General features: G+C 35.6%; 56 protein-coding genes, 4 pseudogenes and 2 riboswitches (1 of these 62 cut by a window edge). Of the genes and pseudogenes, 17 read left to right on the plus strand and 43 right to left on the minus strand.

What is annotated here, in order from left to right; translation table 11 throughout:
- From ccpC to QRE67_RS18450, 6 genes are all read right to left on the minus strand, one after another.
- Positions 1–559: the 5' portion of a transcriptional regulator CcpC gene (gene ccpC / locus QRE67_RS18425; protein ID WP_483298687.1), read on the minus strand. 299 nt of this gene lie to the left of the window's left edge; only the first 559 of its 858 coding nucleotides appear in the window; the start codon lies at positions 557–559; its stop codon lies off the left edge, out of view.
- A gap of 329 nt (positions 560–888) precedes the next feature.
- Positions 889–1,332, minus strand: a complete 444-nt coding sequence (gene cbpB, locus QRE67_RS18430) for a cyclic-di-AMP-binding protein CbpB (protein WP_286121672.1) — start codon at positions 1,330–1,332, stop codon at positions 889–891.
- A 319-nt stretch (positions 1,333–1,651) separates the two neighbouring features.
- The gene (abbA, locus tag QRE67_RS18435) at positions 1,652–1,843 is read right to left on the minus strand and encodes an antirepressor AbbA (RefSeq protein WP_286121673.1); all 192 of its coding nucleotides are present in this window, start codon (positions 1,841–1,843) and stop codon (positions 1,652–1,654) included.
- An 85-nt stretch (positions 1,844–1,928) separates the two neighbouring features.
- Entirely contained in the window at positions 1,929–2,447 is a 519-nt protein-coding gene (locus QRE67_RS18440; RefSeq protein ID WP_286121674.1) for a ribonuclease H-like YkuK family protein, read from the minus strand.
- Between the two features lie 75 nt (positions 2,448–2,522).
- Complete coding sequence (locus QRE67_RS18445) at positions 2,523–2,672, minus strand: hypothetical protein (protein ID WP_286121675.1); 150 nt, start codon at positions 2,670–2,672, stop codon at positions 2,523–2,525.
- A 193-nt stretch (positions 2,673–2,865) separates the two neighbouring features.
- Positions 2,866–3,102 carry a YkuJ family protein gene (locus QRE67_RS18450; protein ID WP_286121676.1) on the minus strand — a complete coding sequence of 79 codons (237 nt, stop codon included), beginning with the start codon at positions 3,100–3,102 and terminating at the stop codon, positions 2,866–2,868.
- A gap of 322 nt (positions 3,103–3,424) precedes the next feature.
- Here QRE67_RS18450 and QRE67_RS18455 point away from each other — a divergent pair, with 322 nt between their 5' ends.
- Entirely contained in the window at positions 3,425–3,661 is a 237-nt protein-coding gene (locus QRE67_RS18455) for a glutaredoxin family protein (protein WP_286125319.1), read from the plus strand.
- Between the two features lie 24 nt (positions 3,662–3,685).
- Here the strand turns inward: QRE67_RS18455 and QRE67_RS18460 are convergent, their stop codons facing one another.
- From QRE67_RS18460 to fadH, 3 genes are all read right to left on the minus strand, one after another.
- A complete protein-coding gene (locus QRE67_RS18460; RefSeq protein WP_286121677.1) occupies positions 3,686–4,180 on the minus strand; it encodes a DUF3993 domain-containing protein in 495 nt (164 codons plus the stop codon).
- 180 nt (positions 4,181–4,360) lie between these two features.
- The gene (locus QRE67_RS18465; RefSeq protein WP_286121678.1) at positions 4,361–5,578 is read right to left on the minus strand and encodes an EAL domain-containing protein; all 1,218 of its coding nucleotides are present in this window, start codon (positions 5,576–5,578) and stop codon (positions 4,361–4,363) included.
- 225 nt (positions 5,579–5,803) lie between these two features.
- Entirely contained in the window at positions 5,804–6,568 is a 765-nt protein-coding gene (fadH, locus tag QRE67_RS18470; RefSeq protein ID WP_286121679.1) for a 2,4-dienoyl-CoA reductase, read from the minus strand.
- Positions 6,569–7,104: 536 nt separating this feature from the next.
- Here fadH and QRE67_RS18475 point away from each other — a divergent pair.
- Positions 7,105–7,971: a metallophosphoesterase gene (locus QRE67_RS18475; RefSeq protein WP_286125320.1), complete on the plus strand. Its 867-nt coding sequence runs from the start codon at positions 7,105–7,107 to the stop codon at positions 7,969–7,971.
- Positions 7,972–8,070: 99 nt separating this feature from the next.
- A complete protein-coding gene (locus QRE67_RS18480) occupies positions 8,071–8,310 on the plus strand; it encodes a hypothetical protein (protein ID WP_286121680.1) in 240 nt (79 codons plus the stop codon).
- 174 nt (positions 8,311–8,484) lie between these two features.
- On the opposite strand, the gene QRE67_RS18485 is transcribed toward QRE67_RS18480, so the two are convergent.
- Positions 8,485–10,593: an RNA degradosome polyphosphate kinase gene (locus QRE67_RS18485; RefSeq protein ID WP_286121681.1), complete on the minus strand. Its 2,109-nt coding sequence runs from the start codon at positions 10,591–10,593 to the stop codon at positions 8,485–8,487.
- A gap of 109 nt (positions 10,594–10,702) precedes the next feature.
- Positions 10,703–12,241, minus strand: coding sequence for a Ppx/GppA family phosphatase (locus QRE67_RS18490; protein ID WP_286121682.1), 1,539 nt, complete (start codon positions 12,239–12,241; stop codon positions 10,703–10,705).
- A 177-nt stretch (positions 12,242–12,418) separates the two neighbouring features.
- Between QRE67_RS18490 and QRE67_RS18495 the strand changes: the two genes are divergently transcribed.
- Complete coding sequence (locus QRE67_RS18495; RefSeq protein WP_286121683.1) at positions 12,419–12,877, plus strand: YkyB family protein; 459 nt, start codon at positions 12,419–12,421, stop codon at positions 12,875–12,877.
- 30 nt (positions 12,878–12,907) lie between these two features.
- Here QRE67_RS18495 and QRE67_RS18500 read toward each other — a convergent pair whose 3' ends face one another.
- The 3 genes from QRE67_RS18500 to QRE67_RS18510 all read right to left on the minus strand — a co-directional run bounded on the left by QRE67_RS18500 (position 12,908) and on the right by QRE67_RS18510 (position 14,832).
- A complete protein-coding gene (locus QRE67_RS18500; RefSeq protein ID WP_286125321.1) occupies positions 12,908–13,528 on the minus strand; it encodes a YkyA family protein in 621 nt (206 codons plus the stop codon).
- 55 nt (positions 13,529–13,583) lie between these two features.
- Complete coding sequence (locus QRE67_RS18505; protein WP_286121684.1) at positions 13,584–14,402, minus strand: peptidoglycan-N-acetylglucosamine deacetylase; 819 nt, start codon at positions 14,400–14,402, stop codon at positions 13,584–13,586.
- A 265-nt stretch (positions 14,403–14,667) separates the two neighbouring features.
- Positions 14,668–14,832 carry a hypothetical protein gene (locus QRE67_RS18510; RefSeq protein ID WP_286121685.1) on the minus strand — a complete coding sequence of 55 codons (165 nt, stop codon included), beginning with the start codon at positions 14,830–14,832 and terminating at the stop codon, positions 14,668–14,670.
- Between the two features lie 485 nt (positions 14,833–15,317).
- Here QRE67_RS18510 and QRE67_RS18515 point away from each other — a divergent pair, with 485 nt between their 5' ends.
- Positions 15,318–15,551: a phage holin gene (locus QRE67_RS18515; RefSeq protein ID WP_286121686.1), complete on the plus strand. Its 234-nt coding sequence runs from the start codon at positions 15,318–15,320 to the stop codon at positions 15,549–15,551.
- Positions 15,552–15,578: 27 nt separating this feature from the next.
- On the opposite strand, the gene QRE67_RS18520 is transcribed toward QRE67_RS18515, so the two are convergent.
- Entirely contained in the window at positions 15,579–16,091 is a 513-nt protein-coding gene (locus QRE67_RS18520; RefSeq protein ID WP_286121687.1) for a hypothetical protein, read from the minus strand.
- A gap of 900 nt (positions 16,092–16,991) precedes the next feature.
- Here QRE67_RS18520 and QRE67_RS18525 point away from each other — a divergent pair.
- The gene (locus QRE67_RS18525) at positions 16,992–18,527 is read left to right on the plus strand and encodes an MDR family MFS transporter (RefSeq protein ID WP_286121688.1); all 1,536 of its coding nucleotides are present in this window, start codon (positions 16,992–16,994) and stop codon (positions 18,525–18,527) included.
- A gap of 89 nt (positions 18,528–18,616) precedes the next feature.
- Positions 18,617–19,174 carry a PadR family transcriptional regulator gene (locus QRE67_RS18530; RefSeq protein WP_286121689.1) on the plus strand — a complete coding sequence of 186 codons (558 nt, stop codon included), beginning with the start codon at positions 18,617–18,619 and terminating at the stop codon, positions 19,172–19,174.
- A gap of 503 nt (positions 19,175–19,677) precedes the next feature.
- Here QRE67_RS18530 and QRE67_RS18535 read toward each other — a convergent pair.
- Positions 19,678–20,655 (minus strand): annotated as a pseudogene (locus tag QRE67_RS18535) (RNA-guided endonuclease InsQ/TnpB family protein); the annotation flags it as partial.
- A gap of 296 nt (positions 20,656–20,951) precedes the next feature.
- Positions 20,952–21,140: riboswitch (cobalamin riboswitch) on the plus strand.
- Between the two features lie 126 nt (positions 21,141–21,266).
- Between QRE67_RS18535 and metE the strand changes: the two are divergent.
- A complete protein-coding gene (gene metE, locus QRE67_RS18540) occupies positions 21,267–23,555 on the plus strand; it encodes a 5-methyltetrahydropteroyltriglutamate--homocysteine S-methyltransferase (protein ID WP_286121690.1) in 2,289 nt (762 codons plus the stop codon).
- Between the two features lie 284 nt (positions 23,556–23,839).
- On the opposite strand, the gene comJ is transcribed toward metE, so the two are convergent.
- Together comJ and nucA are read right to left on the minus strand one after the other, a co-directional pair.
- Entirely contained in the window at positions 23,840–24,229 is a 390-nt protein-coding gene (comJ, locus tag QRE67_RS18545) for a competence protein ComJ (protein ID WP_286121691.1), read from the minus strand.
- A gap of 57 nt (positions 24,230–24,286) precedes the next feature.
- Positions 24,287–24,721 carry a DNA-entry nuclease gene (gene nucA / locus QRE67_RS18550; RefSeq protein WP_286121692.1) on the minus strand — a complete coding sequence of 145 codons (435 nt, stop codon included), beginning with the start codon at positions 24,719–24,721 and terminating at the stop codon, positions 24,287–24,289.
- 240 nt (positions 24,722–24,961) lie between these two features.
- Here nucA and QRE67_RS18555 point away from each other — a divergent pair, with 240 nt between their 5' ends.
- The gene (locus QRE67_RS18555) at positions 24,962–25,714 is read left to right on the plus strand and encodes a DUF3967 domain-containing protein (RefSeq protein ID WP_286121693.1); all 753 of its coding nucleotides are present in this window, start codon (positions 24,962–24,964) and stop codon (positions 25,712–25,714) included.
- 26 nt (positions 25,715–25,740) lie between these two features.
- On the opposite strand, the gene QRE67_RS18560 is transcribed toward QRE67_RS18555, so the two are convergent.
- On the minus strand, positions 25,741–27,015 hold the full coding sequence (locus QRE67_RS18560; protein WP_286121694.1) for a sensor histidine kinase: 1,275 nt from the start codon (positions 27,013–27,015) through the stop codon (positions 25,741–25,743).
- A gap of 311 nt (positions 27,016–27,326) precedes the next feature.
- Here QRE67_RS18560 and QRE67_RS18565 point away from each other — a divergent pair, with 311 nt between their 5' ends.
- Positions 27,327–27,527, plus strand: a complete 201-nt coding sequence (locus QRE67_RS18565; RefSeq protein WP_286121695.1) for a protein YkzT — start codon at positions 27,327–27,329, stop codon at positions 27,525–27,527.
- A 261-nt stretch (positions 27,528–27,788) separates the two neighbouring features.
- Complete coding sequence (locus QRE67_RS18570) at positions 27,789–28,946, plus strand: aminotransferase A (protein ID WP_286121696.1); 1,158 nt, start codon at positions 27,789–27,791, stop codon at positions 28,944–28,946.
- Between the two features lie 12 nt (positions 28,947–28,958).
- Here the strand turns inward: QRE67_RS18570 and QRE67_RS18575 are convergent, their stop codons facing one another.
- The 4 genes from QRE67_RS18575 to QRE67_RS18590 form a co-directional block, all read right to left on the minus strand.
- A complete protein-coding gene (locus QRE67_RS18575; RefSeq protein ID WP_286121697.1) occupies positions 28,959–29,990 on the minus strand; it encodes a LacI family DNA-binding transcriptional regulator in 1,032 nt (343 codons plus the stop codon).
- A gap of 322 nt (positions 29,991–30,312) precedes the next feature.
- Positions 30,313–31,155: a maltosaccharide ABC transporter permease MalD gene (malD, locus tag QRE67_RS18580; protein WP_286121698.1), complete on the minus strand. Its 843-nt coding sequence runs from the start codon at positions 31,153–31,155 to the stop codon at positions 30,313–30,315.
- Positions 31,156–32,457 (minus strand): carbohydrate ABC transporter permease, encoded by a 1,302-nt coding sequence (locus tag QRE67_RS18585; protein WP_286121699.1) that lies wholly within the window; start codon positions 32,455–32,457, stop codon positions 31,156–31,158.
- Between the two features lie 77 nt (positions 32,458–32,534).
- Positions 32,535–33,794 (minus strand): extracellular solute-binding protein, encoded by a 1,260-nt coding sequence (locus QRE67_RS18590; protein ID WP_286121700.1) that lies wholly within the window; start codon positions 33,792–33,794, stop codon positions 32,535–32,537.
- A 316-nt stretch (positions 33,795–34,110) separates the two neighbouring features.
- Between QRE67_RS18590 and QRE67_RS18595 the strand changes: the two genes are divergently transcribed.
- Positions 34,111–35,871 carry an alpha-glycosidase gene (locus QRE67_RS18595; RefSeq protein WP_286121701.1) on the plus strand — a complete coding sequence of 587 codons (1,761 nt, stop codon included), beginning with the start codon at positions 34,111–34,113 and terminating at the stop codon, positions 35,869–35,871.
- Positions 35,872–35,983: 112 nt separating this feature from the next.
- On the opposite strand, the pseudogene QRE67_RS18600 reads toward QRE67_RS18595, so the two are convergent.
- From QRE67_RS18600 to QRE67_RS18630, 7 genes and pseudogenes are all read right to left on the minus strand, one after another.
- A pseudogene (locus QRE67_RS18600) lies at positions 35,984–36,345 on the minus strand (IS3-like element ISBt2 family transposase); the annotation flags it as partial.
- A gap of 65 nt (positions 36,346–36,410) precedes the next feature.
- Positions 36,411–36,677 carry a DUF4176 domain-containing protein gene (locus tag QRE67_RS18605; protein WP_286121702.1) on the minus strand — a complete coding sequence of 89 codons (267 nt, stop codon included), beginning with the start codon at positions 36,675–36,677 and terminating at the stop codon, positions 36,411–36,413.
- A gap of 58 nt (positions 36,678–36,735) precedes the next feature.
- Positions 36,736–37,368, minus strand: coding sequence for a hypothetical protein (locus QRE67_RS18610; protein ID WP_286121703.1), 633 nt, complete (start codon positions 37,366–37,368; stop codon positions 36,736–36,738).
- A gap of 18 nt (positions 37,369–37,386) precedes the next feature.
- On the minus strand, positions 37,387–38,382 hold the full coding sequence (locus tag QRE67_RS18615; RefSeq protein WP_286121704.1) for a WXG100 family type VII secretion target: 996 nt from the start codon (positions 38,380–38,382) through the stop codon (positions 37,387–37,389).
- On the minus strand, positions 38,379–39,182 hold the full coding sequence (locus QRE67_RS18620) for a hypothetical protein (protein WP_286121705.1): 804 nt from the start codon (positions 39,180–39,182) through the stop codon (positions 38,379–38,381). The genes QRE67_RS18615 and QRE67_RS18620 overlap by 4 nt, the downstream gene beginning before the upstream one ends.
- 169 nt (positions 39,183–39,351) lie before the next feature.
- Positions 39,352–39,749: pseudogene (locus QRE67_RS18625) on the minus strand (hypothetical protein); the annotation flags it as partial.
- Between the two features lie 108 nt (positions 39,750–39,857).
- A complete protein-coding gene (locus QRE67_RS18630; protein WP_286125322.1) occupies positions 39,858–41,534 on the minus strand; it encodes a glycoside hydrolase family 13 protein in 1,677 nt (558 codons plus the stop codon).
- A 310-nt stretch (positions 41,535–41,844) separates the two neighbouring features.
- Between QRE67_RS18630 and QRE67_RS18635 the strand changes: the two genes are divergently transcribed.
- Positions 41,845–42,945 carry an ABC transporter ATP-binding protein gene (locus QRE67_RS18635; protein ID WP_286121706.1) on the plus strand — a complete coding sequence of 367 codons (1,101 nt, stop codon included), beginning with the start codon at positions 41,845–41,847 and terminating at the stop codon, positions 42,943–42,945.
- Positions 42,946–43,082: 137 nt separating this feature from the next.
- On the opposite strand, the gene QRE67_RS18640 is transcribed toward QRE67_RS18635, so the two are convergent.
- The 3 genes from QRE67_RS18640 to QRE67_RS18650 all read right to left on the minus strand — a co-directional run bounded on the left by QRE67_RS18640 (position 43,083) and on the right by QRE67_RS18650 (position 44,589).
- Positions 43,083–43,592: an SDR family NAD(P)-dependent oxidoreductase gene (locus tag QRE67_RS18640; RefSeq protein ID WP_286121707.1), complete on the minus strand. Its 510-nt coding sequence runs from the start codon at positions 43,590–43,592 to the stop codon at positions 43,083–43,085.
- 65 nt (positions 43,593–43,657) lie between these two features.
- The gene (locus QRE67_RS18645) at positions 43,658–43,759 is read right to left on the minus strand and encodes a flagellar motor protein (RefSeq protein ID WP_286121708.1); all 102 of its coding nucleotides are present in this window, start codon (positions 43,757–43,759) and stop codon (positions 43,658–43,660) included.
- A 374-nt stretch (positions 43,760–44,133) separates the two neighbouring features.
- A complete protein-coding gene (locus tag QRE67_RS18650) occupies positions 44,134–44,589 on the minus strand; it encodes an RDD family protein (RefSeq protein ID WP_286121709.1) in 456 nt (151 codons plus the stop codon).
- Positions 44,590–44,732: 143 nt separating this feature from the next.
- Here QRE67_RS18650 and QRE67_RS18655 point away from each other — a divergent pair, with 143 nt between their 5' ends.
- Positions 44,733–45,170, plus strand: a complete 438-nt coding sequence (locus QRE67_RS18655; protein WP_286121710.1) for a DUF3997 domain-containing protein — start codon at positions 44,733–44,735, stop codon at positions 45,168–45,170.
- 62 nt (positions 45,171–45,232) lie between these two features.
- Here the strand turns inward: QRE67_RS18655 and QRE67_RS18660 are convergent, their stop codons facing one another.
- A complete protein-coding gene (locus QRE67_RS18660) occupies positions 45,233–45,418 on the minus strand; it encodes a hypothetical protein (RefSeq protein WP_286121711.1) in 186 nt (61 codons plus the stop codon).
- A gap of 85 nt (positions 45,419–45,503) precedes the next feature.
- Positions 45,504–46,274, minus strand: a complete 771-nt coding sequence (locus QRE67_RS18665) for a hypothetical protein (RefSeq protein WP_286121712.1) — start codon at positions 46,272–46,274, stop codon at positions 45,504–45,506.
- A gap of 594 nt (positions 46,275–46,868) precedes the next feature.
- Here QRE67_RS18665 and QRE67_RS18670 point away from each other — a divergent pair.
- Positions 46,869–47,198: pseudogene (locus tag QRE67_RS18670) on the plus strand (hypothetical protein); the annotation flags it as partial.
- Between the two features lie 232 nt (positions 47,199–47,430).
- On the opposite strand, the gene QRE67_RS18675 reads toward QRE67_RS18670, so the two are convergent.
- From QRE67_RS18675 to QRE67_RS18685, 3 genes are all read right to left on the minus strand, one after another.
- Positions 47,431–48,606: an acetyl-CoA C-acetyltransferase gene (locus tag QRE67_RS18675; RefSeq protein WP_286121713.1), complete on the minus strand. Its 1,176-nt coding sequence runs from the start codon at positions 48,604–48,606 to the stop codon at positions 47,431–47,433.
- A 284-nt stretch (positions 48,607–48,890) separates the two neighbouring features.
- Positions 48,891–49,340: an NUDIX hydrolase gene (locus QRE67_RS18680; RefSeq protein ID WP_286121714.1), complete on the minus strand. Its 450-nt coding sequence runs from the start codon at positions 49,338–49,340 to the stop codon at positions 48,891–48,893.
- A 120-nt stretch (positions 49,341–49,460) separates the two neighbouring features.
- Positions 49,461–49,754, minus strand: coding sequence for a DUF3928 family protein (locus QRE67_RS18685; protein WP_286121715.1), 294 nt, complete (start codon positions 49,752–49,754; stop codon positions 49,461–49,463).
- A 288-nt stretch (positions 49,755–50,042) separates the two neighbouring features.
- Between QRE67_RS18685 and QRE67_RS18690 the strand changes: the two genes are divergently transcribed.
- Entirely contained in the window at positions 50,043–50,660 is a 618-nt protein-coding gene (locus QRE67_RS18690; RefSeq protein ID WP_286121716.1) for an ImmA/IrrE family metallo-endopeptidase, read from the plus strand.
- Positions 50,661–50,919: 259 nt separating this feature from the next.
- Here QRE67_RS18690 and QRE67_RS18695 read toward each other — a convergent pair whose 3' ends face one another.
- Complete coding sequence (locus QRE67_RS18695) at positions 50,920–51,252, minus strand: PadR family transcriptional regulator (RefSeq protein ID WP_286121717.1); 333 nt, start codon at positions 51,250–51,252, stop codon at positions 50,920–50,922.
- Between the two features lie 196 nt (positions 51,253–51,448).
- Between QRE67_RS18695 and QRE67_RS18700 the strand changes: the two genes are divergently transcribed.
- On the plus strand, positions 51,449–52,225 hold the full coding sequence (locus tag QRE67_RS18700; RefSeq protein WP_286121718.1) for a 3-hydroxybutyrate dehydrogenase: 777 nt from the start codon (positions 51,449–51,451) through the stop codon (positions 52,223–52,225).
- A 109-nt stretch (positions 52,226–52,334) separates the two neighbouring features.
- Here the strand turns inward: QRE67_RS18700 and QRE67_RS18705 are convergent, their stop codons facing one another.
- From QRE67_RS18705 to ltrA, 4 genes are all read right to left on the minus strand, one after another.
- Positions 52,335–52,496, minus strand: a complete 162-nt coding sequence (locus tag QRE67_RS18705; RefSeq protein WP_286121719.1) for a YvrJ family protein — start codon at positions 52,494–52,496, stop codon at positions 52,335–52,337.
- Between the two features lie 76 nt (positions 52,497–52,572).
- Positions 52,573–53,628, minus strand: a complete 1,056-nt coding sequence (gene mtnA / locus QRE67_RS18710; RefSeq protein ID WP_286121720.1) for an S-methyl-5-thioribose-1-phosphate isomerase — start codon at positions 53,626–53,628, stop codon at positions 52,573–52,575.
- Positions 53,625–54,809 (minus strand): S-methyl-5-thioribose kinase, encoded by a 1,185-nt coding sequence (gene mtnK / locus QRE67_RS18715; protein WP_286121721.1) that lies wholly within the window; start codon positions 54,807–54,809, stop codon positions 53,625–53,627. Before mtnK ends, mtnA begins: the two co-directional genes overlap by 4 nt.
- A gap of 91 nt (positions 54,810–54,900) precedes the next feature.
- Positions 54,901–55,042: riboswitch (SAM riboswitch) on the minus strand.
- Positions 55,043–55,384: 342 nt separating this feature from the next.
- Positions 55,385–57,214: a group II intron reverse transcriptase/maturase gene (ltrA, locus tag QRE67_RS18720; protein ID WP_286121722.1), complete on the minus strand. Its 1,830-nt coding sequence runs from the start codon at positions 57,212–57,214 to the stop codon at positions 55,385–55,387.
- Between the last annotated feature and the right edge of the window lie 457 nt (positions 57,215–57,671).

Here is a 57,671-nt window from a genome sequence, read left to right on the forward strand (position 1 = left end):
ATTGAATGAATGGTTTATTTGTATCTTTTAACATAGAAATATCTTTAATCTCTGTATCCACTAAATATAGCTCATCTTCAAATAATTGCTGTTTATATCCTTTGTACTCTTGTGTCCCTCGCAAAATGGCTACATGGACATCCCCTTCATAAAAATGCTTTTGCACTTCACTACTCCAACCTGTAAATAGAGATATTTTTACGAATGGGTACTTTTGTACAAACCTCTTTAAAACAGGTGGTAACCAGTATTGACCAATAACAGAAGCGACAGCTAACTTTAAAGTACCGTATGTTTCCGTGTGAAATACCGCCAATTCACTCTTGATTGCTTCTTCCCTTTGCAGCATATCTTTCGCATAATTGGCTACTTTCTCTCCCTCAGGTGTAATTGTTAACCCTTTTTGCGAGCGAATAAAGAATTTCATTCCCCATTGTTTTTCCATTGATTGTAAGCGTTGACTTAACGCTGGCTGTGAAACAAACAGACGCTCCGCAGCTTTTCTCATATTGGATTCCTGTGCTAAAACAACCATCATTTGAAAATCATCAATTTGCAACTTTCTCCCTCTTTCCTCATCTCACATGTAACCATCTAACCTCAATATATATGTACTGTTCAAAAAAATGCGACATCTATGTTACCACTTTTAAGAACTCTTGATAAAGTGAAACTTTAATCAGTGGGGTGTTTTCCCCTTAACTGATCATTAGCCCGCAAATAGCGGGATAAATGGAATTTTTATTTACTTACAAATCCACTATAATTTTATCCATTACTGCTTTTTGCACCCTGTAAAGTGTCAAAGTCATTATGTGTTTTATTAAAACAAAGTTACATGATAAAAAAGCGACTTCACTTTTTCCCCTCGAAGTCGCTCACACTTCTTTAGCGATTATATTGTCGTACTTTTTTATTTAACAGTTTTAAAATCGCACGCCTTGTTAAAATGCCTTCAAAATACCCCTCATCGTTTTCCGCACAAATAAACGGATGATCAATTGTCATTTCTAGTGCTTTCGCAAATGAATCATCCAGTTGAAGACGCGGAATTTCATCCTTCATAACATGCTCGACTTTCATATCCTCCAGCTTTTCAAATTCAATGCGTTCTAATCCTAAAATCCCATCCAAAATCATCGCAGTGCTAACTAATCCATGTAACTTGTACATTGAATCCAAAACAGGAATCGCAGAATATCCAGACTTTACAAGAACAAGCAAAGCATGCTCTAAGCTATTTCCAATTTGAACATGTGCTACTTTTTCAGACGAAATTATTAAATCTTTTACAAGCACTTGTTGAAATTCTTCTTTTGGAATACTAATCATATTAAATCCCCCATTTTTATCCCTTTTTTCCTGCTTACATGGTTTCTGATATACATTTCATATTTTATCACTGCTTTTAATCCAAACCCGCTTTCAATCTGTTCCAATACGTCTAAAGGAGTAACAATCCATAAGAATCTTATTGTTTCGGCCAATCCTCTCCAGTATTGAAAGTTACACTTTATTTCCTACTTCTATTCACATCTTATGATAGCGTTTTCACTTTATTATTTTGTCTTCATTTTTTATATGAAAAAAATAACGATACTCAGTTATTTTACCATAGAAACAAAAAAAAAGACTACCTTTCTGGTAGCGCTTAGTACCCTTCATTTTTCAAACGATTAAATAATCTTGTCATTTGTTTATATTGGGAAATATCTACTCTTTTTAAACCCGTTTCAATATCCGTAATCTCAGCAGCAAGAATTTCACTAGCGTAATTTTGACCAAATAAAACGTCTAACAGTATATTTTGTTCTTCTTTTGTTAAACCAACTTCCCTTTTCATATGCCCCTCTCCTTATTCCCTTTTCCTTATTATTTATTATATAAAATATTTTCTTTATTTAATAGATGGAAAATTCAGTATTATTTTATTTCGTATAGCGATTTGCATAACTAAAAGCAGCATACGCATCTGGTTTAATTTTTGGCGTTAATCCCATCGCTCTCACCTTCATTGTCATATCCAAAATAAATTCTTTTGTTAATCCATCATTTCCGATATCTAAGTGAATTTCCATTACAAATCCAGCACCTTCATGACCATATGGATGTAGTAAATCCCATATCTGCCTTATATGATCTGGTGTAAACAAGCAAGCAATCTCTTGGCTAAACTGCGTTTCTAAATATATTTTTTCACGTAAAGTAGGTGGCTTTTTATGTATTGCTTTTTGTCGTAAACATCCCCACGCCCCTTTCCCAACACGATGAAGATGGATTGCTGTAATAAAGCGAGTATATTTTTGGTGCGCTTGTGAGTCTGTCCCGATAGATAGTCGATATAAATTGCGCGGATCTCTTTCAATAAAATTACAAATATGCGTAAAAACTCTTTCAAAATCCATATTCTGCTCGGATAGATTATAAAATCGGTGCTCTCCGTTCATACAGTCACGTCCCTTCAATTAGACAGACTTTTTGTATTCTCAATGTATGGGACAAAAGAGCAAATTATGACTTCATTATCCTTTATTCGTTTCTATATTTCGAATGTAATACTTGCATGATGGACATGTATAAATAACATTTTGGTTAGATTGAGCAGTTAATACATGTACAATTTCAGATGACGTATGACATTTCGGACAAACAACAATCGGTAATTTCTCCACTTTTCCACTTTCCTTTCTCCTTTTTATCTCGCTATTCGCGGGCAATAATACCCTCACTGATCAAAGTTTCACTTTCTACCAGTGTAGGAATAACAAAAAAATCTTATACATCTAATTCTCTAGCCTTTAAGTTGTAATTTTACTGCCTATAAAAAAAGAAGGTACCGCCCTAGCGGTACCTTCTTCGTATGTATCAAGAAATAATATCGTAAATCTCGATCGCAACCATGTCAATGTTATCAAATTGATACACTTGTGGTTTTTCACCTTGTTGATACACTTCCAACTCATACATATCACTTTTATCAAAATATTTTACGCTACATTTGCGTTCACCGTTCACTTCAAAATAGCGTTGTGCTACTTCACCGCTTTCAGCTTGTTCTTGTAGACTAACAAGACGAGTTAAAATTCCTTGGAGTAGAGACATGAAATCTCCCCTTTCTCTAATCTGCCTACCAATAGGTTTTACAGCTATACTCATTCTATCCGTCATAACAGAAAAAATGTTCCACACTCTAGGATAAAGGTTCTTGGCCAGAAACTCAACTAAAATTTGTCGAAAAAAGGTGTAAAACCCCGAAAGAAAATCTTTATCTTCCTTTATTCCGCATTAATAAGTAGTAAACCCCCACCTGAAGATTTAAACAAGTGTAAAAGATAGGTGGAGGATAAATCCGATGAATTGAACTTTATTGCAGTTTTTATAGCTGCAGAATATAATAAAAAGCAGAAATAGAGGAGGCTTTATGATGAAAAAAATAGAGGTTTATACACAGCCGGATTGTCCACCATGTGTAATTGTAAAAGAATTTTTAAAACATAATAACGTAACATTCGAAGAATTTGACGTAAAAAAAGACGCTGCCGCTCGCAACCGCCTTTTACATGATTATGACTCCTATTCAACACCCACTGTTGTCATTGATGGAGAAGTTGTTGCTGGTTTTCAAATTGAAAAGTTACAACAGCTATTAAACCTAGAATAGGAATAGGTGATTTTACACCTATTCCTATTCTTGCAATTCTTGTAATTTTTTCATTTCTGTCAAAAGTTGCTTATTTTCATGATAACCTGATAATTTCCACTTACCTGCCTCTTTTCGTAATATAATAATTTGATATTGCTCATTCTTCGCCCGTTCATATACGTATAAATTACCGTGTTCTTCGTCATATGCTAATTTTGTTTGAGAAGTAAAAGAAAAAGGAGCTTCTTTTGCAGGCAGTAAATATTCACCACTTTGTTTTACATCAAGGCTGTTTTCATCTGTAAAGACCTGAAGGAAATTATCTGTAAAATATGGTGATAGTGCATCAATCATTTTACTCATCGATAAATGTGTTCCACGAATTGAGAATTGTACTTCGTATCCTTTTTGAATTGTTGTAAATACTTCTTTTCGATCCACTTTTGTTTCTTCCTTACCAAGAACCGTTGTAACACTATATCCAACTAGAAAGGCAACACATAAAAATAGTACAAACCAAATTCCATATTTTTTCATTCTTTCACCTTCCTTTAAAAAGCTTGTCTTTGTAGTATTCATTGTAACAATGATTATGCAAAGACAGGGGATGTTTCGTTCGTAAAATCTTTACAATGATAGACAGCATTTTTGCCAGCTTTCTCACTATTACCAATTTATGATAAAAAAAACAAAAAAATGCACGAATTGCTTCGTGCATTAAAATAAAACATCTTCTTCGTATAAAAATTCATAAGACAAATCAATAAATAAGAAATGTTCATCATCAATCGGAAAGGAAAATGTTCGTACCATTTCTCCAGTTTCTATATCTGCATACAAATCAGAAAGCCTTGCTTTATTTTCAAAACGCATTTTCATTATATTTTCTAAAAAATAGGGACGCCAACTCCAATTTTTCATATAATACTCCGGCATTAAAACCCATTCACCATTTTGTTTCATGATATTTCCTGATTGCTGAAATCCATCTTCGTTACAAATAAAAATTCGAAAGCTATAATGTGATACTTGTTGACTAAAATTTAATAGCCAATTATTAAAATCATCAATTTTTTTGTGTTTAGATAGCACATTTCCCGCATGATCCCGCAATGTTTCTGTTAATTGATAAATTTTTTGAAGTTTTTTCTTTTCATGTTGAATAAATTGATGACATTCATTTCGAAGACGCTCTTTTAAAATGTCAGCTTCTATAAAATCAGGTAAAAACTCTTTTAAATAATTTCCTTGGTAATATCTTCCGCCATTTTTCCACGCATATTGCAACTGGTAAAAAGCATCAATTTCTTCATATAATAATGTTGCACCAATTCGTCTCGCTAAGAGCGATAATGAATATAAAATATCTTGGTACGATTGTAAAAGTGCGGTTTGCCTTAAATTCGTTAAATCAACCTTTAAGATGTCAGGTGCTAGTACGCTAATACGCTCAAGATTACTTGTACCTGTGCCGACTTTATTAATTGCAATTTGAATTCCATATGTACGGTAATATAAAAGTAAGTGATTAAATTGTTCTATATCTTCCTTACAATCATGCTCCGTTATTTCTAATACAATATGATGTAGGTTTAACCCTTTCTTTTCATACGTTAACAATAAATGAAGTAAACTTTCGTCTTCATCATTCATTAATATATTCGCATTGCGATGTATAAACAATAAAAACTTTTGATCTGTTTCTAAATATCGTTCCAACGCTTTTTCTACAATGACATTATCCGCCTCTAGTTGGAATTCACCTGGAATTGAATCGTCATGAAAAAAAGAAGACAGACTTTGTAAACCATCTTCTGTTTGGATACGCCCTACTACCTCATATCCAATTATTGTATGTTCATCAGCACTAAAAATAGCTTGATAGTAAGGAAGGACTTTATCCAAGTTACTCATTACATCCAATGCATCTACCACAATATTTCCCTCCTTTTACTTTTCAAAAATTATAACATGGTATGTATAGAAAAATAATAAAAAATCCCTTCAGTTCTCCTGAAGGGATTAGAGGGGTAAAATGCTAAGGGGAATTAGCAATTCTACTATGAAGAAAAAAGAGGTCTTAAATATACCTTACAAACCACCTCTTGTAAACACTTTTCTTTCACATGTCACAAATCCGTCACATTTTACGTAATCCCTTTAGAATGGATACTGATGTAAATGCTGTCCACCATCCATTGTCATACACGTACCATTTATATATGCCGCTTCATCGGAACATAAATAATAAGCTAAGCCAGCAATTTCTTCCGGTGTACCAAGACGACCAAGAGGAACACTTTGTAAAGTACGTTTTGCAGCCTCTTCTGAAGTCCACAATTTATCAGCACCGCCAGTTCGTTCAATTGGGCCAGGTGCAATCGCATTAACACGAATGCCATATTTACGTCCCCACTCAACGGCCAGCGTTTTTGTCATTGCTAGTACACCGGCTTTAGCAGCTGCAGAATGAATCACTCCAGGTCCTGCATCCCATGCATATGTCGCGACCATATTAATGATATTCCCTTTTATTCCCTTTTCGATCCAATACTTCCCTACTGCTTGGCTACAATAAAACGTTCCGTTCAATACAATATTAATAACGGAATTCCAGCCATTTATTGATAAGTCTTCGGCAGGACAAACAAAGTTACCTGCTGCATTATTTACTAAAATATCAATACGTCCAAACTTCTCATCAATCTGTTCAATCATCCGTTTGATATCTTCTATATTTCGAACATCCATTTGTACAGTTAACACTTGTCCTGGAAACTGCTCAATTTCTTTCCTTGCTTCATCTAGACTCTCTAGCGTACGTCCTGTAATAACAACAAACGCGCCTTCCTTTGCAAAACGAGCCGCCATTCCTTTTCCCATTCCACTTGAACCACCTGTAATTACCGCTACTTTTCCTTTCAAATTTTCCCCTCCCCAAAAATGAATACATATTCATTTTATCACTTTATTTAATAGAAATCTTTATATTTTTAAATTTTTCTGATATCTTTTAATAAAATGATACTATCAATATAAATTCTTCATCCTATTTATAGCACTTATACACTTGAAACTTTGCAATGGCATCTTAAAAATACAACAAAAACTAGCATTCGTAGCCATTCTCTTCATTCCCTATCATCACGAAAAGCTTACAGCCTTACATGCTATATATATCCATTTTGATTTTTCGACATATAAGCCGCGGCTATGGATAACAAAAGGTGACGTGCACTCGTTTTCTCTCTTTGTTTTTACTTGGCATGGAGCAGGAAAAGGATCTGACCGCTTCTATGCATGAACGGATGCTCTCTCCCACCTAAAAAGAAGGGTTTTATGTCGGTTTTTTAATTTGTATTTATATAGAAAAGTGAATACAAGGAGAGGAGAGCTGTAGTGACGCTATAAGAGTTTACTTCTCATTATATTTTTGCTCTTATAGTTTCTCTCATATGAATATGAATCGATTAACAAGAAGAAAATTTATAAAATCGGCTATACGTACATCCTTTTACACATGTGTAACAACTGGTTTAGGCTATTACTATGCGAAATATATAGAACCACGCCTTCTTTCTTTTACCCATCATTCCCTTCGTTCTCCACTCATTCCTAAAAACTTTCACGGCGTGAAAATCGTTCAATTTAGTGATTTACATTTAGGGTACTATTTTTCACTCCAACAGCTTTCTAAAATCGTTTCCAAAATAAATGAGACACAGCCGGATATTGTATTTTTCACTGGTGACTTAATCGATGATTATCAAACATATAGTGAAACGCCTTTTGTTTCTTCTATTTTACGAAACATTCGTGCTCCTCTTGGAAAATTTGCAATCTATGGAAACCATGATCACGGTGGATACGGAACAGAATACTATAGTCAAATTATGAGAGAAGCAGGTTTTGAAGTACTACAAAATGCCGAAAAACGTATTTACCTATTAGACGATAGTGAAATTTCTATTTTCGGAATTGACGATATGCTTCTTGGTAATCCAGAAATTGATGCGACATTACAACACGCACAAAAAGAAATGTATACAATCGTACTCGTACACGAGCCTGACATAGCGCCAAAAATTGCAAACTTCCCGGTAAATCTCCAACTTTCTGGACATAGTCATGGCGGACAAGTACAACTACCTTTCTTCGGAGCAATTGTTACACCAACGCTTGCAAAGCACTACATTGAAAGTTTTTATCACATTCAAGAAGCACATTCACTACTATTATATGTAAATCGTGGCCTTGGAACGACACGGGTTCCATTCCGTTTTATGGCTAGACCGGAAATTACGGTCTTTACTCTTCAGCACCCGTAACGTACAACTGCCTATTTTCTACTATATCCTTTCTTGTACTCGCTCATCCATCCCTTTTTCCCATATGATAACAATGAGTCCAATAAAGGAGGTTGTTACATGTACCCATATCTTCAGCCCTTTCCAGTTCGTTCAGTACCCATTGGTCCAGTAGGCGACTCACGCTTCTTACCATTTTTCGGTGTTCCATTTTTGGCAGGACTTGCTGGTGGTTTAATTGGCGGAGCATTGGCATTTGGTCCTAGGCCACCTTACTATCCGCCATACCCACCTTCGCCATATCCGCCTACACCGTATCCTTGTTATGGAAGTCCTTGCCAACAACCGTATTACTATTAATATAAAGTAAAACTTCTATTAGCCGGGGTTTACTGCCGTTAGATTGAGACAAACCAAAAACTATGAAAAAAGCCTCTTATGAATAAGAGGCTTTTTTCGTTTATTACTATAAAGAGATGTTCACCTTATCATTTTGAAATGGGGTTCCACTTCTCTTTCATACACCATCATACATTATTCTGCATCGGTATTTTGATAAGCCATTTGAAATAGTTTCACTTGGCTATCAATTTCTTGCGAACCATCACTTATTACATAATAATATTCCCCATCTTTACGTTGTTCACGCGTTTTTACGTTATCTTCCAAAATAAGCTGTAATATTGCTTTAATTCTAGCTTTCATTTCAACTCCCAAAATTGGGAATGAAATTTCCACGCGTTTTTCCATGTTCCGTGTCATCCAATCTGCAGAAGATAAGTAGACCTTTTCTTCTCCATTATGATGGAAATAATAAATGCGACTATGCTCTAAATAACGCCCAACGAGACTAATCACACGAATATTTTCACTTACATTTCCAACACCAGGACGTAAGCAGCATGTTCCCCTTACAATTAGTTCAACTTTCACCTCAGCTTGAGATGCCTCATACAACTTTTGAATGAGTGGTTTATCTGTTAAGGAATTCATCTTGGCAATAATATGTCCATTACCGTACTGTTTATGGTAACGCATCTCTTCATCAATTAATTCAATAAACTGATTCCGTATATCAAATGGAGCAACTGACAAATGATGAAAATGTGGCTTTGTCGTATAACCACTTAAATAATTAAAGAAGTTTGTTGCATCAATTCCGAACTCCTTTCGAAATGTAATATAGCCAAAGTCTGTGTATAATTTTGCAGTAGCATCATTATAATTTCCTGTACCTAAGTGGACAAATCGTTCAATCGCACCATGCTTCCGTCTCACGACAAGTGTAATTTTACTATGTGTTTTCAAATGGCTAACACCATAAATAACGTGACAACCAGCCTGCTCTAGTTCCTTTGCCCAGTGTACATTATTTTCTTCATCAAAACGAGCCTTCAATTCAACAAGAACCGTTACTTGCTTCCCTTTTTCTGCAGCAATCTTTAACGCTTGTATCACAGGGGAATCCCCGCTTACACGATACAACGTTTGTTTAATTGCCAATACGTTAGGATCATCCGCTGCATCACGCACGAAATCAACCACAGGCTGAAAAGATTCAAACGGATGATGCAGTAAAATATCATGTTCGATCGCCTTTTCAAATACGTCTTCCTCATCACCTAAATCTTGAGGTGGCTGTGGAATAAGAGCTGGATAAATGAGATGTCCATATATAGGAGCCAATTTTTTATATAGTGAAAACAAACATGTTAAATCTAATGGTCCGTCCATTAGATATACATCTTCATCTTTCACTTCTAATACTTCATATAGTAAAGATAAAACCCTCTCATCTACATGTTCTTTTCCAATTTCTAAACGAACAGCCGCTCCCCATTTACGTTTTTTTAACTCTTTTTCAATAACTTTTAATAAATCACGCGCACCCTCTTCGTGGATGGTTAGATCAGCATTACGTGTAATACGAAAACGAGTGACAGAAGATACCGCATATCCTGTAAATAATTTATGAGTAAAACTGCTAATTACATCTTCTAGCAAAATAAATTTTTGTTTTTGATCTTCACTCGGCAAGAAGATGAAACGTTCTAGTAATGATGGAACTTGAACAATTCCAAGTTTTGTTCTATTTTCTTCTTCCGCCTGTCTCTCATCATATAAAATGGTAGCCAAATTTAAACTTTTATTTAATAACATCGGAAACGGACGATATGCATCAATTGCAACAGGTGTTAGTACAGGGAAAATTTGTTCATCGAAGTACTCTTCAATAAATTCACGCTGTTCTTTCGTTAAATCATGAAACGTTAACGGCTCAATTCCTTCTGCTTCCAAAGCTGGCAGTACAGTATTTTTGAATGTATTATACTGAACCTTCATCAATTCATGTGCCTTCACAGCAATTTTATTAATCTGCTGTTTTGGTGTTAATCCAGCCTTATTTTCTGGTTGATTAAATCCCGCTTTTACTTGATCTTTCAAGCCTGCAACACGTACCATAAAAAATTCATCTAAATTCGAACTAAAGATACTGATGAACTTTAGTCTTTCTAATAGCGGATTATTTTCATCTTGCGCTTCTTGCAACACGCGTTCATTAAAAGCAAGCCAGCTTAATTCACGGTTATTGTAGTAAGCAGTATCATTTAAATTCACTAGATTCCCCTTGATCATTTCCATTTCCCTTCACACTTCCCCTTGAAACTTTTTCAATATAATTTAATTACATTTATTGTAGCAAATTCCAATTTACTAAAGTGTAAAATTTCTGTAAAGAAGTTCGTACTTCTTAACATTTCATTTCAAATACTAGTTCAATGTTCATCTTTAATGCTTTTTCAAGTTGTTTTTTCTGCTTTTCGGCTTGTACCTTTTCAGCTAAAGCCGATTGTTCGCACATAATGTAAAATACAAGTCCCTCCTTATTTCTTTTCACTTGAATCGCTTCGATAAGATCTCGATGTCTTACATTTAAAGCAGCAGAAAATTGTAAAATCGCCCCTAACAACCGAATCTTTCTCTGTTCATTTTTATCAAACCAACCTTCAAACGGATCCAAATGCTGCTTAAATAACATTTTTGACTTATAAGATGCGATAAGCGCCAATCTGATACGTTCTTTATGCATCATGCCATCAATTGTTTTATTCGCCAATAAATAGAATGTATGTAGACGGCTTGCTTCTGCATCTATGTATTTTCCAATATTAAATACTTTTGCAGCTTGATATAATATATCCCAATCTTTCTCTGTAAAAGAAACAACCTCGCACTCTTCAAGTTTTTTACAAATTAACGTTCCCTGCTTAATCAGTTGCACAACAAACCTCATATCCATTTCATATTCGTGAGATAATAAGTACAAACTCTCTTCAATTACATTTGGATAATAAGAAACACCTAAATTCTTCGTCAATTCCTCATAGAAAACACCTTCTCGTAACCCTCTCCGGCTCAATATAAATGAAGGTGCTTGTACGATAGTTGTTAATGTAGAAAACACCTCCACTGCCGGAATAATTGTATCTGCACGATCCTTCGCTAAACCATCTAACTTTTGTAATTCCGTAAAAGGAAGCGCTCTCAGTTCTTCTTGTACATCTTTAATGTCAGCTTCTTTCATTTTATATAAATGCAATCCGGCTATCGGATAAAAAATTAAATTTTGATGAATTTTCACCATGTTTCGTGCACTTCCACCAATCGCAATAAGGGGCAACTTTTTATCCTTTAGCCAAGGTAACGCTTGAAATTGATACAATACATATCTTCTCAACTCCTCTAATTCTTCCGTAGTTGGTGTCTCATGATGAATAAATTGTTGTTTTAAGGAAAGCGCTCCAAAAGGAAAACTATGATATTCTACAATTTCTCGGTTCCGAAAATACGTAACCTCTGTACTTCCACCCCCAATATCGACTGTAACACCTTCTGTAAAAGAGGTTGAATTCATCACCGCTAAGTAGCCATAACGTGCTTCTTCATATTCCGATAAAATTCGAAGGATAAAATCTGTTTTCCCTTCCACAAGCCTCTTAATTTCCTCTTGATTTTCTGCTTGTCGAATTGTCGCTGTCGCCACGCAAAGCACATTATGTAATCCATGAAACCTTGTACTTTCTTGAAATTGAAGTAATGTTTGAAGCAGTAACTCCATTCCTTCTTCTATTAGTACACCGTCTATTAAATAATTTCTTAAACGTGCAACTACCTTTGTATTTTCAATTTCTTTATAAAAGCCCCCGTTTTGTTTCTCATAAATAACTAATCGCATTGTATTTGAGCCGATGTCAATAATGGCATATTGCTGTTTCAATATATTTTTCATTGCTCTCACTCTTTCATTATTGAATTCCCAAAACCAGTCCTATCACTATTATACAAAATAGTTGTTTTTTGTAACAATATTACTTTAATATTGAAAATACATACAATCACTTTTTATATATAATAAAACTACTTTTATTTATGCTATAATAATGAAAACTAGAAAGGGGGTCACACTATGAAACCTTCACAACCACAGTCTCATCCATATAAACAGCAATCTATTGATCGATTGGCTCAATCTATTTTCGTTGTGAATCGGCATGCAAAATCCGCTACAAATCCTAAATATTTATACTGGTTAAAAAAGACCACTTTAGAACGTTTAATTATAGAAGAGAAAGCAATAAAAAAAGGGTTACACTTTTCCAAAAACCCTCGTTTTAGTCAGCAACAATCCGATGTTCTCGTTCGAGTAGGTGACTATTATTTTCATATTCCTCCGACAAAAGATGATTTTCGTACTCTCTCACATCTTGGTAGTCTCGACTCTTCTTATCGAAACCCCAAAACAACTCTATCTTTAGCCACAGCAAAAAAGACGCTTCAAGATTATATTGGTGCTGAGGCACTTAGACAAGAAAAAAAATTAAGTGAACCCATTCCATGGTATCGACGTACGTATACAAAAAAATAAAGCAGGTTAGCCATAATGGCTAAACCTGCTTTATTTTTTCTCTTCTTTTATTTTAATATTCGCTTGTTTATAAAATACTACTTTTTCTGCATTATACGATTTTGTATACTCATTGAATTTATCTTTTTCAGTATCAATGTCTTTATAAGATTGGTTTACTGTTTTTACTTTATCACTAATTGCTTTTAATTTCGCATCTTTATCTTGCAGCATTGTGTACAATTCTTTTTCTAGTTTTAATGATTTACTATAGACATCATACATTTTCTTAAATGAATCATGTCGTTTTTCATAGGCATTCTGCACTTTCTCTGCTTGTTGTTTCAACTTATTATCTTCGATTTTTTTTACGTGTTTATCAACTGATTTGATTTCTTCTTGCGCTTCATTCAACGCTTCTTTTTCTTTATCGATTACTTTTCCACGTTCTGCTGTATTCTTCAATGCCTGATCTAACTTTTCCTTGACAGCTTGATTATTGTCTTTACCTTCTTGTACAATTTGAGCGTATAGTTCTTGACCTTGTTTTTCTAAAGTCTCTAGTTTTTTTGCATCTTTAAACACCGGCTTTTCTTGCTTTGCAGCATTTTCAAATGCTACATATAATTCTTCTTCTGGTTTCGGTCCAAAGCAACCAGCTAATAAAGTCATAGATAAAGCAGTTACAAGTGCTATTTTTTTATATTTCAACGTCTATTCCTCCTACTTATATACGATCGTCATGCCAAAAATTTAAAGGAAAATGAGTGGATTCCTCATATACTTCAAACTCATATCCTTTTTTACGAAGATCATCAATAATTGTTTGTAATGCTTGCACAGTTTGTTTCTTCTCATGCATTAAAATAACTTCGCGTTCTTTTTGGGCACTCGAAACTACATTTTGTACGATACCATCCGGGTTCCCAGATAATTTCCAGTCCAATGAATCGACTGTCCAATCCCATTCTTTCATGCCCGCCGTTGCCATTTGATCACGCAATGCTTGATTCAGTCCTGGCATACTTCCATATGGACAGCGAACAAGCTTAGGCTGAATGCCGGTAACATCTTTCATTATGTTTTGTGCTTGTTTCATCTCTTCAACAAACTGTCCTTGTTTATAAAGTTTCGCATAATTATGTGTCATGCTATGAACACCAGGATAGTGCCCTTCCTTTACTAAACGCTTTACACTGTCTTTATGAGATGGAATGTTCCCGCCAATCATGAAAAATGTCCCCTTTATTTCATTTTTCTTTAAAATATCTAAAATTTCTTTTTGAAATTCACTCGGCCCATCATCAAAAGTTAAGTAGGCTACCTTGCGCACTTGTCCATTAAATTTCACCGGTGCTGTTTTATCCATTTTAACTTTCGTTTGCTCACTAGCAAACTGGATCGGATTTTCTTGATTTGCTACAGCTTTTGCAGGAGACGTAATGGATTGAAATATGAAAAACCCCGCTGCGATAGCGCAAATTGCAATAGCAATGATAACCAGCCGCTTGACCATCGATGAGCGCCGGTTCCTAACGTCTATCATTCTATCATTCCCTTTCCATCTGTCTATTAATCTTTTCTTGTTCATTTTACACAGTGCAAAGTCTAACTTGCAACAATTTACAAATATTCTTTTGTTTTCCTTAAAAGGAAAAGTGTAGAGATTGTTTACCTCTACACTTTTAAAATAAGAGATCATTGTGCAAAATGTACTGACACATCCAAACATAATTATATGATGATTGAATATATTTTAAAAGTCTTTTGTTACAAATAACAAAAAAATTGTAACAAAAGAGAAGAAACTGTTACAATTCCATAATTTTCACATCTCTATTTTTATACAGACGAGCCTGTGCTGTATGAAATAAATTTTCAAATGAATTTCCTTCTAAAGGATATGTCACAGCCCCAAACAAAATTGTGATATTCACAACACCATTCTGCAGTTCTTTTGTTACATTTGTTAGCAATCTATATAAATCCATTTTGATTTTTTGACATATAAGCCGCAGCTATGGATAACAAAAGGTGACCTGCACTCGTTTTCTCTCTTTGTTTTCACTATGTCTGGGCAGGAAAAGGATCTGACCACTTCTATGCATGAATGGATACTCTCTCCCACCTAAAAAGAAGGGTCTTATGTCGGTTTTTTAATTTGTATTTATATATCTATTAATATTGATTGTTCATATCCATTATCCACAGCCACAATCACATACTTATTGTCTTCCCAACGTGTAACGACATCACTTTTTCGAATCGTTTTCAATATGATATTCCCCACGTTTTGAAGCAATTGTTTTAACTTTTTATCTTGTATATTTCTATATAAATAATGTTTTTTTACAAAACAAAAAATGTACGCACCACTCCATACATTTTTTCTCAGGCTTGTATTCACTTTCTTTTCTATTTCATATGTATATTATATATACCTTATCGAAAGGAGACGAACATGATAAAAGGTGAAAACGTTTCAGACATTATTCGTTTTATTGCTGGTTTTCTCTTATCATTAAAATTATTATTTGAATCATTTGGGCTTACTTTCATTACAAATGACCAAATTGATGCGATTGTAAATGTCGCTTCTTTCTTATTCATTTTATACTTTGGATACAAAAATAACTATATAGGAAAAAAAGGCCTGGAACAAAAAGAGTTACTGAAAAAGCATAACCTTCATTGAAAAAGGAACCAGCATCGTGGTTCCTTTTTATTGTTTTATCAATATCGCATCTTTTGTTTGAAATGGACCATATACTAGGTCCTTATGCTTAAATGTATACGTAGCACGTAATGAAATGTTAGAAGGAATCGGTATACGAATTACTTTCAATTGACAAATTAATTGCACTTTTTCATTCGGTAGCAACGTATCAATTCGCCATCGCACAAGTTGAAATAAAGATTCTCCTATCCCTTTATTCTCTTGTAGTGTGCTAGGTACATATGCAAAGTGATCACGAATCATATGGCTGACGAGAATATGAGAAACCTCTTCATTACCTATATTTTCTACCTCAAGTTGAATACAGAGAATCTCATGTACATCATAAACAAGTTTATGTGAAAAGGATTTCTCTTTCAAACTGCGAACTTGCAATGTTACCTCTACATTTGGAGTAGAGCTTTCACTTGTAACCCCTTTAAAGTCACCACCCAGCCACAGAACAGGCTGTGAAAATAGAGGAAACTCTTCTTTCGTTATCATTTTCCAACTTTTCATGATAGAAATTCACCTCATTCCGGATGATATTACTCAACAAATTTATCCTGCTCTCATGGGCAGTAAGATACTTTCCCCAAAACAGTTCACTTTAGACTTCCTCTTATCTTCTTTCGACGAAAATATACACTTTCACCTTTTTCACCTTTCTTTTATATCTTATTCGACAATTCAATAAAAAAACCATTCTAAAAAGCTGTACAATACTGTACAGCTTTTTAGAATAAAGTACAATGTCCCATTCCCTATGCCTATTATATAAATCCATTTTGATTTTTCGACATATAAGCCGCGGCTATGGATAACATAAGGTGACCTGCACTCGTTTTCTCTCTTTGTTTTCACTTGGCACGGGGCAGGAAAAGGATCTGACCGCTTCTATGCATGAATGGATGCTCTCTCCCACCTAAAAAGAAGGGTTTTATGTCGGTTTTTTAATTTGTATTTATATAGAAAGTGTCATTCTTATATTATGAATCATTTTTCATAATATGTTTTATATACCAATCTATTCCCCACTAATTCCCATACTATTCATTAATTATCTTCTTCTTAGATCTATAAAATAAAGAGAATTTTGCCAGAAGAAAAAATTTGCCTTTTAGTCAAATTTGACTATAATATGAATTGTGCTTTCTGTTCTTTATTACATTGAAACTACCATCTCAATTTTATCCCTCTCTAACGAGCAGTAAACTCCTCACTTCAAAATTCAGAAAAAACAAAGAGGTTAGATGGGAGACAACTGCCCGTAAAAGTTCGATTGGTGATAGAAATGCGAACAGCCTAGGTAGAATCACGCCCGTACATAAGAACCTAATTGATTGTGAACGACTCCTTATGAGGAAAATAATGTCTCATTAAGGAAAATTTAATCTTACTATAAAAGGAGGGATATGTTTGGAGGAGCAAACATATCAAAACAAAGCAAGTAAAACGAAATTTGTTGTCGCCGGATTGTTACTTGGTATTTTAATGGCAGCAATGGATAATACAATCGTTGCATCGGCCATGGCGACAATTGTTGGAGACCTAGGGGGATTTGATAAATTCGTTTGGGTTACTTCAGCTTATATGGTAGCAACAATGGCAGGAATGCCGATTTTCGGAAAACTATCTGATATGTATGGACGTAAACGGTTTTACATCGGCGGATTACTTCTCTTCTTACTCGGTTCAGTACTTTGCGGCACAGCATCTAGTATTGAACAGTTAAGCATTTACAGAGCGATTCAAGGAATTGGTGGCGGTGCTCTTATGCCAATTGCTTTCACCATTATGTATGATATATTCCCACCGGAAAAACGCGGTAAAATGACAGGACTGTTCGGAGCTGTTTTTGGAACATCAAGTGTATTCGGTCCGTTATTAGGCGCATATATTACAGATTATATAAGCTGGCACTGGGTTTTTTATATCAATATTCCATTAGGGCTCATTTCTTTCTTTTTCATCTCGAAGTATTATAAAGAATCCCTACAATATAGAAAACAAAAAATTGACTGGGCTGGTGCTATCACACTTGTGGTAAGTATTATTTGCTTAATGTTTGCTCTAGAACTTGGCGGCAAACAATACGCATGGAATTCCAATATGATTCTTGGCTTATTTGCTACATTTGTTACTATGCTTATTATCTTCTTCTTCGTAGAACGAAAAGCAACAGAACCAATTATTTCTTTCCACTTATTTAAAAAGCCTTTATTTGCAGCAAGTCAAGGTGTTGCGTTTTTCTACGGGGCAACTTTTATTATTTGCACAGTTTACATTCCTATCTTTGTGCAAGGTGTTCTCGGTGGATCCGCAGCAAGTGCAGGATTAATTTTAACGCCAATGATGGTAGGATCTGTAATTGGAAGCCAAGCAGGCGGACAACTTGCAACACGCACAAGTTACCGTAATATTATGATTGTATCTGGTATCCTCTTTGTACTTGGCATCTATTTACTTGGCACATTAACGATGGAAACACCACGTACACTCGTAACAATCTTTATGATTCTTGCGGGGCTCGGAGTTGGCTTCTCTTTCTCTGTTTTAAGTATGTCTTCCATTCATAATTTAGAAATGCGCGATCGTGGTTCTGCTACATCAACAAACTCGTTCTTCCGTTCTCTCGGAATGACTCTCGGCGTTACTATTTTTGGTACAATACAAAATCACATTTTTACTGATAAGTTAAAAGCAGTTTTTCCTCCAGAGTTAGCTAAGATGGCACCTAAAGATGGAGACACAAGCTTTTTATTATCACCAAATGCTGCCGAAAAAATCCCACCACAAATATTAGATGGGATTAAACAAGCTTTGGCAACATCCATTGCTGATACGTTTTTCTGGGCTCTTATTCCTGCTATCTTAAGTATTATCTGTATCATATTAATGGGAAAAGAACGTCTCGTAATTGGAACAAGTAAAAAACAAAAACAAGTAAGTTAATAGTAGTAAAAGGAAACGGTATACCTCTTTATCGAAAGAGGTATACCGTTTATAATATGTATAAAGTTTATTTTAGGAGTTGAGACAGCATGAGCATGAAACTAGTCATTCTCGGCTTATTACTCGAAGGAGACAAACATCCATACGAAGTACAGCATACAATGAAAGAACGACAAATGGATTGTTATATTAAATGTGCAAAAGGTTCTCTCTATTACGCTTTTGAACAATTAGAAAAACAAGGTGCGATTGCGATTACAAATGTGGTACGAGATACAAACCGACCAGATAAAACTATTTTCCATATTACCGATATCGGCAAAGACCTTTTTCATACTCTTTTATTAAAGCAATTTGAGGCCAAAAATCAAATATACAAACCAATTTATTCAGCTCTTTCTTTTGCTCATTTTGGTGATGAAGAAGCAATTATTCCTATTTTAGAGAAAAAGAGAAATGACACACTTCAATATTTACATACGATGAAAATGATATACGAACGCAGTAAAACAAACATCCCACGGGCACAGCTATATATTTTAGCAAGTGTTATAGAACACATCTCTGTTGAATTACGTTGGTTAAATGAACTACATAAAGATGCAAGCGCTGGACGTCTTTCCGAAATCGGCACAGACATAAAGTGAAGGCTCTAACGAGCAGTCACCTCCCACCTAACCTCTTTGTCCTATATGAATTTGCGGGGGCTTTACCGCCCGATTGGTTGCGTTTCTATCAATAGGAGTATTCATCTCCTGCTGATAAACCCTCAACCAATCGGGCTCTTATATTTTCCATTTCCCCTCTTCTCTCATTTTAAACTATATATATCCATTTTGATTTTTGGGCATATGGCCGCGGCTATGGATAACAAAAGGTGACCTGCGCTCGTTTTCTCTCTTTGTTTTCACTATGTCTGGGCAGGAAAAGGATCTGACCGCTTCTATGCATGACCGGATGCTCTCTCCCACCTAAAAAGAAGGGGTTTATGTCGGTTTTTTAATTTGTATTTATATAAGATATGACTGACCAGTGAATGACCCCTCCTTAACACTCTTACGAGTTGTTTGAAGAAGGGGCTTCCTGTTTCATAGAGCGTTGCTGCTTGGGGGTAACCCAAGCAGTCTTACATACTCTCCACAGACGTCGTTTATACTGTTTGGACACAACCTTGCCCTACAGTTTCAGTCGTTCTCACAAGTAATTGTTCTAACCCTTTTCGCAAAATATTTAGACTCGCATTATGATCCCTGTCTAATAGCGTTCCACACTTTGCACAAATATGTGTCCGAATAGAAAGCGATTTTTTTACACGATTTCCACAGCCAGAACAATCTTGCGATGTGTAAGCTGGGTCTACTTTCACAAGCAGACCTCCAAACTTCTCGCACTTATACAGAAGCATACTGCGAAAAGCACCCCACCCCGCATCAGAAATCGACTTCGATATCTTTCGATTCCGAACCATGTTTCGGATATTGAGATTTTCCATACAAATCACCGAATATTCTTGGGTAAGGTAATAACTTAATTTGTGTAAAAAATCTTTTCTTTGGTTTGCTACCTTTTCGTGAAGGTGTCGAACCCGTTCTACTTGTTTATTATAGTTCGCAGAGCCTTTCTTTTTCTTCGAAAGATTACGCTGTGCTTTCTTAAGTCGCTTTTCTTTTCGGCAGAGAAATCTTGGATTTTCAAATGCCGTTCCATTTGAAAGAACAGCATATTTGTTTAACCCCACATCTATACCAATTGAATTTTCCATAGCAATAGAAGAAGGTACAGCTTGTCTTTCGACACTAAAAATAGCGTACCATCTCTTGGATTGGCGTTTGATAATCAGTTGTTTGATGGTTCCTTCTATCGGACGATGAAGAAGAATATCAATTTCTCCTAGTCTTTTGTTATATAACTTTCCATTTTCAGAAAAAGACATTGCGAAACGGTGTTTCCTATTCGGTTTGAATCCAAATTGAGTGAAGGTGAGGCTATTATATTCTTTATACTTTTTCAATTTTGGATAGTTGGAATCCCCACGAAAAAAGCCATCATATGCCTTTTTCAGTCGTAAAAATACTTCTTGTAAGGGCTGTGATGGCACTTCTTTTAGAAACGGATAAGCCTTCTCCTCCCTACCATCTGGGCTATGCCCTGCACGTGCTTGAGGAAGGGGACTTCTGTTGGATTACTGTTAAAACGCAATAAAAAACAATCGATACTATTTTTCTTCCAATCTGTTATAGAAAAGCAAAACGATTTACACAGTAAAAAAATAGTTTCCATCCCTCTAAAAAACGTTGATAAAATTCAGAATATTCTCAATAATAAAGATTAAAAATTTACGAATATTCTTATTTCAAAACAGTGGACAAAATTCAAAAAATTATGTTAGAATTTGTTTCAATATCATATTCACTTGTTAAATTCCTTTCAAAAAGGAAAATAGGTACACGAAATTTTTTATTTCGTGTTTAAAAGGGAAGTTTGGTGAAAATCCAACGCGGTCCCGCCACTGTAAGTGCAGAGAGCTCTTTCCTATACCACTGTGAAAACGGGAAGGTGAAAGAACTCGTATGAAGCATCAGCCAGGAGACCTGCCTATTTTAACAACACTGATAGACTCACGGATGATGAGGAGGTGTTTTTAACGGAAATGGAGTATTTTCTGCTCCTATATACTTTTCGTTAAAAGCATTTCCGAGTAAACGGAAATGCTTACTTTCAATTAGGGAGGAAATTTAAATGGGAATTCAAACGAGTAACTTGGGGTATCCACGCATTGGATTACACCGCGAATGGAAAAAAACATTGGAAGCTTTTTGGGCAAACAAAATTAATGAAGAACAATTTTTAACGAACACGAAAGAAATTCGTCTTCAACATGTAAAAACACAGCAAGAAAAAGGCATTGATTTAATTCCAATTGGTGATTTTACATACTATGATCATGTACTGGATACAGCTTATATGCTCGGCTTTATCCCATCCCGTTTTTCTGAGTTTACGTCTTATCTTGATGTATATTTTGCGATGGCACGTGGATCTAAAGATCACGTCGCTTCTGAAATGACAAAATGGTTTAATACAAACTATCATTATATTGTTCCTGAATATGAAGAAGGATTAAAGATTTCTTTAAAAGATAACCGTCCTCTTCGTTTATATGAAGAAGCAAAACAAGAACTAGGAGTAGATGGGAAACCAGTAATATTAGGACCCTATACATTCTTAAAATTAGCAAAAGGTTATAAACAAGATCAATTTTCAACAATTCTACAACAACTGGTTGCACCTTATGTACAGCTATTAACTGAATTACATGATGCTGGTGCACGCTTCGTACAAATTGACGAACCAATTTTTGCATCTTTAACAAAAGAAGAAATCGCACAAGCGAAAGAACTTTATGAAACAATTCATAAAGAAGTACCGAATGTATCTCTTATTCTACAAACTTATTTCGATAGTGTAGAAGAAAACTATGAAGAGATTATTACATTCCCTGTATCCGGCATTGGATTGGACTTTGTTCACGGTAAAGAAGGAAATGTAAAAGCAATTGTAGAACACGGATTCCCATCCGATAAAATTTTAGCTGTAGGTTGTATAGATGGCCGTAACATTTGGAGAGCAGATCTTGATGATGTTCTTTCTTTATTCGAGACATTAAAAGAGCATGTTACGCCAAAAGATTGGATTGCTCAGCCTTCTTGTAGCTTATTACATACTCCGATTGACAAGACAGAAGAAACGCACCTGTCAAAAGAATTATATGATGCACTTGCATTTGCAAACCAAAAATTAGAAGAGCTTACTATTTTAAAACAAGCACTTGTACATGGTGTAGAAAGCATAAGTACAGAACTTACAGCTTATCGAATTGCTCATGAAGCAATTCGTTCTTCAGCTGCACGTAATCGTGAAGATGTGAAAGCATCACGAGCAGCGCTTCAGGAAGCAGACTTCTCTCGGCCTCTTCCATTTGAAGAACGCTATGCTGTGCAACAAACTGCATTACAATTACCATTGTTACCAACAACAACAATCGGTAGTTTCCCACAAACTACTGAAGTTCGTCAAACACGTAAACAATGGCGTAATGGTGATATTACAAATGAACAATACGAACAATTTATTGAAAAAGAAACAGAAAAATGGATTCGGTATCAAGAAGAAATCGGTCTTGATGTGCTCGTTCATGGAGAATTCGAACGAACTGATATGGTGGAATACTTCGGAGAAAGACTTGCTGGTTTCTCTTTCACAAAAAATGGTTGGGTACAATCATACGGTTCTCGTTGTGTAAAACCACCTGTTATTTATGGTGACGTTGCTTTTATTAACGGAATGACAATTAAAGAAACTGCATTTGCACAAAGCCTTACAAATAAAGTTGTAAAAGGTATGCTAACAGGACCTGTAACGATTCTAAACTGGTCATTCGTTCGAAATGATATTTCCCGAAAAGAAGTTTCCTACCAAATCGCATTAGCACTTCGTCATGAAATTAAATTACTTGAATCTTCAGGTATCCGTGTTATTCAGGTCGATGAGCCAGCGCTTCGCGAAGGAATGCCACTAAAAGAAAAAGATTGGGAAGCATATATCACATGGGCTGTTCAATCATTCCTTTTAGCAACTTCTTCTGTAGCAAATGAAACACAAATTCATACACATATGTGTTACAGTAACTTCGAAGATATCGTAGATGCGATTCGTGCATTAGATGCCGACGTTATTTCTATTGAAACATCAAGAAGTCACGGTGAATTCATTCACACATTGGAACATACAACATATGAAAAAGGAATTGGCCTAGGAGTCTATGATATTCATAGCCCTCGTGTTCCAAGTAAAAATGAAATGTATACAATTGTAGAACAATCCTTAAAAGTATGTGATCCGAAATACTTCTGGATTAATCCTGATTGTGGTTTAAAAACAAGAAGAACAGAAGAAGTTATTCCTGCTCTGGAACATATGGTTCAAGCTGCAAAACAAGCACGTGAATTTCTAAAAACAAATGTATAATTAAAAAATGAGGATGTCCAAAAAGGGCATCCTCATTTTTTATGCTATGAAATTTTCAACTTGCTTTCGTCTCTATATAAATCCATTTTGATTTTTCGACATATAAGCCGCGGCTATGGATAACAAAAGGTGACCTGCACTCGTTTTCTCTCTTTGTTTTCACTATGTCTGAGCAGGAAAAGGATCTGACCGCTTCTATGCATGGCCGGATGCTCTCTCCCACCTAAAAAGAAGAATTTTATGCCGTTTTTTTAATTTGTATTTATATATTTGCGGCGGTGTTATCATTCTCTCTCTTCAAAATACAGTTCATACTGTACTTTATAAAGTTCATCTTCTGTCGGTTCTTCAAGTGGAATTGCTTGTACAACTAGTATATATGCGCCTTGTGGAATCGAAATATGTAGTTTATTAGAAAGAATACTACTTATATAAACACCATCATTATGCACAGTAAATGGTGCTGATATCGTTCTCATCACTCCTTCTTTCTCTACATGCTTCCCAACAACTGCAGCAATTTCACACGTATAATCAGAGAGCGTTTCAAAAATAATGGTACCATCCGTTTCGGCATACCCTCTCTCGAAATCTTCATCCGTCCATTCCACATACGGTTGTTTTTCCTCATGATTCATAACGATTAATTGTGAGTAGGAAATTGTTAACTCCATGTATGCCCTTCCTTTCCATCATTTACTTTCAGTCCATTCGCCTCAAATCATTATCTGCTATTTCACCACAAATTTCACACGTGTGCCATCTGAATATTTGTCTAACTTATTCCCAACCCAAGAACCGGCACCTCGGTTATCACTCGGATTAATATATTCAATATGTGCACCTTTTCCACCTTCTTTGCACATTGCCATCGGCCATTCATCACGGTCATACCCTTTTTTTGCTGGATACGGAGCTAAAGACAGCTTTCTTCTATCAGCTGCACCATTTCGATCAATCGTACATACCTCAGAATGCCCTTCATTTATTGCATCTGCAATATGCTTTCCAGTTTCAGGGTAACGTTCTTTTGGAAAATCTAGAACTTGGTCATATGCGAATTCTTTCTTACTCTTTGGTTCTGTTGGTGTGAATACCTCATAAACAGCAACCAAGATAGAAAGAATCGCGATAATTGAAATAATAATGCCTTTTAATTGCTTCATATATGTACCTCCGTTTTCAAAAAACCTTTTCTCATCTTAGGTTATTATAACAAACTTACCAAGCTTATGTTTTCAGACATTATTTGCGCTCTTCTTCTTCTTTACGCCAAAAATATTCATTTTTATGCAACTTCTCACTAATCATGTAGAAAACTTCTAACCTTCCGACATTCTTTTTTAAAGGAAGTATAAATAAAAAATGGAATTGGTATATACGATACTTTTTGGGGAGGAAACGTCATGGAGGCAATATATAAAACGAAGGATGTCACAAATAAAACCGGAATCCCGAAACATATAGTTCGAAAATACAGTCAACTTTTAGAGCAACATGGTTATATAATTGCAAAAACTGCCGATGCTCGTATATATAAAATGGATGATATGCAGCTTTTAAAATCAATTCATGAACGAGCAGCTACTTTACAAGAAGACATCACAGAAACAATTCCCATCATTTTAAAAGAAAAAAACACCCCACCCGTACCCATCCTAAAACAGAATCAAGAAGTGAAAGCGAAAGAGGAAGAGCGAAACTTTAAAGAATTTATGTTAAAACTTGAGATGCTCGCACAACTAAATGAAGCTATTATTCATCAAAACTCAACCTTAATTACTCAAAACCGTTTAAAAGATGAAAAACTGGATGAATTAATGCAGCAAGTCTATGTAAAAGAAGAAAAACAAGCGGATATGCTGCAAGATCTTGTCGATCACGCCGTCCAAACAGATGCTCTACAAAAAGAAAAAATGGACTTATTAATGAATCATATGTATAAACGCGAATCGAAGCAAGAAGAAAAGATGAATAAGCTTGTCAATCACGTTTACAATAAGGACAGCAATCGAGACAATCAACTCATGCAAGTCATTCGTGAAATTCAAGAAACAAAACGATTAATAGCCGCATCAAAAGAACAGAGCTTCTTTCAATCATTTAAAAATTTATTTGTCCGGGTTAAATCTGAAAAAGCAAATGAAATGAATAAATAAAAAAAGTTACCTTTTTTTGGTAACTTTTATTCCTTGTTTATGACAGCTGGCAACGTAATAATTGCTTCGGTTCCTTTTCCACTCTCACTTTGATATTCAACCGTACCATTATGTGCCTGTAGAATACTAAACGTTACCATCAGCCCTAGACCAGTTCCTTTTTCTTTTAGCGAATAATAAGGCTGCCCAAGTCTCGCTAGCTGTTCTTTCGTCATCCCAACACCGCTATCTTTTACTCGTATCATAATGACATTACCTTGTTGAACAGCGGTTACTTTTAAATACCCTTTATTTTCTTGAATCGCTTCAATTCCATTTTTAACAATATTCATAATTGCTTGTTTTAATTTTGTTTTATCGCCAATTGTATATAGATTTTCAGAAATTTCAACTTGTAAATAGACACCTTGCATTGCAGCAAATGACGACATTAAAGTAGTCATTTCAATGAGTTGTGCAGATAAGCATATGTGTTCTTTTTTATCAATTTGTGGCTTGGCTAAATTTAAATAATCCGAAATAATTTGTTCAGCTCGATCTAGCTCTGCCAATACAAGACGCATATAGTCCTTATTCTTTACATCTTCTGTACTCTCTAACAACTGAATAAAGCCACGAACAACTGTAAGAGGATTTCGTACTTCGTGTGCTACACTTGCCGCTAGCTCACTTATGATATTCAGTTTCTCAGATTTTTGCATTTCTGTACGCAGCAGCGCATTTTCATTTAAATACTCTGTTAAATACACTTGAAATACCATTGTCATAATCATAATAAGAGAAGCAAATATGTATCCGCTGTATAAGTGAGACATAGGTGGCGTAAAGCCTGCTCCTAGCAACACATCAAACATCTCGAATACTAAACAGACGAGCACATATAAAGATGATATGATGAAGGATAAAATAAGCTTCTTATTCCTTGGGAAAATGGTCCACTTTTTAGATAACAATAGAGGAATAATTGCAAGAAACAGAACTTCTATTATTCGAAACCAATTTAGCCCATGCAAAAACCAATCGTATATAACAAAAATAAAAGCTGGAATGATTCCCACTATACCACCATACAAAAATCCACTGATAATCGGAATTTGGTGAAAATTATAACCACAAACATTACCAAAACACATGGGATACGTCATAGAAAGAACAAGCGTAATACTTGATAAAAACATAATAAAGTAGCGATTGGGCTTTGGAGGCATATTTTGATAACGATTTAGGCGAATCGCTTCATATAAAAATAGTGGCAGAATAATGATAGCAACTTGAATCATTAAGTCACGGATAAGCACCATACCCTCTCATCCCCTATATGTATTTTGATATGATTATATCATTTTATAGACATTTATGTTTTAAAATTTAGATTTTTCTCAACATTTTTGTAAATCATTTGTGAACATTAGTTAAGAAATGTTACAACTTTCCGAAATGATTGTAAACCCTGTACCAAATTACAACTAGGCAGTATACAATGAATACAGATTAAGAAAATAAAACAAAACACAGTCCAGTAAATGGACAATTATAACAGCATACGGCATATAATCCATACTATCTATGTTTACAAATAAGTGACCACTATTTTAGTAGGAGGAAGATAAATATGGCAGGAACTACGCTTGTTTTAAATGAGGAAAATTTGGTTGTTCTCGAAAATGTTGATAAATCAGTATACGAGGAACTACAAGAAAAAACTGGAGAAGAAAATTGCACATGCGCTGTCGATGCATCGGTTGTACATCTTGGAAAGGTATCTTCTGTTCTTTGGAATGAAGATGAGATAGATTGGGCATACGGTTATTAAAAAGGTCGCATTAAGCGGCCTTTTTTTATATGCTTAAAGAGGATGTTCAAAAAGTCCGGTAAAGATTGCCGCCCTATTTCTTCGTTACGTCGCCACTCCGGTACTCATGTAGTTCCATCTACACTCCTTATCCTCCTAGCTTCCGCGCCTCGAACTACTCGGCTCTCTTTATCCTTCTTTTTGAACACGTATTTAAAAAGCGAAGATATAAAAAATATGGTAAAATAAAAGAAATTTTGCAACGGAAGAAAGGGAGACAAAATGGAACAATTCATTAATCCAAGAGTAAAGGATATTCAAATTTCTGGTATCCGTCAGTTCTCTAATATGATTCAAAACTATGATAATCTCATTTCTCTAACAATTGGACAACCCGATTTCCCAACACCTTCTTTAGTAAAAGAAGCTGCAAAACGGGCGATTACAGAAAACTTTACGAGCTATACACACAATGCTGGGCTACTAGAATTACGCAAGGCGGCTTGTAATTTTTTGAAAGAGCGTTACGATTTACACTATTCACCAGAAGACGAAACAATCGTTACAATCGGTGCGAGTGAAGCAATCGATGTTACGTTTCGTACGATTTTAGAAGAAGGCACAGAAGTTATTTTACCTGCTCCTATTTACCCTGGCTATGAGCCTATTATTCGGATGTGTGGTGCAACACCTGTTTTTGTAGATGTTCGTGAAACCGGATTTCGCTTAACAGCTGCTGCGATTGAAAATGCGATTACAGACCAAACAAGATGCATCGTTTTACCTTATCCTTCTAATCCAACTGGTGTAACACTCTCAAAAGAAGAATTAACAGACATTGTAGCTGTTTTAAAAGATAAAAATATTTTCATCCTTTCTGATGAGATTTACAGTGAACTTGTATATGAAGATGATCATACGTCCATTGCTCATTTTCCCGAAATGCGTGATAAAACAATTGTCATTAATGGTTTATCAAAATCCCATTCCATGACAGGCTGGCGTATTGGTCTTTTATTTGCTCCAGACTATTTAGCAAAGCATATTTTAAAAGTTCATCAATATAACGTTACATGCGCCACTTCAATTGCACAATATGCTGCGATTGAAGCATTAACAGCTGCAAAGGACGCACCGCGAATGATGCGTCATCAATATAAAAACCGTCGGAATTACGTATACAGTCGTCTGACTCAAATGGGCTTAACAATAGAAAAGCCCACAGGTGCGTTTTATTTATTCCCGTACATTGGAAACTTAACATCTTCATCCTTTGATTTTGCAGTTCAACTTGTCAAAGAGGCCGGCCTTGCTGTTGTTCCCGGAACAGCATTCTCAGAATATGGAGAAGGTTATATTCGTCTTTCTTATGCTTATAGCATGGAAACATTAAAGGAAGGCTGCGACCGTTTAGAACAATTTCTACAGCAAAAAAGCTAAGAGGTTCCCCTCTTAGCTTTTTTGTATATTGTTAAAACAAGTTTGACGCTTCAATAATTTATGTGGGATGATAATACATTTCGTGATTGATTCTGAGTGTTCTATCTTGTCAACTAAAGCTTTTGCCGCTTCATACCCTAATTGATAAATGTTTACATCCACTGTTGTAAGTGGTGGGCTTGCAATTTCAGATAATAAAGCATTGTTAAAGCTAACGATAGAAACATCTTTCGGCACAACAAATCCCTTTTTCGATAGCGCACTTAAAACTCCTAGTCCAATTAAATCATCTGTCGCCATAATCGCCGTTGGTGGCTTTGAAAGTGCCATTAACTCTTCTACAGCTTGCTGACCACTTTCCCTTGAGAAATCAAAATGTAAAATATATTCTTTCGGCAAAGGAACATCAGCTAGTTTCAAAGCATCACTCATTCCAGCTAAACGATCTTTCGTAACAAGTAAATCTGAACCTCCACCAATGAAGGCAATTTGCTTATGTCCTAGTGAAATCAAATATTCCGTTACTTCCCTGGCAGCTGTATAGTTATCATTATCTACATATGTAATTTCATTTTTTCTTTCATATGGCTTGCCAATTAAGACAAACGGAAAATTTTGTTGCTGTAAATATTGAATAATGTGATCATTTTCACGTGAGTACAGAAGAATAATTCCTCCAATTTGACGACCTTGTACCATTTTTACAACGCCATTAAAAATCTCTTCTTCTGTTTCTCCAGTTGATATATATAAGGAATATTCTTCTACATGTGCAAACGAACTAATTCCTCGAAGAACCTCAGGGAAAAATGGATTTTGAAATGCTTTACTTGCAGAACTTGGCATAACAAGTCCAATTGTTTTCGTCGTTTGATTCGCAAGACTTCTTGCATTTAAATTCGGATGATATCCTAACTCATTCATCACTTTACGTACACGGCGCTTTGTTTTTTCACTAATACTTGGATTATCCGCAATAACACGCGAAACAGTAGAAGGAGCAACATTTGCTTTTTTTGCCACATCTTTAATTGTAACTGTCATAAATTTGTTCCTCCTCTCTTCTTTTTTACATGATTTATATAAGTTGCATCTATTTTTGTACCGTTCATATAGAACCCTCTATTAACCCAAACCTACCTTTTCCCTCTCCATGTATTGTAAAGGATACAGCTTTATTTTCCTATACTATAAAATATTTTTTTCACATCTTTCAATTCCTATGTCACATCAATCACCATAAAAAACATATTTTATAATATGGAAAATCCCCATCATTTCTATAAAATGAAACTTTTATCAGCGAGGGTCTTACTGCCCGTTCATGTGGGATAAAAAAAGAGAAATGGGACATAAAGTCCCATTTTCATCCCTTCGTTCCTCCAGCTGTTAAACCGGAAATAAAATATTTTTGCAGCGATAAGAATAAAATGGAAATTGGTATTGCAATTAATACAGACCCCGCTGCAAATGTTGTAAATTCATTACCAAACTTTTTCGCTACCATTTCGTACAATCCAACTGCTAACGTATAATTTTCTGGCGTACGTAAAATGATGCTTGCTAAAATAAAGTCAGTAAATGGACCGATAAATGTGAACAATGCTACAACCGCAACAATTGGCTTTGCGAGTGGCATGATAATTTGCCAAAAGATGCGAAAATGACCTGCTCCGTCCATACGAGCTGATTCGTCCAATTCTTTTGGAATGGTATCAAAGTACCCTTTCATGAGCCACGTATTCATAGGAATCGCACCGCCGACATAAATTAAAATTAATGCAAGATGTGTATCAATTAATCCTGTTAGCTGCGCTAGTATATATAATGCAATTAACGCTGAGAAGTTTGGAATCATTTGCAAAATTAAAAATGTTACTAAACCGTTCTTTCGCCCTACAAAACGATATCTTGAAAATGCATATGCTGTAAAACTAATTGACAATACAGAGAAAATCATTGTCAAAACACTAACTTTCAACGTATTTTTATACCAAAGTAAATAATTACTTTTGGAAAGATCAAGTAGTTCTCGATAATGATCTAGCGTTGCATTTTTCGGAATGATGCTTGATCCCGACAAACTATCACCTGGATTAAATGATGAACCAATAATCCATAATAATGGATAGAAAATAATGACACACATAACGAAAATGACGAAATAACTTAATGAAAGACGTAACATCTTCTGTCGTTTTATATTCATTTACATCATATCCTCTTCTTGGAATGATTTTGTTCTTTTAAATTGCCATAAAGCAACTGTAATAACAATTAACGATAAAATCAGCGTCAGTGCTGCCGCTTTCCCATATTGAGCTGATGTCATCGTTAACTTATAAATCCAGGAAATTAAAATATCTGTTCCACCTGCATTTTGTCCTGATACAGCCGGACCACCACTATTAAACAGATAAATAATACTGAAGTTATTAAAGTTGAACGTATATTGCGTAATTAAAATTGGTGCAGTTGCATATAAAACGAGCGGCAATGTAATTTTACGAAATTGTTGCCAAGCTGTTGCACCATCTACTGTAGCCGCTTCATATAATTCACCTGGAATCGATTGCAATATACCTGTCGTCATCGCAAAAATAAACGGAAACCCCAGCCATGTTTGAATGAAAATCAAAGCGACCTTTGCCCAAAATGGATCTGTCATCCAAGCTATCTTTTCGATTCCAAATAGAGCCAACACCTGATTGTTAATTGCCCCAAAGGATTCGTTAAACATACCAGCAAATACGAGAATAGATACAAACGCTGGAACTGCCCAAGGTAAAATAAAGATTGTGCGAATCACTGCTTTTCCTTTAATCCCTGGTTGATTTACTAAAATTGCTAAGAAAATACCAAGTGCCACTTGCAACGTCGTTGCGACAAATGTCCAAATGACGGTCCAAGATAATACACTTAAAAATGTATCTCTCCACATTGGTAATGTGAAAATATCAATAAAGTTTTTAAAACTAACCCACTCTACCAATTTTGCAGGTGGAGAATGATATAAGTCATAGTTTGTAAATCCAATTAATAGAACAAAAATAATCGGAAATACAACGACAAAGATAAGTAGTAGAAACCCTGGTGAAACCATCAAGTATGGGAATCCTTGGTCTAATAGATGGTGATATTGTTCCTTCACAGAGTTTAGCGGTATTCCTACGTCACGTTTCTTCCCATTTTGATAGGCATCGTATAGATTAAAAGCATATACTCCTAGCCCAAATGCAATAACAATAAGTGCTAAAATACCCTCTACCAGTAGAAAAATAGAATGATCACGAGGAACTTCTGTACCTAGCGTTACAATTCCCCATAATCCCATATTTAACAAATCAGCAAACGCTACAAAAAATGAGCAGGTTAGTACAAGAAAGATAATACCTTTTACATATTGTTTATTGTACAGTTGGCCAATGCCTGGAATGATTGACAACATAGCAGCTGTTTTTCGATGTTTTAAACCGTTCACTTCTTGAGTTGGTTCAATAGATGTTTGCATTGTTCTTCCCCCTTTTTTCTTCCCCTTGGAAGGAGGAGAATTCGTGTCCCTCATTTACAAGAGACACGAATTCTATATTATTTTTGCTTACCATGGTTCGCTTCAATATTTCCTTTAATTTGCTTGACTGCTTCATCAAGTGCTGCTTTTGGTTCTTGTTTTCCCGCTGCAAGTAACTCTAATGCAAATCTTGCTGGCTCCCATACTTCTTGCATTTCTGGAATGTTCGGCATTGGGATACCAGTTGCAGCCTGTGTAGTTATCGCTTTTGCAGCTTCACTATCCTTAATGATTGGATCTTCCATTAATGATTTTACAGGAGGAATTTCTTTTGATTTTTCATAGCGAATTTTTGCATTTTCTTCATTCGTTACCCAATCAACAAATTTCGTTGCTAAATCTTTATTTTTTGAAAAACTTGTTACATGCCATCCTTTTACACCAACAAATGTTTTCATCGGCTCACCATTTGGCAATTTTGGCATCGGTGCTACACCATAATCAATTCCGGCTTTTTCCATTGCTTGGAATGCCCATGGACCGTTCATAATAGAAGCAGCTTTTCCTTCATTAAACAATCCATCAGCAGCTGCCCCTCCAGATTCACCAATGATACCTTTCGGGAATAGCTTTTCCTTGTACCATTTTTGAATGTATTCCATACCTTGTACTGCTCCACTACTATTTAATCCGATATCCGCTGTATTTGGTTTACCATCTTTCTCACCGAATACATATCCTCCCATACCAGCCATAAATGCATTCGCAAAATACAAATTATCTCCTAATGCTAAAAATCCATATTTTCCATCTTTTGTGAAATCTTTCGAGAATTTGTATAGCTCATCCATCGTTTCTGGTGCTTTTGGCATAAACTTTTTATTATAAATAAAAACTGGTGTCTCAATCGCTTTCGGCAATCCATATAATTTTCCTTTATATGTTTGCGCTTCTAAAGACAGATCAGTAAATTTGCTCTTTACAGCATCATCAACCTTTACTTCGTCAATTAAACCTTCTGTAACAACATTTCCAATATGGTCATGCGGTAATGTTACAACATCAGGCCCTGTACCTGCTGGTCCATCAAGACGCAGCTTTTTCGTTTGATCTGTCATTTGAATTTCTGCAACTTTTACTTTTACATTATATTTCTTTTCAAAGCTCTTTACTGCTGGTTCTAAAGCGACACCTTTTTTGAGGTCTTCCCAAACAAGAAGATCATAATCTTTCTTCTCCTTGCTCGCTTCCTTTTTCTCTGAATCTTTCGGGCCACATGCAGACAACATACCAATTGCCAAAGCAGAGACCGTTAACAATGATAGCGCTTTCTTCATCCTCAAAACCTCCCTAAATTATGTACGTAATATCTCAATCAATGAAAACGTTTGCAGTTGTGATTTTAATAGAAGCGCAAACAATCTTCCAATCTATGAAAACGTTTGCGCTATTTGTCTATCATTATACATTCTTTTATTAGTTTTGCAAATATTATCTTTCTTTATTTTTCAAAAAATTTATGAATTTATTGTTTATAATCATTGACTTTACACGAAAGGAATACTACCCTTATAAACAATATCAAGATTATATAAAAGGCAATCGTTTGCAAAATGTTCTTATTTATAGAGATATCAAAGGGGGATTTTCTATATGTTTAAAGAAGCGATATACCATAGACCAAAAGATAATTACGCATACGCTTACAACGAAAAAACGATTCATATTCGGTTACGTACAAAAAAAGATGATGTGGATATCGTCTCACTTATTCATGGCGATCCTTATGAATGGCATGATGGGAAATGGAACACAACAAACATACCGATGAAAAAAAGTGGATCAACAGATTTATTTGATTATTGGTTCGTTTCAATCGAACCGAACTTTAAGCGCTTACGATACGGATTTGAACTAAAAAACAATACGGAAACGATCATCTATACAGAACGCGGCTTTTTCTCCGAAACACCTAATGATGATGTTGGAAACTTTTTTTGCTTTCCATTTATTCATGAACAGGATGTTTTTAGAGCGCCTTCATGGATAAAAGATACAGTCTGGTATCAAATTTTCCCAGAACGCTTTGCTAATGGAGATACTGCATGCAATCCAATAAATACACTTCCATGGGGAAGTACTGCTCCGACGGCAACTAACTTTTTCGGTGGAGATTTTGCTGGGGTTATCCAGCACCTTGATTATCTTGTGAATTTAGGGATTTCTGGAATTTACTTCACTCCCATCTTTGCAGCACACTCCAATCATAAATATGACACAATTGACTACATGAAAATTGATCCGCAATTTGGGGCGAAAGAAACTTTCAAAAAACTTGTTAACGCCTGCCATGAACGCGGCATAAAAGTCATGCTAGATGCCGTTTTTAATCATAGTGGATACTTCTTTGATAAATTTCAAGATGTTCTTAAAAAAGGCGAGCAATCTCGCTATATCAACTGGTTTCATATTCATGAGTTTCCAATTGTAACAGAACCACTTCCAAACTATGATACCTTTGCCTTTACACCACATATGCCAAAATTAAATACAGCCCATCCAGATGTAAAAGAATACTTACTCGAAGTAGGACGTTATTGGGTTAGAGAATTTCACATTGATGGCTGGCGCCTTGATGTAGCAAATGAAGTGGATCATAGCTTTTGGAGAGAATTCCGTAGTGAAATAAAAGCTATTAACCCTGAGGTTTATATTTTAGGAGAGATTTGGCATGATGCTCTACCATGGTTACAAGGCGATCAATTCGACGCTGTAATGAGCTACCCTGTTACAAACGCCCTGCATTCTTACTTTGCAAACGAAACAATTCGAGCAAGTGAATTTATGGAACAAATTACAGCTTCTCTTCACTCCTATTCCATGAACGTAAATGAAGCTGCTTTCCACCTATTAGACAGTCATGATACACCAAGAATTTTAACAGCCTGTAATGGAAATAAGGATAAAATGAAGTTACTCTATGTATTCCAGCTCTCCTTTATCGGTTCACCATGTATTTATTACGGTGATGAAATCGGAATGGATGGCGGAATGGATCCGGATTGCCGAAAGTGTATGGTATGGGATGAAGACAAACAAGACAAAGAATTATTCCAACATATAAAGACGTTAATTTCACTACGAAAACAACACAAAGCATTTGGTGGACATGGGACATTTCAGTGCATTGAAGCAAACGATGAACAGGGTTACATTTCTTATGCGAAAACATATGGTGAAGAAACAATTTTCTTTGTTTTAAATCCAAAAAATCATGAAATCTCAGCTCCTATACCTTTTGATATCTCTAGTAAAAAAATCGTCAACCTATATACAAAAGAAGAATTTTCAGCGGAAGCAAACTCATTACAAGTTACACTTTCACCGTATGAATTTTCAATTTTGAAATGGTAAAATATAAAGTGAAATTTTAATCAGTGGGGGGTCTTCATCCCTCACTGATTATTAGTTTTCACCAATCGGGCTTTTACAGGCAGACAACCCGTTCCCCACCTAACTTCTTTACTTTCGCTGTATAGGTGCTATCTTGACCTGAATAAAGAATGACACATTCTACTCTTCGTCCTTTCACCGCTTGTTTGAGTGCCTCCATAGCTAATCGAAGGTTTGGCGACTCATTTATCACCTATCACGATTAAAGGCTTTCATGATTACGGAAAGCTACAAGGTACGCTCTTCAAACATTAAGTATGTCACATCGGTAAACTACTTGTCCCTCGAAACTGCTACATTGAATTGACGTTCTAAGAGATATGGTGCTACTACCGGTTCAGCACCATTTATATACTTCTTTTTCTTGCGACTCACTCTCGATAGCAAGTTGTAACTCTTCATAATGCGTAATACTTTTTTATGATTGATACAAACCACTAGTATGCTTAAATGCATAGAAAAAGCTACTCATTTGAGCAGCTTTCTGAAGGGAATATTTCTTATTTTACTTTAGACAATACATTTTGTTGAAAATCTCGTTCTTCCTGATCTGTATATCCAACTGATACAACTTCTTGAATATCATCATGGTTAAATAAATAAGTAAAATCTGGGTTAATATGGCCTTCTGGGTAAGGACATCCAATATAGTCGAATTTTTTTATATTGTCAGTTTCCACTTGTTGTTTACGTCCGAAAATCATGAGTTTCTTTGTACCTTCTTTTAAGGTTACGATAGAGCCTATAGGGAGAAGTTGTGAAGTCATTGTATTTTTCCTTTCTTATTAATTTTAGTATTTATTTAAAGTTAAGAATTAAAGCGATTTAATGTGTTTTGTTGTTTTTTAGGTCAAAATAAAAATAAAGGTGTATACCATACATACTAAAAATAATAGCCAATAACGAAAAGACTAAAATTAAAAGAATTGCTAAACCATTCTGTGATAATATACCTATACATATTTGTCCGATAACATATCCCAGGCCTGAAAAATACACGATTGGAGGAATTTTTATGTCGTCTTTGTCTCCATGCTTTAACCTTCTTAAAAAACTTTTTATTCCAAGAGAAATTAGTTTGTAAATTGTAAAAATATAAAGTAAAAAAGTAACAATGAAGAACAGTGGTGTTTCAATCTTAATAAAAGTGTAAGCTAACTTTTGAATAACTATAAAACTTCCAAAAGAAAAAGTTGCTCCTATAAATCCATTATATAATAAGTGTACCAGTCGTAATTCATGAGGTTTATAAAAAAACATCCAGATTCCCCATATATTGGATATTAACAAGAAGGGAAAAATTATATATAAATAAATAGTATAAGTAGGGGGAAATAAAAATGGTGTTAGAATCATAAAATTTATAACAACCCATACCATAACGACACTTGATCTAATGCTAAAAGGCATCAATGTTTGAATAATTTGTTCTGTGCTTTTTCCGTGATATTTTTCCATATAAATCCCCCATAAAAATTAAAAGATTTTATCTAGTGTAGAGCCTATGCCTGATTTTATTCTATCTTTTAAACTGTCCTCTTTGTTATCGTTATTCCAATCTCCTTTTTTAAATTTAATACCATCAAGCACTATACTTGCTCCCACAGAGATTACAAAACCAGTTGCAGCTCCTGCAACTGTTCCTATTGGCCCTCCAAATGCAGTTCCAATAAGGGCACCAGCTTTAGCGCCTGCAAAGGCACTTACAGCAGTTGTACCAACACCGATTGCCGCATCACCAATAATGTCACCAGCTATCTTACTTGTTGATGCTTTGTTTTCAATATTTTCCTTTGTGTCATTAACTACGTCCCATGCTACAGCAGCATACCCTAAAGCATTTGTTTTTAATTTCAATGAATCTTTAAGAAATTCTTTTGGTGATAGAAGGTGTCTTTTTATATCGTCTATTTGTTTTGCTTCATTTAAGGGTAATTTTGTTCGTCTTATTATATTATTTCCATTTTTATCCTTTAGCAGGGTGCGATTTTGAACCCGGACCATTTCCTTTCCTTGTTTATTTGTGTAGGTTGTTGCACGCAAACCTTTTTGGTGTAAAGAAGCAAGTTTGTAGGCAGCTGCCCCTTCTGTTAAAGTTCCAAGTAAGGTAAATGAAGACCCCATAGGATTATCTTTCCAGTCATCGATGTCACCGCCAAACGGTGCGAGCAAATTAAAGTCAATTGTTCCTTCGCCAAATGAAACCTCTTCTTGATCAGCCTTTTCAAAGCGATCGGCAGCTTTTCTTAATGAATCACTATGCTCTTTTAAGCCATCCGTTACAGTAGCTAACTTTGAGCCTGCATATAGGGATTGATTTAATACAGCATCTCTTCCGGATACTTGGAAAGGTAGGTTAAGTAACTGCTGATTGATACGTTGATATGTTTCAGATAGTTCATGAGCTGTATGTTCTATATTAGAAGCGAGTTTCCTTAGATGAGCAGGAGTAACCTTAATTTCGCTGCTCATTTTATTTCACCGCCTAACGCTTTAAGATAAAGCACCATTTTTTTTATCTCTTCAATAATTGTAAAGGTATCAAGGCAAAGAAAATGTATTTGCTTTTGCTCATTATTTAATAATTCTTGAATAAGCCAATATTGGTTTTGACTATACAAAAACTGAATGCGGTCTGTATACCATGAATCTTTTACATAATAATGAACTTGAACAGTATTTAATTCTTCACGGTTATGTATAATGTTTGCTAATTCTGCGGCAACTTCATTATTTAAATAAATTGTCAAGAAGTCTAATAACTGCTTTTGTGATTGATTTAAAAGGTCTTCTTTATATGCAGAAGAAGGAATTTTAAATGTACAATTTGAACGAGGGTAAGTATTTTTAGGCTGTAGTGTTTGATATACAAATTGCCATGCTACCTCAGGTGTCTCGCATTCTTTAAATGTACATTGTTTCTCACCGCTAGCATCTGTTATTCTATTATGTATCACTTTTTTATCATTAAAATAGAAAACGTTCTTTTCTATGGTGTTGTTTTTGTTTATCTGTACTTCAATAGCAAAGCCTGTAGTTAAACAGATACGGAAATATTCTAAAAGTTGTTTATCGCATAATGTTTCATCTTCTTTTATTATGAGTAGCTCTTCGTTTGTCCAATGGTCATACATTGCATCTAATTCTTTGTCTATTTCTTCATCTGACCAATTTTCGAAGGGATTATCAATTCCAATCATTGTTTCACGATCAAACATACCAGTTAATACATATACTTCCTTATTTGATAAAATAAGAGGCTCAATATTCAAACATTCCCACTCCCTAGCTCAATATATAATCTCTAGGAAATATAATACAATAAAAAAATGATTCAATCTAGTAATCATCAGTTCTTGAAATTATAAAATTCTAAAAAGGGAGAAAGGAAAGCAATTAAATTAAGGCTTTTCGAGGTAACAAAAAACAACATTTTTTCCTTTTGCCCTTCGGAGTTGATGCCTCGAATTGACATTCTAAGAAGTGTGGTACTATTACAGGTTCAGCACTATTTATATACTTCTTTTTCTTGCGGCGCACTCTCGATAGTAAGTTGTAATTTTTCATAATACGTAATACTTTTTATAATTGATACAAATCCCATTCTTCTAATCGTAGCCGTTCTATTTCACTTAGTTCTTAAGATCCTTCTGCTTTCCTCCAGGAGGCTGATGGAAATTATGAGTCTAGTTTAGATAATACCATTTCATCCATGTTTTGATTTGACTTACATTTTTAATGTCTATCATCTCCATAATCCTTCGGTTGGAATAACCCTCTTCTTTCATTTCAACTACTTTCCACTTCACTTCTTCTGGATAATAAACTCTTTTCTTCAAATGAAAAACACCTCCGCTTAATTCGCATGTTTAGTATGCGAATTAAGGAGGTGTTTTGTTCATCTCCCACTAATTGGGTTCACTTTATTTCTGGCCCAAAACTTTTCATTATTTTAATTTATACACTCTCGTTTCATACGGCTTTAAAACAATACTTTCAATCGTTTCATCCTGCACATCATAATTGTGTATCAATAATTCTGAACGACTAGATACACTTTCCTCTGGCATTTCAAATACACACTCATCCTCAGTAAAGTTCGCAATGACAAGTAATTTTTCATCCTTCCACGTTCTCACATAAGCAAAGATAGATGGATGTTCTTCTAAAATTAAATCATATGTTCCATACACAATGATTTCATGCTTTTTACGAAGCTCAATTAATTTTTTATAGTAATAAAAAATAGAGTTTTGATCTTGCAACGCTTGCGTCACATTAATTTCTTTATAATTAGAATTTAATGCGATCCACGGTTCACCCGTTGTAAAACCAGCATATTCACTCGCGTCCCACTGCATTGGTGTTCTAGCATTATCTCGCCCTTTTATATAAATAGATTGCATCACTTTTTCTTTATCTTCACCACGCTCAACCACTTTTTCGCGGTACATATTCAGCGTTTCAATATCTCGGTACTCATCAATTGAAGTGAATTGAACATTTGTCATCCCAATTTCTTCTCCTTGATAAATATAAGGAGTCCCTTTCATCATATGAAGTACCGTCGCTAACATTTTAGCTGATTCTATGCGATATGTTTTATCGTTACCAAAGCGAGAGACAACACGAGGCTGGTCATGATTGTTCCAATACAAACTATTCCATCCTGTTTGTTCTAACGCTTTCTGCCATTTTGTTAAGTTCTGCTTTAGTGTAAGGAGTGAACATGTCTTTACATCCCATTTACCACCCTCTCCAGAATCTAAGTCCATATGTTCAAACTGAAATACCATTTGTAATTCTTGACGCTCTTCTCCTGTATAAAGTTTCGCTTCTTCTGTTGTTACACCCGGCATTTCGCCGACCGTCATAATGTCATATTGAGACAATACCGCTTCATTCATTTCATGTAAATACGGGTGAATATTTGGTCCGTTCATAAAATATTGATGACCCGATACGTAACCTTCTGTTTCTGTTTCCACAACTGGTAACCCTTCTGCTTTGGAAATGAAGTTTATGACATCCATACGGAAACCATCAATCCCTTTTTCAAGCCAAAACTTCATCATCTCATAAACATCTTTTCGTACTACTTCATTATCCCAATTTAAATCTGGTTGCTTTTTAGAGAATAAATGTAAATAATATTCGTCTGTCGCTTCATCATACTGCCAAGCGGATCCACTAAAAGCGGCTTCCCAATTGTTTGGCTCTTTTCCATTTTTCCCGGGACGCCAAATGTAGTAGTCTCGATATGGATTATCCTTTGACTTACGTGATTCAATAAACCAATTATGTTCATCTGAAGTGTGATTAACAACTAAATCCATCATTAACTTCATATTACGCTTATGCATTTCGCTTAGTAGTTCTTCCCAATCACTCATTGTTCCGAACTCATCCATTATTTTGCAATAGTCACTAATATCATAGCCGTTATCATCATTTGGTGATTCGTAAACTGGTGATAACCAAATAACATCTATGCCTAGCTCTTTTAAATAATCGAGCCTTGAAATAATACCACGAAGATCACCAATCCCATCACCATTACTATCCATAAAACTACGCGGATAAATTTGGTATACAACACTTTCTTTCCACCATTGTTTCTCCATCATGCTACCCCATTTCATTATTTAATTCAAAAACAGGCGCAAACGTTTTCATTAATGAATCATATCAGATTTTAAAAGAAATGAAAACAGCGCTTACAATTTTCTATATCATTTTAAAAAATGTAATTATCGCTCCTACCACCTTACAATCATTATATTTATAAATGCTCTAGCAAAAATGTATCCCCCCTAGCAAATTTATGAAAACGTTTTATATTTTTACATCGTTTATATTTCTTTTTCTTTTACATTCGTTTATAATGAATTTTAAAGAAAACGTTTGCACATTTTTTCACTGGGAGGAAAAATCATGGCAGAACTAAAGTTAGAAAACATTTATAAAATATATGACAATAACGTAACGGCAGTAACAGACTTCAATTTACATATACAAGATAAAGAATTTATCGTTTTCGTTGGTCCATCTGGATGTGGAAAATCAACAACATTACGAATGGTGGCTGGACTCGAAGATATTTCAAAAGGGGAATTTTCAATTGATGGCAAGGTGATGAATAATGTTCCTCCAAAAGATCGTGATATTGCAATGGTCTTTCAAAACTATGCGCTCTATCCACATATGAGTGTTTACGACAATATGGCGTTCGGTTTAAAACTACGTAAAATATCAAAAGATGAAATTGACCGCCGGGTAAAAGATGCAGCTCACATATTAGGACTTGAAGAATATTTAAATCGAAAGCCGAAAGCCTTATCCGGGGGACAACGACAGCGTGTCGCGTTAGGACGTGCAATTGTTCGTGATGCAAAAGTCTTCCTAATGGACGAACCATTATCAAATCTTGATGCAAAATTACGTGTAGCTATGCGCTCTGAAATTTCTAAACTGCATCATCGCCTTGGAACAACAACTATTTATGTTACACATGATCAAACAGAAGCAATGACAATGGCATCACGCCTTGTCGTTATGAAGGATGGGAAAATCCAACAAATCGGTACACCAAAAGAAGTATATGAAACTCCAGAAAATATTTTTGTTGGCGGGTTTATCGGCTCACCTGCGATGAACTTTTTCCGTGGTCAATTAACAGGACATCACTTTGTTATAGACAATAAAATAAAAGTTAAAGTATCCGAAGGAAAAATGAAACTACTGCGTGAACAAGGTTATATCAACAAAGAAATTGTTTTAGGAATTCGCCCAGAAGATATTCATGATGAGCTTCTATTTTTGGAAGCTTCACAAGACACAACATTTACGACACAAATTGATGTTGCCGAGCTATTAGGTGCGGAATCTATTTTATATATGAAACTCGGAAATCAAGATTTTGCGGCTCGCGTTGACGCTAGACATACCTTTACACATGGAGATACAATTAAACTTGCATTTGATGTGAATAAAGCACACTTCTTTGATGCAAAAACAGAAAAACGAATTCGCTAAAGTTCAATTTTTCTCCATCCTCACCTTACTTCTCTGCTTTCTACAGAACTTTGAGGTGGGGGGGATTACTGCCCGCAAATAGCGAGATAAATACAAAAAAAACCGTCCACATATAAGTCGAGGGCGGTTTTCTACTATTATACTAGGGCTCCTACTGCATGAAATGATTGTTCTTTCACACCAATAATACCGAAAATAGGTAAATCGGTTAACCTCACTTCTTCTTGCTGTTTCATAAAAGATGACGTTAATTGCTTTATCCCTATCCAAACATCATTAATGCAAAGTACATTGGAATCGTTCTCTTGTTGCCGAGAGAAAATAGAATCTACTTTATATAAGCCAGCATTATTAAACAAGACATCTATGTTTTTATAAGCTGCAATAGCAACTTCTATAACATGTTGCCAATCTTCTTGCTTCTCCATATCATGAGCAACAAAAAGCGCTTCTCCGCCTAAACCTACAATCTCCTCAGCTGTTGCTTGTCCACTTTCTTGATCAATGTCCGTTACAATTACTTTTGCACCTTGTTGTGCCAACAAAAGAGCTGTACTACGGCCAATGCCGATACCTCCACCAGTTACAACGGCAACTTTCCCTGCAAGTTTCATCGTCATTACCCCTTCTGTAAGTCTTACCGTCATTCAGTATACTCCTTTCTTTGTTATGTCTGCAAGCAGGAAAAAGTCACCCTTATCACCGTAAACGCTTACTTATTTACTGGCTTTCTCTTTTTCTTACTATTATATTGATCAAACACTAAACCGATAAAAATAAGTATCCCCAAAAAAATCAAGCTGCCTCCTGCCATTCCAATCTCCCCCTTGTTATATGACACTATCTTTTTATTCATTATATTATTCCCTTAATTTTCAATCTATTAAACAAAAAAATTGGATGTCTTAAAAAGTTTGGTATTCCTTACTTTCTAAAACATCCTTAACTAATATGGAGGGTACTATATAGGAGATGCCCGTCCTATATAGATTCCATTATACCAACTTAATTTATCGAATATTGTAAAAACTTAGGTTGAAATAAAATATTTTTAATAAATGTTTATGCATCTTACTTCTCTTTCTCATTACAAAAGGTAAGCATATATTAAACATATCTAATACGTGCTTACCTTTATTTTTAGAATTCTTAGCTTTTACATCTTGATAGTTTTTGAGCTTTCAGGGACTATACGATACTCATCACTTTCGTTTTCATAATTAAATCATGAAAACCACAATTGTCATGACGAAACAACATCATATACACATTAACAATCGATGGAATTCCAAGTAGCAATATGTTTGGTATTAACAATACAAAAAAACGAGCTGTCAACGCTTGTATTGTTAGCCTTTCACTTGTTAGTGAAATAAGCCTTGTGCGCGTAATTTTTTTACCTATTGTACAACCGTTCCAAACAAATGGCACGAAAATAAAATATACAGCCATTAATATAAATACAAGCGCAAGGTCGTATCGATAGTCGCCCAGGCTAATATTAAAGCGATTGAAGATGGCACCATAGTTTCCCGTTGCAAGTGCCACAACCGCACCGTACATAACAGAAATAAAAAACATATCAATAATGGAGGCACCTAGGCGATTCATTACCACCACTGGACGATGCATCTTTAACTTCATTTTATGTCGACTCCTTCGTATCCTTCTTTACCTCTTTCATCGTAACATTTCTAAAAAACATTGTAAATAACTCATATATTGGCGTTTCTTTCCCTTTTCTTGTACAATGTGTTACAACAGCGTTTTAGAAGGAGGACATCATATTGAAGCAATGGATAATCGTATTTGCTATTATATTGTTGACTGGCTGCACAGCGAATTCTACTCATTCCTCTTACACCATTAACGATGAATATGAACTGATTAATACTTCCGGAAACGCATTTGAACTTTTTCCAAAGCAAGACGCTATATATGCTACGCAATATATTCCAGCAAAAATTATAGAAATTGCATGGGATGATATATATATTATGGCAAAACAAATTGAAGAAAAATCAGACCCAAATAACCCAGAAGCAACGATTGCAAATAAACAAAACGAACATTATTGGATTATTGACGTGAAAAATAATCGCCGTTTTGGTCCTTATAACGAAAAACAATTTCAAGAGCAAAAGGAAGCGTTTCGAATTTCTAAATCATTACAAACCGTAGAAACATATATAAATGAACAAAACAAACAGTCAGCAAAATCATAGAACTGACTGTTTGCTCCAAGCCAAGCATTGTGAACGAGTATCTTCTCCCACGATATTTGATATTACTTCATGCGTTTATCATGATAATCAGGATGTTCACCTTTCATCGTAATAACCGCACCACAATTTTTACAAACCTCTATCTCCGCCACAGTTTGTGCAAATAAAGTAAGCTGACTTTCCATACTCGGGGCTACTGTTCCCTTTTCTATCTCTTTACTTCCACATTCATAGCATCTTTTTTCCACTTTTACTTCCTCCTTTGCACTCTATCCCTATACATTCGCTTCCATACGACAGATTTCCTGTTCTTTTTCCATGCAAAAAACCACCTCACTTTGAAAGTGAGATGGTGAATTTTTTCGGTTCAGACATATTTTCATGTGTATCGCCCATTGCAATAGCATCTGTTGTAAAGTCTATTTTGGTAATCTCTTTTTTCCCATCATTAAGTAATAACCCAATGATTCCTTCTCGTGTCTCACCTGGCTTGTAGTCTGCTCTCGTCACGCCTTTTGTACCAACTAACGTATCCTCTCCGTATAAAAAGTTTTGAGTCGGCACGTTAAATTGTTGATCTTCATTGATGACAACATCATTCATGGAGAAAAACTGTATTTCTTTATCACCGCTATTTTCTACTTTGTATGAAATCTCGACATAACGTACTGTATCACTGATGTCTTTTCCGCTTAATGAAGCATATAATTCCGCATCTTCTCGGCTCACTTCATCACCAAGTCTACGTTGTACTTCTTCCGGAGTTAATGCTGTATATACCTTCAATGTGTCTTTTGCATCCTGATTCATATGTGATAATGCAATGACTTTTACATCTTGTACATGAATTTTCATTGGGGCTACTTCAAATGTTTGATTCACTTGTTTCATTTGTTCTAATTTGAATGTCCCCCATTCTTTTTGTTTTACAGTCTGTCCAACTTTTTTCAATTTTCCGCCACCATATTCAGTTGTTTCTGGAATTGATTCTCTCTTCGTTTCCTTCGTTTCCTTCGCTTCCTTCGTTTCTTCTTTATGAAAACAACCACTTAATAAAACTATGAAACTACATAAAATACAAATACTTTTCCACGCTTTCATCACTCTACTCCTAACAATCTAATTCATAATTAAACTCGATAACACGAATCATTTCTTGTCCCGTATATTGCCGAAACAATGAAAAGTCCACAAAAAACACTTGTGATTTTTGATACTGTATAAATCCATTTTGATTTTTCGACATATAGCCGTGGCTATGGATAACAAAAGGTGACCTGCACTCGTTTTCTCTCTTTGTTTTCACTATGTCTGGGCAGGAAAAGGATCTGACCGCTTCTATGCATGACCGGATGCTCTCTCCCACCTAAAAAGAAGGGTTTTATGTCGTTTTTTTAATTTGTATTTATATATTATACTCCCTATTTGTAGAATTTGAAAATATGGGTCTACCAACGTATGGGCAATAAAGAACCCAAATGCCATAACCATTAACCAACCCCAATACTTCTACTTCTTTCTCGCTGGTGTAGAATCTACTTCTTTTATAGACCCTCAACATTTCCAAAGAACAAACACCGGCAACAAAAAAACCACTTATAAAAGCCTCACTTTATCATAACGACAACAATTATCCGTATGCAAGACTTATTTCCACATTCTGATATTCATATTAAAAATGATACAATACATATGTAATTTTCAGAAAAAGGCTTATATACTTTAGACGAGCCTGAAGCAGCTTTGTCACCGATGCGTCAACTCTCGATGCTCATCCGTATGCATGAGTTAGCCCAGCAGCAATCACGATTTATTATCGCAACGCACTCCCCTCTTTTGATGGCGTATCCAAATGCCAGTATATATTCTTTAACACAAGAAGGAATGAGTAAAGTAGCCTTAGAAGAAACAGAACATTATCAGACAATGAAACTCTTTTTTGAAGACCAGGATCGCTTGCTTCATCATCTATATAAATCCATTTTGATTTTTCGACATATAGCCGCGACTATGGATAACAAAAGGTGACCTGCACTCGTTTTCTCTCTTTGTTTTCACTATGTCTGGGCAGGAAAAGGATCTGACCGCTTCTATGCATGAATGGATGCTCTCTCCCACTTTAAAAGAAGGGTTTTATGTCGTTTTTTTAATTTGTATTTATATATTCCATTCATAGTATAAGAAAATACCGAAAATGATTATACATATCTATTTTAAACTACTCTACATCAAAAAAAGAAGCAGCATGAGCTGCTTCTTTTTATAATGCTTCTATAAACAATGCTACTCCAATGCCGCCACCGACACAAAGAGATGCAATTCCTTTTTCTAAACCTTGTCTTCTTAATTCATGAATTAAGCTGACAGTAATACGAGCGCCTGTGCAACCAATTGGATGTCCAAGTCCAACGCCACTTCCGTTCACATTTACTTTCTCACGGTTTAAACCAAGCTCTTTCTCTACCGCTAAGTATTGTGCTGCAAAAGCTTCGTTAATTTCTAATAAGTCAGCGTCTTCCACTGACCAATTCACTTTTTCTAAGCCTTTGCGAATAGCTGGTGCTGGTCCAATCCCCATAATCTTTGGATCTACACCTGCTACAGAATATCCAACGATTCTTGCTAACGGCTGCAATCCTTTTTCTTTCGCTTTTTCTTCACTCATTAATACTAAGGCTGCACTTCCGTCATTAATACCTGATGAATTCCCTGCAGTTACTGTACCACCTTTACGGAATGCTGGCTTTAACTTTTCCAATTTTTCTTGTGTAATATCTGCACGTGGATGCTCATCTTTTGCAAACACAACTTCTTTTCTACGCTCTTTTATCGTAATCGGAACAATTTGTTCATCAAAATAACCTGCTTCAATTGCCTGAAGGGCTAGTTGATGACTACGCAATGCGACCTCATCTTGTTCCTCTCTTGTAATCTTATATTGTTCAGCAAGATTTTCTGCTGTTTCACCCATCATAATGTTATGTATCGGATCTTCCAATATTTCCCACACTGTATCACGAATTTCTCCGTGCTGCATACGCTGTCCCCAACGATGCTGCTTTAATGCATAAGGGCTAGAGCTCATCGCTTCTACTCCACCTGCTACGACAATATCACTTACCCCTAATTGAATCTGCATTGCCGCTGACATAATTGCTTGCATACCAGAAGAACATTGACGCTGAATCGTATAACCTGTTACAGTATCAGGAAATCCGGCTGCTAACGCGGCAGTTCTAGCGGTATTCGCTTCATCTGTTCTTTGAATGCAATGTCCTAAAATTACCTCATCAACTTCGTGCGGTTCCACTCCACCTCTTTTTACAGCTTCTTGAAGTACAGGAACGATTAATTCCACTGGTTTTACATTTTTTAATGCTCCTCCAAAAGTTCCAATTGGCGAACGAACTGCAGCTGTAATTACCACATTATGCATCGTGCACTTGCCCCTCTCTTATGTCCCTAGTAAATTTTTGGATGGAATAACATAAGCTGTATATCTAGATTTATCATACTACAAACATACTAAAAAATCAAAATATTTAATATAGTAAGAATAGATAAAAATACAAATTAAAAAACCGACATAAACTCCTTCTTTTTAGGTGGGAGAGAGCATCCATTCATGCATAGAAGCGGTCAGATCCTTTTCCAGCCCAGACATAGTGAAAACAAAGAGAGAAAATAGAGAGAACAAAAAAATAGAGAGATTCCACCTCTCTATTCCGTTAATGCATATAAAAATTTTTGTAATATTTTTTCTGTCGTTTTATTTAATTTCGGTAATTTATCGGCAGGGAAATATCGAATATCTAATCCTTCTTCATCACACTTCATTTTCCCAATCACATGGTACGCTTGAAAAAGATTGATGACATTGAAAATCTCATCTCCATTCGGATAGCGATAATACAATTCTTTACCGGAAAGAACACCGAGAAACTGTAATGTCTCAGCCTCTAATCCCGTTTCCTCTAACAGTTCTCGCCGAGCTGTTTCTTTCGTTGTTTCTCCAAGCTCCATTGCACCACCCGGCACTCCCCAATCATATGTATCCGAACGATATTGAAGCAACACCTCTTGCTTTTCATTTAAAATGATAACTGCTGATCCTACAAGAATAAGCGGTCTAGTACCGACTAAATTTCGTAACTCTTCGATATACCCCATTGCATAACTCTCCTTTCATCTCCCTCCCTATCATAGCAAAATTCCTTATTTTTTTGTTCTATGTATTTGAAAATATTCTTCTCAATAAAAAAAAGGAAGCATTTACTTCCTTTTTTACTTCTAACCACGAAAGCTTTCATATTTCACATCTTCAAATGCTTTCTCAATCTCTTCATTACGATAATGAACATATGTAAAACGTCCTAATTCTACTAAACGAGCAATTTCTTGTAGTGCTTTTGTTTTTTCATATGCTTCCTCAATTGTTATATGTACATAAAATTTCATAAGTGGATGTTCATACAAAGATTCACCAACCTCCACATATACGTCCTTTACCCCTTGAACCACTCTTACATAACTTGCAAACTGATAAACAGCTTCACGATCCGAAACAATTTTAAATGTATACATGTATTCTCCCCCTTTTCTTTTTACTATACCAGAAAGAAACAAATATAACTTTATTGAACTATGAATATTTTCTGACTTATTTTGTTAATTATTTACGGTTCAAAATAAAGTGAAACTTTGATCAGTGGAGGGATTACTGCCCGCGAATAGCGGGATAAATAAGTCATACATTTGTCCCACTCTAACGATTAGTAGAAGTTTCACTTTCTAGGCATTTACTCCATACAAACCGTCCCTCTCCCACATACAGTATAGCAATTAACCGTTTTTTCATTCGAGGTGTATAGGATGTATCCATACGTCAATATATGTATTTGTATTACCCCAGGCTCCAACATTGCAAATGACCGCATTGCAAAAGATTTAGCAATTGCTGAATCTATATGGAAACCAATTTCATTTCAAATTATAGATGTCATCATATTAGATGAAGCATTTCGGTTTCACGATAGTGAAATTAGCTATTTAGAGTCTATTCAAAAACAACCAAAGGTTTCTTCTTTATTTAATACTTGTTTATCAGAAACGCCAGATTGCGATATTTATATTTGTTATATTGGGAGTAATTATTTTAAAGAGCAATCCGTTATTGCATGTGCTTACTCGTTAGCCATGCAGCAAAACATTACAGGCTATATCATACTTACAAATGCTGCTTCCCCTTTAAAAAACATATACACACTCGCTCACGAGCTCGGTCATGTTTTATTTACAAGGCGCATTCAAGGAAAGCTTACACATGCCGATCCTCACTCTCTAACGGGCTCTGAACATCATCCTTCTTCTACAAACCTCATGCATCCTATCGTTCCTCGTCCTGATATAGTCAACGTTGATTCTTTATTAACAAAAGAACAGCGAGATTTATCTTTACAAAGCCCTTTATTACGTAAAGAAAAAACGTAACGATGATAGTTACGGTTAAAAGAATATATTCCAGTCCATACAGTGAAACTTTAATCAGTGGGGGTGCTTTATCCCCCACCTAACTTCTTTGCTTTTTACTGAATTTTGAGGTGGGAGTTTTACTGCCCATTAGTGCGGGATAAACATACATATCCTGATGTATCATCTAATAAATTGCTAAAATAATCTTCGTCTTCCATAGAAGAAGTGGTGTCTTCCTCCTTTATTCCTTTTGTTCTTAAGTATACGCCCGTACCTATTAAAAACTTTTCGCCTTTCCTTCCAGTAATCGTTGCACGCTACTTTGCATCGCTTCCCAGCGTTCCATAAATTCATCTATTGCATCTTCACCTTTTTCTGTTAATGTATAATATTTTCGCTTTGGACCAGATGGAGATTCCTTCATTGTGCTTACAATTAATCCCTCTTTTTGCATCCGAATTAATAACGGATAAATACTACCTTCACTTGCCATTGTAAAACCATACTGCGCCAGTTTTTCGCTCATTTCATATCCATATATTTCTCCTTCAGAGATAATGGCAAGAAGGCATCCTTCAAGAATCCCCTTTAGCATTTGACTTGTCGACATAATTCAAATCCTCCCTCTATCTTGTTTTACAAGATAGATAAGTGTAAGTATCTTGCTTTACAAAGTAGTAGAGCAGAGGCTATTTTGTAAAACAAGATAGCTAAACATATTTTTCCCAAATGTTTGCAGGATTTCCTTTGTTTTTTCTCTAAATAGAGCAATAAGACTATTCTACCAATAAAGGAGTGCTTACTTGATGTTCACGAATCGCGTTGTATTTTTAACAGGTGCTGCAAGCGGAATTGGCTATGAAATGGGGAAAGCTTTTGCAAAGGAAGGTGCGAAAGTTGTAATCAGCGACCGTCTTGAAGATCGTTCCAAAGAAGCTGCCGAGCAGTTACGTCACGAAGGGTATGAAGCAATTGGAATGAAATGTGATGTCACGTCCGAACAAGAAATTTCACAAGCTATTTCTGAAACTGTTACACACTGGGGTTCACTTGATGTTTTAATCAATAACGCTGGTATGCAGCACGTTTCACCTATTGAAGAATTTCCAACAGATAAGTTTGAACAGCTCATTAAAATTATGCAAATCGCACCATTTATTGCGATTAAACACGCTTTCCCTATTATGAAAAAACAAAAGTATGGCCGAATTATTAATGTTGCATCTATTAATGGACTTGTTGGTTTTGCAGGAAAATCTGCTTACAATAGTGCAAAGCATGGTGTTATTGGTTTAACAAAAGTGGCTGCTTTAGAAGGAGCAGAACATGGAATTACTGTGAATGCCCTCTGCCCAGGCTATGTCGATACACCTCTTGTTCGCAACCAACTACAAGATTTAGCAACAACAAGAAATGTGCCGCTAGAACGTGTATTAGAAGAAGTCATCTATCCGCTCGTTCCACAAAAACGCTTGTTAGCAGCACAAGAGATTGCCGATTATGCTTTATTTTTAGCTAGTGAAAAAACAAAAGGTGTAACTGGACAAGCTGTTGTTATCGATGGTGGCTACATAGCGCAGTAGTTTTTTATCCCGCTATTTACAGGCAGTAAGACCCCCACTGATTAAAGTTTCACTTTAGCTTTTATATCACCAAACAGGCTTATGCTCTTACATGCATAAGCCTGTTCTGTTACCTCGTTTCATTCGGAGCCTCATATCTTGTCATTTGCTGTGGGAGCTTCTCAATTGCTACAATCACTCCATCTAACTTACTTTCAATTCGGTGCAGTAAATATAGCGTCACAACAATCGGAAACCCCACATTTCCAACCATAGATATCCATTCCTCCATGTGCTTCTCCTCCTTTCTTCTATATAAATAAGAGGAAGCAAAGAAAATTGGTAACAAAAAAACAAGCTAACATCTATCAGCTTGTTTTTCCAAATAATGAAGCAATTTCACCTTCATAATTTCCTTGTAAAATTCCTTTTTCGGTAATAATCCCTGTTATTAAATTATGCGGCGTCACATCGAATGCGGGATTATATACATCAATACCTATTGGTGCAATTTGCTTCCCATCAAGCTTTGTAACCTCAGATTCATCTCGTTCTTCAATAACAATTTCAGCACCCGTTTTCTTTGTAATATCAAATGTAGAAAGTGGAGCAGCTACGTAAAAAGGAATCTGAAAATATTTTGCTAGTATAGCTAAATTTGATGTTCCAATTTTGTTTGCTGTGTCACCGTTCGCCACAATTCGATCTGCCCCCACAATGATTGCAGCAACCTTTTTCGTCCGAATCGTATGTGCTGCCATATTATCTGTAATAAGTGTTACATCAATACCCGCTTGCTTTAGCTCCCATGTAGTAAGACGTGCACCTTGTAGGACAGGCCTTGTTTCACATGCGTATGCGTGCAAATTTATACCTCGTTCTTTTCCGATATAAAATGGGGCTAACGCTGTTCCATAGCGCGCCGTTGCAATACTTCCTGCATTACAAATCGTTAAAATACGGTCGCCATCTTTAAACTGTGTCAGCGCATTCTCTCCAATACTGCGGCACACTCTTTCATCTTCCTGCTGAATTTGAAGTGCTTCCTCTTCTAGTTTCTTTCTTGCTTCTTTAATTGTTGTTACATGCTGAATAGAAGCAGCAATCCGGTCGATTGACCAAAATAAATTAACCGCGGTTGGACGTGATGTCGCTAAATAGTTACAGTCTCTTTTAAATCGTTTTTGAAAGTCTTCGATATTTGTAACATCATATTTTTTAGCAGCAAGCGCTAAGCCAAATGCAGCTATAATTCCAATGGCTGGCGCTCCGCGTACTTCTAACATAACAATGCTTTTCCACACATCTTCAATCGTAGTTAATGTTTTATACTCTACAACATGTGGTAATTTCGTTTGATTTAATACAGCAATAGAATCCCCTTTCCAGCTTACAGAACGCGGAACGGCAACTGTTGTGCTCATATTCTTACTCCCTCTCCTGATACAATATATTGAAATAACGCTCGAAACACCTGGATATCTGCACCTGTCGTTTCATGTAACAATAATTCTCGGCCTAAATATAGCGCTTGTTTTTTTGCTTGAATTCTTCTTTTTCCGTCCACGATTCCATCTAAATCAGCTACATGTGCTAACCCAATTGTTCGGCGAATGATTTCACAACCAGCAAATCCAACTGCATCAGCAAAAATATTTTGCAGTACAATTGCTAACCACTGTTTCTCTTTCGTATATGATTCTACGCCTTCTAATACCCATAGTTTTGTAAAGGTTTCTACAAAATTACTCCACGTTTTTTCTATATGATAGAATAGTATATTTCTTTTCTCTTCTTCTCGTGACAGCGCATTTAGCAACAAATTCGCAATAAATTGTCCAAGATCAAATCCAAGCGGCCCAAATGTTGCAAACTCCGGATCAATCACCTTCGTTTCTGATGGAGAAGAAAAAATACTTCCTGTATGTAAATCTCCATGAATTAACGTTTCTTTTCTCGTTAAGAATTTATATTTACACTGCGCTGCCTGTAATTTTAGTTTTTTATCACACCAAAGTTCATCTAGGACTGGTTGCAGTGCTTCTTCGTAATCATTTGTAGCAGAATTTGCAAATGGATCTGTAAACACAAGATCTTCCGTTATTTTACATAGATCAGGATTCACAAACTGACCATCTAGTACTCTCTTTTCTTCTGATTGCAGCCCAAAATCTGAAGTGTAAAAAAGGACATATGCTAAAAAACGACCAATATGTTGTGATAAAAGCGGATAATCCTCACCCTCTATCAATCCTTTACGGGTAATTGTAAGATTCGATAAATCCTCCATTACCGTCACAGCTAGCGTTTCATCATGACCATATACTTTCGGTGCATATTCAGGCACATATTTCCCGAAAATCTGTAGCGCTTGATTTTCAATTGTCGCCCGTCCTAATGAAAGTGGCCAACTTTCTCCAACAACTTTTGCATATGGAAGAGCCTGTTTTACAATGATACCGTGCTCCCCATCATGAAGACGGAACACATAATTTAAATTTCCATCCCCAATTTCATGACAAGTCACCTTTGCACCTTTTTCAAAGTACCCATGCTCTTTTACATATTGGATTGCTGTTTCTTCTGTTAATGATTGATATCCCATCTTCTTCTCCCTCCTTTTTAAATCTCAGGGTTTTTCATCATAAGAAAAACCCCTTTTAACGACGAAAGAGGTTTGAAGTTTATCTTCTCCCCTCTTATCTGTCAGAAAGCTTTCCTTTCTGCTGGAATTAGCACCGTGCCTTAATGGCGCATACGCGCCCCATTTCACAATGGTATTACGGTCGGTTGCTGGGTTTCATCGGGCCAAATCCCTCCACCTGCTCTTGATAAGAGTTGCAATATTTGAATTTTCAAGTTTCTGATGAAGACTATAACAAGAATAAAAATCACTTGTCAACATTTTTTCCGTAAAAGCCCCCTGATCAAAATTTCACTTTATTTGTATAGATCTGGACGGCGATCAACAAAGACAGGAATTCCTTTTCGTACTTCATTGATTTTTTCTAAGTCCAGTGCACCATGCAAAATAGATTCTGTTTCATCTGCTTCCGCTACAATTTATTGTGATAGGTAAGGCTTTGAAGTTATCTACACCTTTTCCCCCACATCACACCGTACACGATAGTTTCCCATCATACGGCGTTCCATCGTTTCCAACTGACACTATAAGTTATTCTAGATTGTAATCGGTTCGTTTTCAGACTTAGTACGAAGTTTATTTAATTTGTTTAGTGATTTTTCGTTAAAATTAAGCGAGAGAAGCACGTGTTTTATCTTCACTATGTCGGTCATGTGAATTAATTTATGGACGAATGAGTCAACAATGACTAGATTACTGTAAGTATCCGTTCCTCCCTTGTTAAGGGGAACTACGTGGTGACAATGTACTCTGTCAATTCCAATAACATCACCAATTACGTAACATTTTCCATATTGAGCGACATATTTAGATATCCTATTGTCGTTATATTCGATGCTCCTATTTTTTGAATAGGTAGTCATAACTTGTTTAAGAACGTCCCGAGGTATGGCTTTAAGATTTTCATGGATTTTACTTCTTCCCTTAACCGTGTAGTTACAAATACTTTGAGAGAAATTCCATGGGTTTTTATGGTGCATACCAGTGATAGGGAGTAACGGTATGTTACAAACCGAATATATTTTGGTATTAGGCAGAATGCCTTTGGCTCGCTTTTGAAAATTCTTAGGAGTTTCACTGAAACAAATTTTCTTACTATTCTCCCTAAGTCTGTTTTTGATGGATTTGAGAAGAGTGTAGCAAATCTCTGTCAAATCAATGTATATTTTGGTAGCATATTTGTAATAATTTTGTATGCCAATAAGGGTAGTGTTGTATCTTATCACAGCTTCCGCTGTTGGGTTTCTCTGTATCTCTTTAATTTTGTCCCTGAGGATTCGTTTAGTCTTTTGTATGGCTTTATCTGTCATACTAGTTTTGGCAACATACCCATGTCTTGATTGTTTTTGTTGGACTAGTTTGACCTTGAATCCTAAGAAGATAGACGAATTCTTTTTGAGATTTACAACCTTAGATTTCTCTGTGTTTACATCGAGTCCAAGGCGCTTCTTGAGAAAATCAACAGTGGCATAATAGAATTTCTTTGCATCTGTATATGATTTACACATTATTTTAAAATCGTCTGCGTAACGCACAATATGTCCACCTTTAAGATTTCTATTCTTGCGTGCCCACACAAGCCATCCTGGTGACAATTTTGCATTCTTGGGAGTAAAGTTCTCCCATTGGTTACAAATCCACCAATCCAGTTCATTAAGTACGATATTGGAGAGTAATGGTGAAATAATACCACCTTGCGGTGTACCTTTAGTAGGAATTCCCTCCCCATGGATTTCAGATTTGAGAATTTTTGATATCACACATAGAAGTGATTTATCTCTGATTCCCAGTGTCCACATCTGCTTTAAGAGTTTTCCATGATTGACATTATCAAAGAATCCTTTGATATCAATATCTACACAGTAATGGTTGCGATATATATTCATAAGACTAACCATACGACTTAAGGCATGATGTGTACTTCTGCTTGGTCTAAATCCATAACTATGGTTATAGAATTTTGCTTCACAGATAGGTTCCAAGACTTGTAATATACTTTGTTGGACTAACCTATCCCAAATGGTAGGGATACCTAGGGGACGTGTTTTGTTACTTCCCTCTTTAGGAATATTTACTCTCCTAACAGCGTTAGGACGATATCGTTGTAGTCTGCTTCTGACCTGCTTAATAATTTGTGAGTCATTCAGATGCCAAATGTCTTTGATTGTTAATCCGTCTACGCCAGCTGTTTTACTACCCTTATTAGTTTTGATGTTTCTATATGCTAATCTAATATTTTCTTCTGAACCAATAATGTCCATTAACTTATAGAAATTGTTACCATTGAGACTTTGCGAATATAGTTCGTCATATTGAGATTGCATGTCGTAATATTCGTTATGTCTAAGTTTGGTTTTCTTCAACATGGGCTGTAGCCTCCTTTCTTGCAAGAAGCACTACATCTCTTAGTCTTACCCGAATCCATGCTAACCGTTGGTAACTGTTCAGTCTTCAATCGACTAGTGGCTATCCCTCCACGTTCGTTAGACGCTTCATCGGTACTGTGCCACCACTTTCACTACCATAAATCTAGGTTATATATCGGACTAATATCATCCGTACTTTCCCTAGAAACGTTTCATCGGAAGCAAGCCCTCCGCGTTGGTAGCTTACCACGTTCCGTCATTCTTATCTGTGCATATACACTTTTAGGTTTCTCCTATAAGCCTGTTATCTTGATATTGCCTGTAACAATATATGGACGTTCATAAAGGAGACTTTTACTAATCCACAATAACGACACTAATTGTGTCAGCATACCTTTCGATATGCTCCCATTATAGACCCGTACAATCGGAGATTCGTCTGCACATTCAAAGCTCG

Origin of the sequence: Bacillus sp. DX3.1 (assembly GCF_030292155.1) — a bacterium.
In the GTDB taxonomy this organism is placed as follows: domain Bacteria; phylum Bacillota; class Bacilli; order Bacillales; family Bacillaceae_G; genus Bacillus_A.

What these genes read in the sequence shown, in the direction of transcription:
- QRE67_RS18585 (WP_286121699.1), bottom strand. Translation starts at nt 32,457, where the DNA reads ATGCAAACATCTATTGAACCAACTCAAGAAGTGAACGGTTTAAAACAT.
- QRE67_RS18515 (WP_286121686.1), top strand. Translation starts at nt 15,318, where the DNA reads ATGATAAAAGGTGAAAACGTTTCAGACATTATTCGTTTTATTGCTGGT.
- malD (WP_286121698.1), bottom strand. Translation starts at nt 31,155, where the DNA reads ATGAATATAAAACGACAGAAGATGTTACGTCTTTCATTAAGTTATTTC.
- cbpB (WP_286121672.1), bottom strand. Translation starts at nt 1,332, where the DNA reads ATGATTAGTATTCCAAAAGAAGAATTTCAACAAGTGCTTGTAAAAGAT.
- QRE67_RS18505 (WP_286121684.1), bottom strand. Translation starts at nt 14,402, where the DNA reads ATGATAGACGTTAGGAACCGGCGCTCATCGATGGTCAAGCGGCTGGTT.
- QRE67_RS18590 (WP_286121700.1), bottom strand. Translation starts at nt 33,794, where the DNA reads ATGAAGAAAGCGCTATCATTGTTAACGGTCTCTGCTTTGGCAATTGGT.
- QRE67_RS18705 (WP_286121719.1), bottom strand. Translation starts at nt 52,496, where the DNA reads ATGGAGGAATGGATATCTATGGTTGGAAATGTGGGGTTTCCGATTGTT.
- mtnK (WP_286121721.1), bottom strand. Translation starts at nt 54,809, where the DNA reads ATGGGATATCAATCATTAACAGAAGAAACAGCAATCCAATATGTAAAA.
- QRE67_RS18530 (WP_286121689.1), top strand. Translation starts at nt 18,617, where the DNA reads ATGAGCATGAAACTAGTCATTCTCGGCTTATTACTCGAAGGAGACAAA.
- QRE67_RS18635 (WP_286121706.1), top strand. Translation starts at nt 41,845, where the DNA reads ATGGCAGAACTAAAGTTAGAAAACATTTATAAAATATATGACAATAAC.
- comJ (WP_286121691.1), bottom strand. Translation starts at nt 24,229, where the DNA reads ATGGAGTTAACAATTTCCTACTCACAATTAATCGTTATGAATCATGAG.
- QRE67_RS18455 (WP_286125319.1), top strand. Translation starts at nt 3,425, where the DNA reads ATGAAAAAAATAGAGGTTTATACACAGCCGGATTGTCCACCATGTGTA.
- QRE67_RS18480 (WP_286121680.1), top strand. Translation starts at nt 8,071, where the DNA reads ATGTACCCATATCTTCAGCCCTTTCCAGTTCGTTCAGTACCCATTGGT.
- QRE67_RS18610 (WP_286121703.1), bottom strand. Translation starts at nt 37,368, where the DNA reads ATGGAAAAATATCACGGAAAAAGCACAGAACAAATTATTCAAACATTG.
- QRE67_RS18555 (WP_286121693.1), top strand. Translation starts at nt 24,962, where the DNA reads ATGGAGGCAATATATAAAACGAAGGATGTCACAAATAAAACCGGAATC.
- QRE67_RS18695 (WP_286121717.1), bottom strand. Translation starts at nt 51,252, where the DNA reads ATGTCGACAAGTCAAATGCTAAAGGGGATTCTTGAAGGATGCCTTCTT.
- QRE67_RS18605 (WP_286121702.1), bottom strand. Translation starts at nt 36,677, where the DNA reads ATGACTTCACAACTTCTCCCTATAGGCTCTATCGTAACCTTAAAAGAA.
- QRE67_RS18460 (WP_286121677.1), bottom strand. Translation starts at nt 4,180, where the DNA reads ATGAAAAAATATGGAATTTGGTTTGTACTATTTTTATGTGTTGCCTTT.
- QRE67_RS18520 (WP_286121687.1), bottom strand. Translation starts at nt 16,091, where the DNA reads ATGAAAAGTTGGAAAATGATAACGAAAGAAGAGTTTCCTCTATTTTCA.
- QRE67_RS18485 (WP_286121681.1), bottom strand. Translation starts at nt 10,593, where the DNA reads ATGGAAATGATCAAGGGGAATCTAGTGAATTTAAATGATACTGCTTAC.
- QRE67_RS18690 (WP_286121716.1), top strand. Translation starts at nt 50,043, where the DNA reads ATGTATCCATACGTCAATATATGTATTTGTATTACCCCAGGCTCCAAC.
- QRE67_RS18595 (WP_286121701.1), top strand. Translation starts at nt 34,111, where the DNA reads ATGTTTAAAGAAGCGATATACCATAGACCAAAAGATAATTACGCATAC.
- QRE67_RS18700 (WP_286121718.1), top strand. Translation starts at nt 51,449, where the DNA reads ATGTTCACGAATCGCGTTGTATTTTTAACAGGTGCTGCAAGCGGAATT.
- QRE67_RS18645 (WP_286121708.1), bottom strand. Translation starts at nt 43,759, where the DNA reads ATGGCAGGAGGCAGCTTGATTTTTTTGGGGATACTTATTTTTATCGGT.
- QRE67_RS18630 (WP_286125322.1), bottom strand. Translation starts at nt 41,534, where the DNA reads ATGGAGAAACAATGGTGGAAAGAAAGTGTTGTATACCAAATTTATCCG.
- QRE67_RS18495 (WP_286121683.1), top strand. Translation starts at nt 12,419, where the DNA reads ATGAAACCTTCACAACCACAGTCTCATCCATATAAACAGCAATCTATT.
- QRE67_RS18490 (WP_286121682.1), bottom strand. Translation starts at nt 12,241, where the DNA reads ATGAAAAATATATTGAAACAGCAATATGCCATTATTGACATCGGCTCA.
- QRE67_RS18575 (WP_286121697.1), bottom strand. Translation starts at nt 29,990, where the DNA reads ATGACAGTTACAATTAAAGATGTGGCAAAAAAAGCAAATGTTGCTCCT.
- abbA (WP_286121673.1), bottom strand. Translation starts at nt 1,843, where the DNA reads ATGAAAAGGGAAGTTGGTTTAACAAAAGAAGAACAAAATATACTGTTA.
- nucA (WP_286121692.1), bottom strand. Translation starts at nt 24,721, where the DNA reads ATGAAGCAATTAAAAGGCATTATTATTTCAATTATCGCGATTCTTTCT.
- QRE67_RS18560 (WP_286121694.1), bottom strand. Translation starts at nt 27,015, where the DNA reads ATGGTGCTTATCCGTGACTTAATGATTCAAGTTGCTATCATTATTCTG.
- QRE67_RS18450 (WP_286121676.1), bottom strand. Translation starts at nt 3,102, where the DNA reads ATGTCTCTACTCCAAGGAATTTTAACTCGTCTTGTTAGTCTACAAGAA.
- QRE67_RS18440 (WP_286121674.1), bottom strand. Translation starts at nt 2,447, where the DNA reads ATGAACGGAGAGCACCGATTTTATAATCTATCCGAGCAGAATATGGAT.
- mtnA (WP_286121720.1), bottom strand. Translation starts at nt 53,628, where the DNA reads ATGAGCACAACAGTTGCCGTTCCGCGTTCTGTAAGCTGGAAAGGGGAT.
- QRE67_RS18680 (WP_286121714.1), bottom strand. Translation starts at nt 49,340, where the DNA reads ATGGGGTATATCGAAGAGTTACGAAATTTAGTCGGTACTAGACCGCTT.
- QRE67_RS18640 (WP_286121707.1), bottom strand. Translation starts at nt 43,592, where the DNA reads ATGACGGTAAGACTTACAGAAGGGGTAATGACGATGAAACTTGCAGGG.
- QRE67_RS18650 (WP_286121709.1), bottom strand. Translation starts at nt 44,589, where the DNA reads ATGAAGTTAAAGATGCATCGTCCAGTGGTGGTAATGAATCGCCTAGGT.
- QRE67_RS18565 (WP_286121695.1), top strand. Translation starts at nt 27,327, where the DNA reads ATGGCAGGAACTACGCTTGTTTTAAATGAGGAAAATTTGGTTGTTCTC.
- QRE67_RS18570 (WP_286121696.1), top strand. Translation starts at nt 27,789, where the DNA reads ATGGAACAATTCATTAATCCAAGAGTAAAGGATATTCAAATTTCTGGT.
- QRE67_RS18615 (WP_286121704.1), bottom strand. Translation starts at nt 38,382, where the DNA reads ATGAGCAGCGAAATTAAGGTTACTCCTGCTCATCTAAGGAAACTCGCT.
- QRE67_RS18685 (WP_286121715.1), bottom strand. Translation starts at nt 49,754, where the DNA reads ATGTATACATTTAAAATTGTTTCGGATCGTGAAGCTGTTTATCAGTTT.
- QRE67_RS18475 (WP_286125320.1), top strand. Translation starts at nt 7,105, where the DNA reads ATGAATCGATTAACAAGAAGAAAATTTATAAAATCGGCTATACGTACA.
- ltrA (WP_286121722.1), bottom strand. Translation starts at nt 57,214, where the DNA reads ATGTTGAAGAAAACCAAACTTAGACATAACGAATATTACGACATGCAA.
- QRE67_RS18675 (WP_286121713.1), bottom strand. Translation starts at nt 48,606, where the DNA reads ATGCATAATGTGGTAATTACAGCTGCAGTTCGTTCGCCAATTGGAACT.
- QRE67_RS18500 (WP_286125321.1), bottom strand. Translation starts at nt 13,528, where the DNA reads ATGACTTTATTAGCTGGTTGCTTTGGACCGAAACCAGAAGAAGAATTA.
- metE (WP_286121690.1), top strand. Translation starts at nt 21,267, where the DNA reads ATGGGAATTCAAACGAGTAACTTGGGGTATCCACGCATTGGATTACAC.